The 57,671-nt window shown below is 42.4% G+C and carries 54 protein-coding genes (1 of these 54 running past the window's edge); 21 read left to right on the forward strand and 33 right to left on the reverse strand.

Going from position 1 to position 57,671, the window contains the following annotated elements:
- Window positions 1-12: 12 nt before the first annotated feature.
- The 7 genes from B4K11_RS18055 to B4K11_RS18085 all read right to left on the reverse strand — a co-directional run bounded on the left by B4K11_RS18055 (window position 13) and on the right by B4K11_RS18085 (window position 9,296).
- Entirely contained in the window at window positions 13-1,536 is a 1,524-nt protein-coding gene (locus tag B4K11_RS18055; RefSeq protein ID WP_292954479.1) for a SpoVR family protein, read from the reverse strand.
- The gene (locus tag B4K11_RS18060; RefSeq protein WP_292954476.1) at window positions 1,533-2,819 is read right to left on the reverse strand and encodes a YeaH/YhbH family protein; all 1,287 of its coding nucleotides are present in this window, start codon (window positions 2,817-2,819) and stop codon (window positions 1,533-1,535) included. Before B4K11_RS18060 ends, B4K11_RS18055 begins: the two co-directional genes overlap by 4 nt.
- Window positions 2,820-2,908: 89 nt before the next feature.
- Complete coding sequence (locus B4K11_RS18065; RefSeq protein WP_292954473.1) at window positions 2,909-4,831, reverse strand: PrkA family serine protein kinase; 1,923 nt, start codon at window positions 4,829-4,831, stop codon at window positions 2,909-2,911.
- A gap of 190 nt (window positions 4,832-5,021) precedes the next feature.
- The gene (locus tag B4K11_RS18070) at window positions 5,022-6,158 is read right to left on the reverse strand and encodes a dihydrolipoamide acetyltransferase family protein (RefSeq protein WP_292954470.1); all 1,137 of its coding nucleotides are present in this window, start codon (window positions 6,156-6,158) and stop codon (window positions 5,022-5,024) included.
- Window positions 6,155-7,138, reverse strand: a complete 984-nt coding sequence (locus tag B4K11_RS18075) for an alpha-ketoacid dehydrogenase subunit beta (RefSeq protein ID WP_292954467.1) — start codon at window positions 7,136-7,138, stop codon at window positions 6,155-6,157. The genes B4K11_RS18070 and B4K11_RS18075 overlap by 4 nt, the downstream gene beginning before the upstream one ends.
- Window positions 7,135-8,220, reverse strand: a complete 1,086-nt coding sequence (gene pdhA / locus B4K11_RS18080; protein ID WP_292954464.1) for a pyruvate dehydrogenase (acetyl-transferring) E1 component subunit alpha — start codon at window positions 8,218-8,220, stop codon at window positions 7,135-7,137. The genes B4K11_RS18075 and pdhA overlap by 4 nt, the downstream gene beginning before the upstream one ends.
- 32 nt (window positions 8,221-8,252) lie before the next feature.
- Window positions 8,253-9,296, reverse strand: coding sequence for a Leu/Phe/Val dehydrogenase (locus tag B4K11_RS18085; RefSeq protein ID WP_292954576.1), 1,044 nt, complete (start codon window positions 9,294-9,296; stop codon window positions 8,253-8,255).
- A 411-nt stretch (window positions 9,297-9,707) separates the two neighbouring features.
- On the opposite strand from B4K11_RS18085, the gene B4K11_RS18090 reads away from it, so the two are divergent.
- Together B4K11_RS18090 and B4K11_RS18095 are read left to right on the forward strand one after the other, a co-directional pair.
- Entirely contained in the window at window positions 9,708-10,925 is a 1,218-nt protein-coding gene (locus B4K11_RS18090) for a L,D-transpeptidase family protein (RefSeq protein ID WP_292954461.1), read from the forward strand.
- Window positions 10,926-12,365, forward strand: coding sequence for a L,D-transpeptidase Cds6 family protein (locus tag B4K11_RS18095; RefSeq protein ID WP_292954458.1), 1,440 nt, complete (start codon window positions 10,926-10,928; stop codon window positions 12,363-12,365). It abuts the gene before it with no gap.
- Between the two features lie 124 nt (window positions 12,366-12,489).
- Here B4K11_RS18095 and B4K11_RS18100 read toward each other — a convergent pair whose 3' ends face one another.
- Window positions 12,490-13,956 (reverse strand): tetratricopeptide repeat protein, encoded by a 1,467-nt coding sequence (locus tag B4K11_RS18100; protein WP_292954455.1) that lies wholly within the window; start codon window positions 13,954-13,956, stop codon window positions 12,490-12,492.
- A gap of 179 nt (window positions 13,957-14,135) precedes the next feature.
- On the opposite strand from B4K11_RS18100, the gene B4K11_RS18105 reads away from it, so the two are divergent.
- Both B4K11_RS18105 and B4K11_RS18110 read left to right on the forward strand, forming a co-directional pair.
- Window positions 14,136-15,788, forward strand: coding sequence for a FecR domain-containing protein (locus B4K11_RS18105; RefSeq protein ID WP_292954452.1), 1,653 nt, complete (start codon window positions 14,136-14,138; stop codon window positions 15,786-15,788).
- On the forward strand, window positions 15,740-16,918 hold the full coding sequence (locus tag B4K11_RS18110; RefSeq protein ID WP_292954449.1) for a CHASE2 domain-containing protein: 1,179 nt from the start codon (window positions 15,740-15,742) through the stop codon (window positions 16,916-16,918). The genes B4K11_RS18105 and B4K11_RS18110 overlap by 49 nt, the downstream gene beginning before the upstream one ends.
- Window positions 16,919-17,059: 141 nt before the next feature.
- On the opposite strand, the gene purD is transcribed toward B4K11_RS18110, so the two are convergent.
- The 9 genes from purD to aroQ all read right to left on the reverse strand — a co-directional run bounded on the left by purD (window position 17,060) and on the right by aroQ (window position 25,785).
- The gene (gene purD / locus B4K11_RS18115; protein WP_292954446.1) at window positions 17,060-18,346 is read right to left on the reverse strand and encodes a phosphoribosylamine--glycine ligase; all 1,287 of its coding nucleotides are present in this window, start codon (window positions 18,344-18,346) and stop codon (window positions 17,060-17,062) included.
- Window positions 18,347-18,455: 109 nt separating this feature from the next.
- Window positions 18,456-20,036 (reverse strand): bifunctional phosphoribosylaminoimidazolecarboxamide formyltransferase/IMP cyclohydrolase, encoded by a 1,581-nt coding sequence (gene purH / locus B4K11_RS18120; protein WP_292954443.1) that lies wholly within the window; start codon window positions 20,034-20,036, stop codon window positions 18,456-18,458.
- Between the two features lie 36 nt (window positions 20,037-20,072).
- Window positions 20,073-20,357, reverse strand: a complete 285-nt coding sequence (gene fis, locus B4K11_RS18125) for a DNA-binding transcriptional regulator Fis (RefSeq protein WP_292954440.1) — start codon at window positions 20,355-20,357, stop codon at window positions 20,073-20,075.
- 20 nt (window positions 20,358-20,377) lie between these two features.
- Window positions 20,378-21,364: a tRNA dihydrouridine synthase DusB gene (gene dusB / locus B4K11_RS18130; RefSeq protein WP_292954437.1), complete on the reverse strand. Its 987-nt coding sequence runs from the start codon at window positions 21,362-21,364 to the stop codon at window positions 20,378-20,380.
- A 153-nt stretch (window positions 21,365-21,517) separates the two neighbouring features.
- Entirely contained in the window at window positions 21,518-22,453 is a 936-nt protein-coding gene (locus B4K11_RS18135) for a DUF3426 domain-containing protein (protein WP_292954434.1), read from the reverse strand.
- 3 nt (window positions 22,454-22,456) lie between these two features.
- A complete protein-coding gene (gene prmA / locus B4K11_RS18140; RefSeq protein WP_292954431.1) occupies window positions 22,457-23,353 on the reverse strand; it encodes a 50S ribosomal protein L11 methyltransferase in 897 nt (298 codons plus the stop codon).
- Between the two features lie 130 nt (window positions 23,354-23,483).
- The gene (gene accC, locus B4K11_RS18145; RefSeq protein ID WP_292954428.1) at window positions 23,484-24,824 is read right to left on the reverse strand and encodes an acetyl-CoA carboxylase biotin carboxylase subunit; all 1,341 of its coding nucleotides are present in this window, start codon (window positions 24,822-24,824) and stop codon (window positions 23,484-23,486) included.
- A gap of 31 nt (window positions 24,825-24,855) precedes the next feature.
- Window positions 24,856-25,308, reverse strand: a complete 453-nt coding sequence (accB, locus tag B4K11_RS18150; RefSeq protein WP_292954425.1) for an acetyl-CoA carboxylase biotin carboxyl carrier protein — start codon at window positions 25,306-25,308, stop codon at window positions 24,856-24,858.
- A gap of 39 nt (window positions 25,309-25,347) precedes the next feature.
- The gene (aroQ, locus tag B4K11_RS18155) at window positions 25,348-25,785 is read right to left on the reverse strand and encodes a type II 3-dehydroquinate dehydratase (RefSeq protein ID WP_292954422.1); all 438 of its coding nucleotides are present in this window, start codon (window positions 25,783-25,785) and stop codon (window positions 25,348-25,350) included.
- A 320-nt stretch (window positions 25,786-26,105) separates the two neighbouring features.
- Between aroQ and B4K11_RS18160 the strand changes: the two genes are divergently transcribed.
- Entirely contained in the window at window positions 26,106-26,873 is a 768-nt protein-coding gene (locus B4K11_RS18160) for a ParA family protein (protein ID WP_292954573.1), read from the forward strand.
- Between the two features lie 319 nt (window positions 26,874-27,192).
- Here B4K11_RS18160 and B4K11_RS18165 read toward each other — a convergent pair whose 3' ends face one another.
- The 3 genes from B4K11_RS18165 to B4K11_RS18175 form a co-directional block, all read right to left on the reverse strand.
- On the reverse strand, window positions 27,193-27,660 hold the full coding sequence (locus B4K11_RS18165) for a hypothetical protein (RefSeq protein WP_292954419.1): 468 nt from the start codon (window positions 27,658-27,660) through the stop codon (window positions 27,193-27,195).
- A 166-nt stretch (window positions 27,661-27,826) separates the two neighbouring features.
- Complete coding sequence (gene ppa / locus B4K11_RS18170; RefSeq protein WP_292954417.1) at window positions 27,827-28,360, reverse strand: inorganic diphosphatase; 534 nt, start codon at window positions 28,358-28,360, stop codon at window positions 27,827-27,829.
- A 104-nt stretch (window positions 28,361-28,464) separates the two neighbouring features.
- Window positions 28,465-29,466 carry a class 1 fructose-bisphosphatase gene (locus tag B4K11_RS18175; RefSeq protein WP_292954414.1) on the reverse strand — a complete coding sequence of 334 codons (1,002 nt, stop codon included), beginning with the start codon at window positions 29,464-29,466 and terminating at the stop codon, window positions 28,465-28,467.
- Window positions 29,467-29,809: 343 nt separating this feature from the next.
- On the opposite strand from B4K11_RS18175, the gene mpl reads away from it, so the two are divergent.
- The 5 genes from mpl to B4K11_RS18200 all read left to right on the forward strand — a co-directional run bounded on the left by mpl (window position 29,810) and on the right by B4K11_RS18200 (window position 34,354).
- Window positions 29,810-31,186, forward strand: a complete 1,377-nt coding sequence (gene mpl / locus B4K11_RS18180; protein WP_292954411.1) for a UDP-N-acetylmuramate:L-alanyl-gamma-D-glutamyl-meso-diaminopimelate ligase — start codon at window positions 29,810-29,812, stop codon at window positions 31,184-31,186.
- Window positions 31,187-31,203: 17 nt separating this feature from the next.
- Entirely contained in the window at window positions 31,204-31,827 is a 624-nt protein-coding gene (locus B4K11_RS18185) for a flavin prenyltransferase UbiX (RefSeq protein ID WP_292954408.1), read from the forward strand.
- A gap of 99 nt (window positions 31,828-31,926) precedes the next feature.
- Window positions 31,927-32,607 carry a tRNA (adenosine(37)-N6)-threonylcarbamoyltransferase complex dimerization subunit type 1 TsaB gene (tsaB, locus tag B4K11_RS18190; protein WP_292954405.1) on the forward strand — a complete coding sequence of 227 codons (681 nt, stop codon included), beginning with the start codon at window positions 31,927-31,929 and terminating at the stop codon, window positions 32,605-32,607.
- A 72-nt stretch (window positions 32,608-32,679) separates the two neighbouring features.
- Window positions 32,680-33,483: an undecaprenyl-diphosphate phosphatase gene (locus tag B4K11_RS18195; protein ID WP_292954402.1), complete on the forward strand. Its 804-nt coding sequence runs from the start codon at window positions 32,680-32,682 to the stop codon at window positions 33,481-33,483.
- A 40-nt stretch (window positions 33,484-33,523) separates the two neighbouring features.
- Window positions 33,524-34,354, forward strand: a complete 831-nt coding sequence (locus B4K11_RS18200; protein WP_292954399.1) for a class I SAM-dependent methyltransferase — start codon at window positions 33,524-33,526, stop codon at window positions 34,352-34,354.
- A 9-nt stretch (window positions 34,355-34,363) separates the two neighbouring features.
- Here the strand turns inward: B4K11_RS18200 and plsB are convergent, their stop codons facing one another.
- Together plsB and B4K11_RS18210 are read right to left on the reverse strand one after the other, a co-directional pair.
- Window positions 34,364-36,685, reverse strand: a complete 2,322-nt coding sequence (gene plsB / locus B4K11_RS18205) for a glycerol-3-phosphate 1-O-acyltransferase PlsB (protein ID WP_292954396.1) — start codon at window positions 36,683-36,685, stop codon at window positions 34,364-34,366.
- A gap of 12 nt (window positions 36,686-36,697) precedes the next feature.
- Window positions 36,698-36,910, reverse strand: coding sequence for a SlyX family protein (locus tag B4K11_RS18210; RefSeq protein WP_292954393.1), 213 nt, complete (start codon window positions 36,908-36,910; stop codon window positions 36,698-36,700).
- Between the two features lie 443 nt (window positions 36,911-37,353).
- Here B4K11_RS18210 and B4K11_RS18215 point away from each other — a divergent pair, with 443 nt between their 5' ends.
- The gene (locus B4K11_RS18215; protein ID WP_292954390.1) at window positions 37,354-37,800 is read left to right on the forward strand and encodes a cold-shock protein; all 447 of its coding nucleotides are present in this window, start codon (window positions 37,354-37,356) and stop codon (window positions 37,798-37,800) included.
- 69 nt (window positions 37,801-37,869) lie between these two features.
- Here B4K11_RS18215 and B4K11_RS18220 read toward each other — a convergent pair whose 3' ends face one another.
- Entirely contained in the window at window positions 37,870-38,508 is a 639-nt protein-coding gene (locus B4K11_RS18220; protein WP_292954387.1) for a DsbA family protein, read from the reverse strand.
- Window positions 38,509-38,845: 337 nt separating this feature from the next.
- Between B4K11_RS18220 and B4K11_RS18225 the strand changes: the two genes are divergently transcribed.
- Entirely contained in the window at window positions 38,846-39,049 is a 204-nt protein-coding gene (locus B4K11_RS18225) for a 4-oxalocrotonate tautomerase family protein (protein ID WP_292954384.1), read from the forward strand.
- A gap of 106 nt (window positions 39,050-39,155) precedes the next feature.
- On the opposite strand, the gene B4K11_RS18230 is transcribed toward B4K11_RS18225, so the two are convergent.
- Window positions 39,156-40,088: an exopolyphosphatase gene (locus B4K11_RS18230; RefSeq protein ID WP_292954381.1), complete on the reverse strand. Its 933-nt coding sequence runs from the start codon at window positions 40,086-40,088 to the stop codon at window positions 39,156-39,158.
- Window positions 40,089-40,450: 362 nt separating this feature from the next.
- Between B4K11_RS18230 and B4K11_RS18235 the strand changes: the two genes are divergently transcribed.
- Window positions 40,451-41,044 (forward strand): LemA family protein, encoded by a 594-nt coding sequence (locus B4K11_RS18235; RefSeq protein ID WP_292954378.1) that lies wholly within the window; start codon window positions 40,451-40,453, stop codon window positions 41,042-41,044.
- 75 nt (window positions 41,045-41,119) lie between these two features.
- The gene (locus B4K11_RS18240) at window positions 41,120-43,066 is read left to right on the forward strand and encodes a M48 family metallopeptidase (protein WP_292954375.1); all 1,947 of its coding nucleotides are present in this window, start codon (window positions 41,120-41,122) and stop codon (window positions 43,064-43,066) included.
- 1 nt (window position 43,067) lies between these two features.
- Here the strand turns inward: B4K11_RS18240 and B4K11_RS18245 are convergent, their stop codons facing one another.
- From B4K11_RS18245 to B4K11_RS18270, 6 genes are all read right to left on the reverse strand, one after another.
- The gene (locus B4K11_RS18245) at window positions 43,068-43,574 is read right to left on the reverse strand and encodes a hypothetical protein (protein ID WP_292954372.1); all 507 of its coding nucleotides are present in this window, start codon (window positions 43,572-43,574) and stop codon (window positions 43,068-43,070) included.
- 200 nt (window positions 43,575-43,774) lie between these two features.
- The gene (gene folX / locus B4K11_RS18250) at window positions 43,775-44,137 is read right to left on the reverse strand and encodes a dihydroneopterin triphosphate 2'-epimerase (protein ID WP_292954369.1); all 363 of its coding nucleotides are present in this window, start codon (window positions 44,135-44,137) and stop codon (window positions 43,775-43,777) included.
- 73 nt (window positions 44,138-44,210) lie between these two features.
- Entirely contained in the window at window positions 44,211-45,155 is a 945-nt protein-coding gene (locus B4K11_RS18255; RefSeq protein WP_292954366.1) for a sensor histidine kinase, read from the reverse strand.
- A complete protein-coding gene (locus B4K11_RS18260) occupies window positions 45,155-45,691 on the reverse strand; it encodes a heme NO-binding domain-containing protein (RefSeq protein WP_292954363.1) in 537 nt (178 codons plus the stop codon). The genes B4K11_RS18255 and B4K11_RS18260 overlap by 1 nt, the downstream gene beginning before the upstream one ends.
- An 18-nt stretch (window positions 45,692-45,709) precedes the next feature.
- Window positions 45,710-46,222, reverse strand: coding sequence for a response regulator (locus tag B4K11_RS18265; protein ID WP_292954360.1), 513 nt, complete (start codon window positions 46,220-46,222; stop codon window positions 45,710-45,712).
- A gap of 10 nt (window positions 46,223-46,232) precedes the next feature.
- Window positions 46,233-47,576 (reverse strand): HD domain-containing phosphohydrolase, encoded by a 1,344-nt coding sequence (locus B4K11_RS18270; RefSeq protein ID WP_292954357.1) that lies wholly within the window; start codon window positions 47,574-47,576, stop codon window positions 46,233-46,235.
- A gap of 254 nt (window positions 47,577-47,830) precedes the next feature.
- Between B4K11_RS18270 and B4K11_RS18275 the strand changes: the two genes are divergently transcribed.
- The 6 genes from B4K11_RS18275 (at window position 47,831) to B4K11_RS18300 (ending at window position 55,417) form a co-directional block, all read left to right on the forward strand.
- On the forward strand, window positions 47,831-48,424 hold the full coding sequence (locus tag B4K11_RS18275) for a response regulator (RefSeq protein WP_292954354.1): 594 nt from the start codon (window positions 47,831-47,833) through the stop codon (window positions 48,422-48,424).
- Window positions 48,425-48,471: 47 nt separating this feature from the next.
- Window positions 48,472-50,472: an EAL domain-containing response regulator gene (locus tag B4K11_RS18280; protein ID WP_292954351.1), complete on the forward strand. Its 2,001-nt coding sequence runs from the start codon at window positions 48,472-48,474 to the stop codon at window positions 50,470-50,472.
- A 21-nt stretch (window positions 50,473-50,493) separates the two neighbouring features.
- A complete protein-coding gene (locus B4K11_RS18285) occupies window positions 50,494-51,594 on the forward strand; it encodes an HDOD domain-containing protein (protein ID WP_292954348.1) in 1,101 nt (366 codons plus the stop codon).
- Entirely contained in the window at window positions 51,591-52,415 is an 825-nt protein-coding gene (locus B4K11_RS18290; RefSeq protein WP_292954345.1) for a phosphate/phosphite/phosphonate ABC transporter substrate-binding protein, read from the forward strand. The genes B4K11_RS18285 and B4K11_RS18290 overlap by 4 nt, the downstream gene beginning before the upstream one ends.
- 22 nt (window positions 52,416-52,437) lie before the next feature.
- A complete protein-coding gene (locus B4K11_RS18295) occupies window positions 52,438-54,069 on the forward strand; it encodes a sensor histidine kinase (protein ID WP_292954342.1) in 1,632 nt (543 codons plus the stop codon).
- Between the two features lie 70 nt (window positions 54,070-54,139).
- The gene (locus B4K11_RS18300) at window positions 54,140-55,417 is read left to right on the forward strand and encodes an HD domain-containing phosphohydrolase (RefSeq protein ID WP_292954339.1); all 1,278 of its coding nucleotides are present in this window, start codon (window positions 54,140-54,142) and stop codon (window positions 55,415-55,417) included.
- Between the two features lie 210 nt (window positions 55,418-55,627).
- Here B4K11_RS18300 and B4K11_RS18305 read toward each other — a convergent pair whose 3' ends face one another.
- On the reverse strand, window positions 55,628-56,380 hold the full coding sequence (locus tag B4K11_RS18305; protein ID WP_292954336.1) for a pseudouridine synthase: 753 nt from the start codon (window positions 56,378-56,380) through the stop codon (window positions 55,628-55,630).
- A gap of 258 nt (window positions 56,381-56,638) precedes the next feature.
- Between B4K11_RS18305 and B4K11_RS18310 the strand changes: the two genes are divergently transcribed.
- Window positions 56,639-57,199 carry a hypothetical protein gene (locus B4K11_RS18310; protein WP_292954333.1) on the forward strand — a complete coding sequence of 187 codons (561 nt, stop codon included), beginning with the start codon at window positions 56,639-56,641 and terminating at the stop codon, window positions 57,197-57,199.
- Window positions 57,200-57,233: 34 nt separating this feature from the next.
- Here the strand turns inward: B4K11_RS18310 and B4K11_RS18640 are convergent, their stop codons facing one another.
- Both B4K11_RS18640 and B4K11_RS18315 read right to left on the reverse strand, forming a co-directional pair.
- Entirely contained in the window at window positions 57,234-57,398 is a 165-nt protein-coding gene (locus B4K11_RS18640; RefSeq protein WP_414689282.1) for a diguanylate cyclase domain-containing protein, read from the reverse strand.
- A 58-nt stretch (window positions 57,399-57,456) separates the two neighbouring features.
- Window positions 57,457-57,671, reverse strand: partial view of an Lrp/AsnC family transcriptional regulator gene (locus B4K11_RS18315; RefSeq protein WP_292954330.1) — the final stretch only. 274 nt of this gene lie beyond the right edge of the window; 215 of the gene's 489 nt are visible here — the last part of the coding sequence; the start codon falls outside the window, past its right edge; its stop codon occupies window positions 57,457-57,459.

The raw sequence follows: 57,671 nt of genomic DNA on the forward strand, positions 1-57,671 counted from the left end.
TAAAAACATCCATTATGTTAATAGGTCAGGCTCTTCATCTTTAGACTGTTCTGGGCAGTGGTAGCTTTTACTGATGGTTCCGTCAGGAAAAACGGACTCCAAGTGTATGTCAAAACCCCACAGCCTGTGAATGTGACGCAGAACTTCGGAGGATGTTTCACTCAATGGTTGCTTGTTATGGATAAAATGCCTGAGTGTTAAACTGCGGTCTCCGCGAACATCAACATTAAAAATTTGAATATTAGGTTCTCTGTTACCTAAATTATATTGTGCGGCTAGGTCTTCTCTTATTTGTCGATAGCCTGATTCGTTATGGATAGCAGTGACGGCTAAATTGGCTTTTTCAGAGTTATCCATAATAGTGAACAGGTGTAACTCTCTTATTAAGTGGGGTGAGAGATACTGCAAGATAAAGCTTTCATCCTTGTAGTTCCGCATAGCGTAATCGAGTGTTTTCTTCCAATCGCTCCCAGCTATTTCAGGAAACCATTCACGATCTTCTTCAGTTGGGTTTTCGCATATACGTTTAATATCTTGCATCATGTTATAACCCAGCGTGTAAGGGTTAATACCATTGAAATAAGGACTATCGAAGGGAGGTTGGTATACGACACTGGTATGGGAGTGAAGGAACTCCATCATAAAACCCTCAGAAGCTAGCCCTTCATTGTGAAGCTGATGCAGTAAAGTGTAATGCCAAAAGCAGGCCCAACCCTCGTTCATGACTTGGGTTTGTTTTTGAGGGTAAAAATATTGTGCAACTTTACGGACTATACGTACTATCTCGCGCTGCCATGGTTCTAAAAGGGGGGCGTTTTTTTCAATAAAGTAAAGGATGTTTTCTTCGGGTTCTTTGGGGAAGTGAGGAGCTTCTTGATTACTTTCTTCCTCTTTTTTGGGGATTGTATTCCACAAATCATTTATATGACGCTGGATATATTCCTCGCGTGCTTGTTGCCTCTCTTTCTCTTCATCGGTGGTTAAAGGTTGAGGACGCATATAGCGGTTAACGCCGTAGTTCATTAAGGCGTGGCAAGAGTCGAGTAACTCCTCAACGGCATCGACACCGTATCGTTCTTCGCAGTGGCTGATATAGCTTTTAGCGAAAAGAAGGTAGTCTATAATCGCTGAAGCATCGGTCCATGTTTTAAAGAGATAGTTGCCTTTGAAAAATGAGTTATGGCCATAGCAGGCATGGGCAATAACGAGCGCTTGCATCGTAATGGTATTTTCTTCCATTAAATAGGAGATGCAGGGATCAGAATTGATCACGATTTCGTAGGCCAAGCCCATACGGCCGCGTTTGTAGTTCTGGTGCGTTTCTACAAACTGCTTGCCGAATGACCAGTGGTTGTAGTTCAGCGGCATCCCGATGGAAGCATATGCATCCATCATCTGTTCCGACGTAATGACTTCAATTTGGTTGGGGTAAGTATCTAAACCAAATTCAGCGGCTATTCTTCCGATCTCTTTATCGTATTCAGCAATAAGGTCAAAGGTCCATTCGGAACCTGTAGATATAGGCTTTTTTTTCATGCAGCCCCCTCAATTTTCTTCTCGAATAAGCTACGAAAAACGGGAAAGATATCGGCGGGTGTTTTAATCTGCTGCATTGCAAAGCATTCGGGCCATGCTGAGGTGAGTTTTTCATACTCATACCAGAGGTTCTGGTGAGCACCTGTGGTTATCTCTACATAAGCAAAATATTGAACCTGTTTTAGTATATTTTCACTTAATACTTGAGAGCATTTTGTAGAATCCCCATCCCAATTGTCTCCGTCAGAGGCTTGTGCAATGTAAATGTTCCAATCTGAAGGTGAGTATCGTTTCTCTATGATCTCAGAGGAAAGGTCTAATGCACTGGAAACGATCGTACCACCAGTTTCTCGCGAATAGAAAAACTCCTCTTCGTCTACCTCTTTTGCATGGGTATGGTGGCGGACAAAGACAACTTCAATCTGTTTGTAATTTCGTTTTAGAAAAAGATAGAGCAAGATAAAGAAGCGTTTGGCCATATCTTTAATGCTTTGTGTCATTGAGCCAGAAACATCCATGAGACAAAACATAACCGCTTTACTTGAAGGTACAGGGACTTTGATAAGATTGTTATATTTAATATCAAAGTCATCTAAGAAGGGGACTCGTTTTAGCTTTTTGGTTAACGAATCGATCTCCTCTTTCAACTGGTTTATTTGTTTTTCAATCTGTTCATTAGGGAGTAGGGGTTCTAATTCTGAAATCTCTTGTTTCAGCGCGCGAATCTTACGTCTATCTTTACCTGTTAGAGCGATTCGGCGTGCGTGTGCTGCTTTAAGCGAGCGAACGATATGTATTTTATCTGGGCTGCCAGCATTGGTGAAACCGGCTCTGCGTGTTTCATATTGAACGGTATTATTGAGCTGTTTTTTGACAAGGTATGGGAGCTCTAACCCATCAAACATAAAATCTAAAAACTCCTCTTGGTTGATTTGAAAGGTGAATTCATCTTCTCCCTCACCTTGATTACTTGCTTTACCTTCCCCAGGGCCACCACCTGAACCGCCCTGAGGGCGCTGGAATTCATCCCCTACAACAAACTCTTTGTTACCCGGGAATACCTTATTTCGAATACCTCCTTCTCCGTGGTGAAAGACGGGTTCTGAAATATCTCTTCTAGGGATGGTTACATTGCCGCCCTGTTCAATGTCTTGAATTGAACGGTTATTGACGGCATCTTCTACGGCATCTTTAATATGCTTTTTATAGCGGCGTAGAAACCTTTGGCGGTTAACCGTACTCTTGTTCTTTGAGTTAAGGCGACGATCGATGATGTAACTCATACTTCTATCCCCAAGACGGCTGATAAAATGCCTGAATATAAAAATTGGGCAGGCCATTGCCCAATTGAATGTCTTATATATTCATCTCGTTATTGCGACTTTCTTACGCGTATATACCATTCCGATAATAAACGGACTTGTTTTTCTGTGTAGCCACGTTTAATCATGCGTTTAACAAACTCACCATGTTTATTTTGCTCATCACTTGATCCTTTGGCATTGAAAGAGATCACTGGAAGCAGATCTTCTGTATTCGAGAACATTTTCTTCTCGATAACTGAGCGCATTTTTTCATACCCCATCCAAGAGGGGTTTTGCCCGTTATTATTGGCTCTAGCACGTAGTACAAAATTGACTATCTCATGACGGAAGTCTTTGGGGTTACTAATTCCTGCGGGTTTCTCAATTTTTTCGAGTTCTTCGTTAATGGCCTGTCTATCAAGAATATCACCGGTTTCAGGGTCTCGGTATTCTTGATCTTGAATCCAAAAATCTGCATATGTGACATAACGATCAAATATGTTCTGGCCGTACTCTGAGTAGGATTCCAAATAGGCGGTTTGTACCTCTTTTCCTAGGAATTCAATGTATTTAGGTGCAATAAACTCTTTTAAGAATCCAAGGTAGCGTTCTTGTGTTTCTGCTGGAAATTGCTGTTGTTCTATCTCTTTTTCAAGTACATAGAGAAGGTGCACAGGGTTTGCGGCAACTTCAGATGGATCAAAGTTGAATACTTTAGAGAGAATTTTGAAGGCGAAACGTGTGGATAGCCCATTCATCGCTTCATCAACGCCAGCAGAATCTTTATATTCCTGCATCGATTTGGCTTTAGGGTCAGTATCTTTTAAATTTTCCCCGTCATAAACTCGCATTTTTGAAAAGAGACTTGAGTTTTCAGGCTCTTTCATACGCGATAAAACGGTAAACTGTGCCAACATATTGAGCGTGTCTGGTGCACAGGGTGAATGATTCAATGAACTGTTTTCTAAAAGTTTTTCGTAAATATGAATCTCTTCAGTAACACGGCAGCAGTAGGGGACTTTGACGATATAAATACGGTCAATAAATGCTTCATTGGTTTTATTGTTTTTAAATGTTTGCCACTCTGATTCATTCGAGTGCGCTAGGAGTATGCCGTCATATGGGATCGCTCCCATTCCTTCGGTACTATTATAGTTTCCTTCCTGAGTTGCCGTTAAAAGTGGATGTAGCACTTTAATGGGTGCTTTAAACATCTCAACAAACTCCATCATTCCCTGATTTGCGCGGCATAGCGCACCAGAGAAACTGTATGCATCAGGGTCATGCTGAGGAAAATCTTCGAGCTTTCTGATATCAACTTTACCCACCAAGCTTGAGATGTCTTGGTTGTTCTCATCGCCGGGCTCTGTTTTGGCAATTGCGATCTGATCAAGGATCGAAGGGTATAGTTTTACGACACGGAATTTTGAGAGATCCCCACCGTATTCATGCAGTCTTTTTACCGCCCAAGGGGACATGATGCCTTTGATATAGCGCTTTGGGATGCCATATTCTTGTTCTAATATCTCGCCATCTTCTTCAGGTTTGAACAAACCTAAGGGTGATTCAAATACAGGTGAATCCTTAATGGCGTAAAACGGAATATTCTGCATTAGATATTTTAAACGCTCAGCCAGCGAGGATTTACCACCGCCAACAGGGCCTAATAAATAGAGTATTTGTTTGCGTTCCTCTAAGCCTTGAGCTGCATGCTTAAAGTAGGAAACAATATTCTCTATGGCTTCTTCCATACCATAGAATTCACTAAAAGCAGGGTAACGCTTGATTAACTTATTCGAGAAGATACGACTGAGTCTAGGATCTGATGCGGTGTCGACCATCTCGGGTTCACCAATGGCTTTTAGCATTCGTTCAGAGGCATCCGCATAAATTGTTGGATCTTCTTTACAAAGCTGGAGGTACTCGTCCAAGCTATATTCTTCTTGCTGTACAGAATCATAGCGGGCTTTATAATGGTCAAAGATACTCATAGATGTCACCTTTTTGCAGCCTAGTGTTGCTATGGACTAAAGACTGTTTCGATCAAAAGTTTCTAGTAAAAAATATTCAGCCTATATTGTCAGTGTAGTTCAGAATTTTTAATTCTGGCGGCTTAATGTTATTTCTTTGATTAATTTTTTCTCAAAATGTCTTTATAAAAAAGCCTTTTTAATTAAAGGGTTATATGGACTGTTTTTTTAAATCTTCAATTATTGTCATTAAAAAACGTGAAGCTTCCCCGCCTGTTAATGCCCGATGATCAAAGCTAAGAGAGAGAGGAAGTATTTGTTGTATCTCTATACGGTCGTCAATGACGCAGGCTTCTTTACGGATGACGCCCGCACCTAAAATAGCTACCTGAGGTGGTACGATAATAGGATTGGCATAGCGGCCAGTCATAGTTCCAAAATTACTCAGAGTTATGGTTGATCCCTGCAGCTCTTTTGCTGGAATTGTGCGTTTTTTTACATCACTCCTTAGGAGGTCCAAGCCGGCCCTTAGGTCCGCCTGAGTTCGATTACCTATATCTCTTAGGACGGGTACAAAAAGCCCTTGTTCAGTATCAACCGCCACACCTAAATCGATTCTGCTATGTATTCGTCTACTCAAAGATTCTCCATCAAACCAGGCATTGAAAGAGGGTTGGATTTTGCAGCCTTCCGCAATGGCATGTATGAGTCGTATAGTCACGTCTGTCCCTTCGGGCCAGGCGTTGATATTAGCATCCTCGTTAATGGTGACCGGTACGACTTCTGAATGGGATTTAATCATCGCCAAGGCCATGTGTTTTCGAACACCGCGTAAAGGCTCTGCTTTACCATGGGCTTGTTCCAATTTTGCAGCTTTCTCAATATCAGCCGGTGTGATGTGCCCATCATGTCCACTGCCTTTGATATGTGACAGTTCAATGTTTAAACGTTTAGCTAAAGCTCTAACTGCGGGTGTGGCTCGGCTAGATGAACGGTTGAGGGCTTGAGTTGAACGTGTACTGGGTGCTGCTCCAATAATAAATTCGTCGCTACTGCCGTTGCCTTTTGCAGCTTGGGGTATCTCTCCTACTACTGTGCCAGAATCTTGATCATCATTGCCTTCAAACTCGAGAAGAGGCTCGCCTGTATGGATTGTTTCACCGGGTTGGCCGAATAAATGAGCCACTTTACCTTGCTGGGGGGAGGGTACTTCGATTATGGCTTTTGCAGTTTCTACTGATACAAGAGGCTGGTCTAAATCAACAGTATCACCTTCATTCACATGCCATTCTAGTATCTCTGCTTCAGGTAAACCTTCACCTAAATCGGGTAATTTGAAATATTTCATACAAACTCCATTGTTTGGGTGACTGCATCTATAATATCTTGGCTGTTTGGAAGGTAATGATTTTCTAAGCGGAAATAGGGCATTATGGTGTCGTAGCCAGTCACACGTGCGATAGGCGCTTGAAGGTCAAGTAGTGCATTTTCGGCGACAGACGCTGAAATATCTGCGCCCACGCCGCCACTACGAGCGGCCTCATGAATAATGACTAAGCGCCCTGTTTTCTTAACAGAAGATAGGATTGTTTCCATATCAAGGGGATTTACGCTGGCAACATCGATAACTTCGCACTTGATATTACTGTCTGCCAGAGCCTCCGCTGCAGCAAGGGTTTCGCTGATCATTGCTCCCCAGCTGACGAGTGTGATATCGCTACCCTCCTTAAGGGTGAAGCAGCGTCCTATAGGAAGAGCAATGGCATTGTCATCTATCTCTTGTTGCTGACTGCGGTAGATCCGTTTTGGCTCTAAAAATATGACTGGATCAGGGTCGCGTATAGCGGCTAATAGTAAACCGTATGCACGGGCAGGGGAGGAGGGAATTACAACTTTGAGTCCGGGTATATGGGCCAGTAATGCTTCAGTACTTTCGGAATGATGTTCTGGCGCGTGAATACCTCCGCCAAACGGTGCACGAATGACGAGTGGGCAGCTTAAACGGCCGCGAGTACGGTTTCTGATTCGAGCCGCGTGACAGATGATCTGCTCTAATGCTGGAAAGATGAAGCCCATAAACTGGATTTCAGCGATAGGTTTCAAGCCCTGGCTTGCCATGCCTATACTCAGCCCTGCAATCATGGTTTCGGCTAAAGGAGTATCCATGACACGTTTAACGCCAAATTCATCTCTTAGGTTATCGGTGGCTCTAAAGACTCCACCGTTGACGCCTATATCTTCACCTAAGGTAATAATTTCTTCATCACGGCGCATCTCAGAAGCGAGTGCAAGATTAACCGCTTCAAGTAAACAGACGTTATGTTTCATGACGACTCCCCTTCTTGATAGTGGCTCCCTCCAGTCATCGCACGAACTTCAGCCCAATCTCGCTGTTCTTGTAATTGCTCTGTAGGTTCGAAGTACAGATAATCAAACATACTGCTAACAGGTTGAGGCGGCATCGCAACATATTTATCAGCTGCGGTTTGCACCAGTGTGCTGATCTTTTCATGCAAGGCTTGTTCTTTTGATTCATCCCATAACTGTTGGGACACTAAATAATTACGTAGTCGTTTTAGCGGCTCTTTTTCCCATGCGACTTTAAGCTCATCGCTAGGGCGATAACGGGTCGCATCATCTGCGGTTGTGTGGTCACTTAAACGATAACTGATCGCTTCAATCAGGGTTGCCCCTTTACCTTCATAAGCGCGGTTGAGTGCTTGTTGTACTGCTTGCTGCATAGCAATAGGGTCATTACCATCGACCTGCATACTGGGGATGCCTGCCGCTAGTCCTTTGTCAGCTAACTGAGCGGCGGCTGATTGAATATGACGCGGTACTGATATGGCCCATTGGTTATTATTGATAATAAAGACCACGGGTAGCTGCCACACGCCTGCAACGTTCAGTGCTTCCATAAAATCACCTTTGGAGGTGCCGCCGTCTCCAATGAGTGTCACTGCTGCTCGTTTTTGGTTGCGAATTTTAAATGCTGAAGCTACGCCACAGGCATGCAAACTTTGAGTTGCAATAGGTACCGCGTTTGGAAAATCCTGTTGCATTTTTTCGGCTGCATTACCTCGTTCATCTCCTCCCCAGTAGAGCAGAACCTCCTCAAGAGGAACGCCTCTCGTTATTTGACAAGCATGATTGCGATAGTAGGGCACGAGTACATCATTTTTTTGCATAGCTAAGGCTGTGGGGACATCAATAGCTTCAGATCCTAGAAGGGAAGCGTAGGTACCTAATTGCCCTGTTCGCTGAAGTGCAATTGCTTTTGTATCAAATTGACGCGAAAGCACCATGAAGTGATAGCAGCGTAATAACCAGTCAGACGTGCAAGTGTTGGGCAAGTCTTGCGTCTTGTTTCCTTCAGGATCAAGGTACTGAAGTGGGTGAATGCTAGTCATTTTTTGCCTCCTGCCGTTGCCTAATTTACTGATTAGGCGACAGAGTGAATTTCTTCAGATGCGTTGATAATCGCTTCTGCTTTTTCGTTAGCTATCCTGTGAATACTGTGTTCGCTGCGCTCTGAATCTCTATAGATTTGATGTAAAGATGGGCCAATCTGTAGGATCTTATGGTGTATAGCGGCTATTGATTTCTGTGCGTGCTGTAAGGATACAAATATGAGCCCGCCGGAATTAATTAGGTAATCTGGAGCGTATAAAATGCCGCGCTCTGAAAGCAGATCGCCATGTCGCTCTTTCTCTAATTGGTTGTTGGCCGATCCCGCTACAATAGAAACTTGTAGTTGTTTGATCGTGTCTGTATTTAGAATGGCGCCTAAACCACAAGGGCAGAAAATATCTGCAGGAGTGTTGTAAATCTCTTCAGGCTCTACAGATTTTGCTGAGAAATGCTCTTTACATAGTTGAATTTTACTTGGGTCTATATCAGTCACGGTTAAGCGTGCGCCCGCTTGATGGAGTAACCTGGCAACTTCATAACCTACATGACCTAATCCTTGAATACTGACATGAAGGCCGGTTAGATCTTTTCTTCGTAGTTTGAATTCAACCGAAGCTTTAATACCTTCAAAGACTCCAAGTGCGGTATAGGGGGATGGATCTCCACTGGTACTTGTGCAGGTTACCCAATGGGTGCTTTTCTTGATTTGGTCCATATCAGTGACTTGGGTTCCGCTGTCCATTGCGGTGATATATTCCCCATTTAAGATATTGATATATGCTCCAAAACTGCGCATTAATGCGGCTCGATCAAAAGGCTGATTTGGAACGATGACAACTGCTTTTCCTCCACCATGGGGGAGGCCTGCGAGAGCTGCTTTATAGCTCATACCTTGAGCCAGCCTTATAGCATCAGTTATTGCATCGGCATCGTCAGTGTAAGGAATAAACCGACAGCCACCGATGGCTGGACCGCGAACCGTAGAATGAATAGCCACGATGGCTTTTAGTTTGGTTTCGGCATCGTTAAAAAAGTGTAAGCGTTGCGTTGCATAGCTTTCCATCTGTTTAAACATCACGGGGTCCTCCGTTAGTCGACAGGAAAATAGCCTGCTGCGTTCGCTCTTATTCATCATGGGTGGGTCACACTTTGATGATAAAATTGAACACGTTTCTTACTGGAGAGTTTTATAGGCTCTCTACTTTGGAATAGCACATCTTTAGGCAAAACCCCGAAGAAAAAATTCATTTTTTATCTGTTTTTTTGACTATTTTGATGTTTTTAGAGGGAGTTATACGCTCAAAAAATTAATTAAATCTTTGAGTTAAATGAAGTTTTGCGCATTTAAATTGGCAGGAAGAAAAAAAGCGGCGTTTTTTAGGGTATTCTGAATTGAAATAATCGCTTATCTGTATAAATTAAGTCCAATTATGAGTGAATATCGTTATAATCATGAACTAAATCGGTTTAAAGGTTATTTGGGCAAATGAAGAAGGGATTAGTCTGTTCTCTGGTCGTATTTACGGCATTTATCTTATCCGGAAAGCTTGCCGCTGAAGGAACAACAGAGAGCCCCTATGGTTTATCTGAAGGTAATGAAGAGCTTCTACTCAGCGGTTTAAAAAACCTAAGTACTCATGAGCTAGATTCTGCTTTAACTGATCTTAAACAGTTAACAGAGCGCCGCCCTGATTTTCGTCTTGCCCAACTAGTTTATGCCGATATCCTCGCTGCTCAGGCTCAGGGTTCTCCTCTTAGTAGTAGTGGCAGCAGTAATCACCACAAAAAGAAGATAGATGGCCTCATCTCTGAAGCAAAAGTTCGTGTGCTTATGGAGATGGAGAAGCCTTCCAGCAATATGCTACCTGCGGATATGCTGAAGCTTGCGCCAGGGCAAAAACACATTATTGTTGTTGATACGCGTTTATCTCGTCTTTTCCTCTTTGAAAACCGTGAAGGAGTTCCTTTTCTGGTTAAAGATTTTTATGCCTCTTATGGTCGAGGAGGCACAGGTAAAGAGAAGCGAGGCGATCTTAAAACCCCTCTGGGTGTTTATTTCATTACGAATCGTTTGGAGGATGAAAACCTTCCATCTAGATACGGTTCTGGCGCATTACCCCTTAATTACCCCAATGTTTGGGATGAGCGCTTAGGGCGAACAGGCAGTGGAATTTGGTTACATGGTTCACCGGTAGAAACCTACAGTCGGCCACCCAAAGCGAGTGAAGGTTGTATCTCTCTGACCAACCCTGATTTTATCGATCTGGATCTTGAAATAAGCTTTAAAGACACTCCCGTCCTTGTAGGAAATAACATACGTTGGATAGATAAAGCGGATTGGCTGGAGCAACGTCAACGGTTTAATGGCTTGATTGAGCGTTGGGCGGCTGATTGGGAAAGCCTAGATCATAACCGCTATATTGAAAATTATGCGAATGCTTATAGTGATGGGAAAAGAAATTTTACACAGTTTGCTAGCTATAAAAAACGTGTAAACGGTAGTAAGAAGTTTATTGATATTGGCGTAAATGATTTAAGTTTATATCGCTATCCGGATAACCCTGATCTAATTGTTGCTACGTTTGTGCAAGATTATAACAGCAGTAATTTGAAGGGAAGTTCCGTTAAACGCCAATACTGGACGTTTGAAAATAATCGTTGGCGCATCGCCTATGAGGGCAAACCTTCTCAAGGTAAGCAATAAATGACTGATTCAGGGATGAGCTCTGCAGAGCTTCTATTAAGTAATCTTAATGATCATCAGGTTATACGCATCGAAGGGCGTGTGGCGTGGATGACCAGTCTGGTGGGATTGATAAAGGAAGATCAGCCTGATCATATAGAGTTTACGGGTGAGCTCACACTTCAAGGTTTACAAGCCGAACTAGCGGATTATTTATCAGTTGAGCCGGGTGCATCTTTCATTCAACAAGCGCTTAAATTGCGTCTTGCTGCTGGAAATAAATTACTCCTTATTGTTAACAGTGAAGAAGTTGATACTCAAGCATTAACCTACCTTTTGGGCCTACCTTCGATTTGTGACGAAGAAGGCTCTGCGGTTACCGTTCTATTGTTAAGCACACCCGATCTACTATCCGCTTTAAAGTCGACCCCTTCATTAGCTGCCAAACTTGATGGTTATTATCAAGAAGATAAGGATGACGTTGCGACGACAGGCTTGAATATCAATAAAACAGCAGTCGCTGCGGCGGTTTCTCTGTTAGTTATTGGTATAGGTGGTTGGTATATGACTCAGCAGTCCTCTATTGATATCGACCCACCTTCACCGAACCTAGTGAATACAGACTCTTCCTCTAAAGAGAGCGCTAGTGTCGCGCAAAATAGCGTAAAAGAACCACAGAAAGAGCTTTTGTCTCAACAAGAAATAGCATCTGAAAGCATTGCCGGTGGAGTTGTAGAATCTACAACCGGTACTGTCGAATCACCGTCTGTTGAGTCTAAGTTAGAGCCTGTAGCCGTTACAGTGCATGAAGCTTCAACTGTTGAAGGAAAAGTAGATGCAAATTTGGCCGCTGACTTAGCTGCCACAATAGAGCAAGCGAAAGCAAAAAAATCAGGTGAAGCGAAAATACTGACTGTTACTGCGGTTGAAGCGAACACCCGTAAAACGAATGTAAGTACTGAGCCGTCTAGTAAAAATATAGAAACGGCATTAAGAGATAACCCCACGCCAGAAATGCCTAAAATTAGAACTGAAGAAGCTGTGCCTCCGATGGTATTTAAGCCTGTTAAATCAGTCGCCAGCTTAAATAACGAAGCCGAAGTTCGAAAGGTTGTGGATAACTGGGGTAAAGCGTGGAAATCCCAAGATTGGGAATCTTATATTGGTAGCTATGTTCAACATACCAACTTATATGGTGTGAAAATGTCTATTGAAGAGTGGCGAGCATTTCGTAAAAAACGTTTGTTAACACCTGAATGGATTAAATTGGAGTTGGGTAAGCCTAAATATACTCGCCTAAATACCCACTGGTACCGTGTAGAATTTTATCAGCGCTTTGAAAAACCTGGTTATGCTGATGAGACAACAAAACGCTTAGAGTTAACGTTGACCTCTTATGGCTGGAAGATTGCATCTGAAGCCGCAGACGGAACGATTGTTCTTAAGCGCCCTGGCGGATAGTGGTTTAGAATTTTACTTGTAGAAACCCACCCGTAATATACGTGTTTTTGGGTATAGTCCGAGGAACTAAAAAAAGCTGATGGATTACATCAGCTTTTTTGTATGTGACTTAACTCTTTTTATATTAACGGATCAAACCTAAGCTTTTCTCTAGGCTGATTTTCCACTGGCCGTTTGAATTGACGAGCATAACGCGTTTTCTCACAGCATCTTTGTAGGTGTCAGATTGATAGCGTTGCTCAAAGCGCGCTTCAGCTAGATTTTCTCGAAGCAGTTTTACACTGATATTATTGAGGCTAACTTTGATGAATTTAGGCTTAGTGATACGTTGCTCACGCTGTTGAACCCATTGATTATGAGTCAACTTCGCATTAGGGCGGTAAACGTCTGTGTAGGTTGCGATGTAGCCTTTGTAATCTTTATTGCTCCACGCATTTGCCCAATTCAGCAGGTTGTTTGTGATCTGCTGCTCTGCGGTATTCGCTTTAGGTTGATCCGTTGAAGTCACAACCTCTTGTGGCTTAGATGTTTCTTTCGCTTTAACAGGATTGATTACTTTATTCGGCTTTGTTTGAGTCTGTTCTTTAGTTACCGCAGCGGTGACCACGGCGGGTTCGTTTACAAGTGAGGTAACTTCAACTGTTTTGCTGGTGCCTGTTTCTACTTTAGCTGCAGATTTTACGGGCGCAGGAGTAACTACGGTAGCAAGCTGAGCCGGTTTTTTTACTACTTTGTTGGCTGCGACTACAACTAACTGTTCTGAAGTACTATTCGTAAGATCCCTAGGTAAACGGTTTATCATTGCCAACTCTGGGCCCGCTGACTCGCTGCCCAGGTCAAGTGCTTTGTTATAAGCTTGAGAGGCCAGCGTGGCATAAAGCTCTTTCAGGTTTGTGTGCACCTGAGCGTAACTTGGGTGTGTCTGGAAGGCCTGCTGTAATGTGTCAATTGCTTCTGGAAAGTTACCTTCCTCCGCATAAATGACCGCTAGATTATTAAACGCTTCTGGTCGACCAGGATAGGCTGTCATTAGCTGCTTGAATATTTGTTTTGCAGCGTTTCTATCACCTTTGTTACTAAGAATAATACCTTTGGCAAGCGTTGCCGATGCCATGTTTGGGTTGTCTCTAATAATCACATCAAGACGGTTGAGTGCTTCCTGGTGCTTGCCTTGTTGGCTTAGACTAAGGATTTTTGTGAGTTCGGGAGAGCTATGCTGTGGCGTTTGAGTTGCGATACTAACGGTGGATATGTAATTAGGGACTGCCACCGTTTTTGCTTCAATGGTGTTAGTTGGTTGAACTTTACCTTCGATGATCGCTTGTTTCTCTTGTTTCATCCAAGAGCGAACTTCAGCCAGTTTAGATGCCATCCATTCTTCATCAACTTCTGTAATACGTAAATCAGCTTGTGGGGCTGCTTTATCTTCATCGCAACTATATTCATTTGCTCTGCCACCATTGTAGCAATAGCCACTCTCAGCTTGTTTTTGAGCTAAGGGAGCGCAGCCTGCAAGGACGGAAGTAGAAATCAGTACGGTAATTGTATTACGTAATAAATTTTTTCTGGAATCTAGTTCAAATTTCAGCATGGGTTAAGGCATGTCAGGTGATTATTTAGCCCATGATTATACGCATATAGAGATTTAAGTCATATTCAAACATGTGTTTTTCAATACTGGTTAGATAGACGAATAAGTGGGAGAATAATGAGCGGTTTTTCCTTTGATATTTAACTGATAAATATACGCCGATTTAGGATGTTAGCTCCGTGACGAAATTGAGACAAAGTTTAGCCTTACTATTCGTTTTATCTCTTTCTTGTACCGCTTATTCGGAAACCGATAATGAGTGGGATTATGCGATGCAGCCGGGGGAGTCTTTATGGAGCATTGCGCATGAACTGCTAACAGATTGGCGAGAATGGAAAACAATAGAACGAATCAATAATGTAAATAATGATCGGCAGATGCTTCCTGGTACGGTTATTAAGATTCCTCGAAAGCTAATTAATGAGTATCGCTCAGATATAACCATACTTGATGTAACAGGCACCGTAACTGCGCAAGTAGTGATGAATGAAGGCGGTGCGAAAGCGTATTTTCCATTAGTGCGCGGGCAAAGTTTAGGTCAGGGGGATGAGATAAAAACCTCTAAACAATCGTCAGTATTACTGGAGTTTGATGATGGAACTCAAGTCCTTATCTTGGAAAATAGCCTACTTAGAATTAAGCAGGCAACTGTTGTAGGTAATAAACGCAAAGTTGTTGATATCAAAGTTTTTTTACAAGAGGGAGAGGCTGAAGTTCGAGCTAATCCTACGAAAGTGCCGGGATCCCAGTTTCTAATTGATACACCAGTGGCTTTCGCGACGACAAAAGGGACGACTTACAGAGTACGTGCTCAAGATAAGAGTACAGCGGCTGAAGTGATAGAAGGTCGTATTGGAGTGGGTAATGATCAAGGTCGCACGGCTGTACGTCAAGGCTTCGGGACGTTGACTAAAGAAAATAGCGCACCACAACCGCCCAAGAAGTTGCTGCCCGCGCCGGTTGTTCCAGATTTGAGCCAGCCTATACGTTATCTTCCGGGTAAGTTGGTTTGGGATACGCTGGACGGGGCAAAAGAGTACCGTGGTCAGATTTCACCGGATAAAGATTTCAACGCGATTGTTTATGATTCAGTATCAGCCCAGCCTAAAATGGGGCTGCCCGTTTCATTGTTGGATCAAACCTATTGGTTACGAGTTAATGCGATAAGTGAAAACGGTTTACAGGGGTATTCATCTTTACAGCCTATTCGTATTGATGCGCATCCATTTCCACCGGTAAGGCAGGGGCCACGCTCCACGGATTCAATTTACGCAGGACTGGTTGATTTTTCATGGTCAAAACCAGAAGGGGCATCAACTTATCAGGTAGATATTGCACGTTCAGAAAAATTTACGGATCTATTAAAGTCTGTTGAAGGTATTGCGGATACTGCTCTTTCCACGGAAATTTTGCAGCCGGGGAATTATTACTGGCGTGTGACGAGTGTTACGGCTCAAAGTAAAATGGGGCCTGTTGGATTTGCGGGTAAGTTTACGGTGAAACCTGTGCCTCCTAAGCCAGAGATGAAGGAGCCTGTAAGTACTGAGAATGAGATATTTTTTAGCTGGCAGGAAGAGCAGGATATCAAGTTCTACCAGCTACAGTTGTCGAAGGACGAAGAGTTTATAGAATTGGTTGTGGATAAAGAAACAGATAAGGCGGAACTTGCGATCGATAAACCGCAAGCGGGTACTTACTACATGCGAGTTCGAGCTTTTGACTTTGATGACTATGCGGGTGAATGGACGGCCCCTCAACAGATTGAACAGCCAATTGAAAACTGGTGGCCTGTGATCTTTACGGGAGCGGCAACAGTGTTGTTAATGTTGTAATGCAGCGCGGTATTAGGCTCCTTCTTTTATTTATCCCGCCATTAATTGTTGTGATTATGGTGGGTGTTTCTCCTTTATCTGCTTGGTTTGACCGAGTGGTTTATGATCTGCTCAGTCAGCAATACAGGTCAGCATCACAGGTTGATACCGATGTAGTGATTGTCGATATTGATCAAGAGAGTATAGAAAAGCTCTCAGGTTGGCCTTTTAACCGTGAAGTTCATGCTTCTGTAATTGAGGTGTTGACGGAATCCGAAGTCTCTTCCATCACTTATAATGTGGCTTTTGCTGCCCCTGATAGGGGCCCTAAGTCAGGTGATTCTAAGCTATTGAATGCTATTCAAGCGAGTGAACGTGTCGTTCTGCCTCTTATTGCTGAAGAGGGTAAAGAGTTAGGTCCTTTGGCTAGAATGAAGTTAGAAGGGGCTGTGCTTGGGCATGCTGATATGCCTCTTGATAGCGATGGTCGTCTTAGGCGTAGTTATCTTTATGCGGGTATGGAATTTCCTCGTTGGCCTAGCTTAGCCTTAGCAACTTTGCATACCTATGCACCAGTTAAGGCTGATCTGTTTTCTGGTTTAAGAACGCCTTATCTTCATGTTGGGTTTTCTAAGCATTGGAGTCGTGATTATGAAGTGCTGGTTCCTTTTGGTTTAAATGAATTTGTTGAATCTATTGAGCGTATCTCTTTATTGGAATTGCTCTCTGGTGAAGTTGCTAGTGATCAATTGAGAAACAAAGCGGTCTTTGTGGGCTTAAAAGATGAGCGTATTGAGCGGAAACTTCAGGTCGCTGGGAATGGTCGATTTTCTGCAACTGAGCTTCATGCGTTTAACTTTAGTGCGCTCAGTCGTGACTACACACTTTCTCCTTCGTTGCCCGTTTGGGCGATTGTTTTAGGCGTGTTATTAACTTTATGTTGGGGATGTTTCTTTTTAAAACTTGCCTTAAGTCTACGTATAATGGCGCTAGTCGCTTGTGTTGTAATAGCCTGTATACCCTGTTTTTTCCTAGCTATTGGCTACTGGATAAGTGTGCTGCCGATGTTGGTGGGAGTGGTTATGATGAGTGTGGCTGTATATATGCGTCGTTTACTTTTTCAACGAACGTTAAAGAGTGTGAACGCCTGAGATACATGACTTTTATTTGAGAACTTCAATAAAAAAGGCCCCTAATTTAACCCGTATAAACAGGAAAAATTAGAGGCCTTTTTTGTCATAACTAGCAACTATAAGAAGTGGCTAGTTATGAACTATTTAAATCGTACTTCTTTAGCTGTTTTGTTCACGCGCAATCGCACGGTAAGCGATGTCAGTACGGAAATACGCACCTTCCCAGCTTACCTCTTCAAGCAGTTTATAAGCACGCTCTTGTGCTTCAGTCACTGTATCGCCAAGAGCGGTAACACATAACACGCGTCCGCCAGCAGTCACAACATTGCCATCTACAAGCTTGGTGCCTGCATGGAATACTTTGCTGCCTTCAGGGCATTCAGCAGGGAAGCTAATAACATCGCCTTTACCGTATTCTGCAGGGTAGCCGCCAGCAGCCATTACAACGCCAACGGCTTTGCGGTCATCCCACTCAGCTGTTGTTTCATCAAGCTTCTTATCAAGTGCAGCGTTACACATATCAACCAAGCTAGATTTTAAACGTAGCATGATCGGTTGTGTTTCTGGATCGCCAAAGCGACAGTTATATTCGATAACTTTTGGTGTGCCGTCTTCTTGAATCATCAGGCCAGCATACAAAAAGCCGGTGTATTCATTGCCCTCAGCCTTCATGCCATTAACGGTAGGCATAATGACTTCGTCCATGATGCGCTGATCGATCTCAGGCGTAACGACAGGAGCAGGGGAGTATGCACCCATGCCGCCGGTGTTTGGTCCTGTATCACCATTGCCAACACGTTTGTGATCTTGGCTGGTTGCCATCGGGAGAACATTGTCGCCATCAACGATAACAATGTAAGACGCTTCTTCGCCCTCAAGGAACTCTTCGATCACAACGCGGCTGCCCGCTTCACCGAAAGCGTTGCCTGCTAGCATATCTTTGATCGCGTCTTCAGCTTCTTCAAGGGTCATCGCTACGATAACGCCTTTACCTGCCGCTAGGCCGTCTGCTTTAACAACAATCGGAGCACCTTTTTCACGAACGTACGCTAGGGCTGGTTCGATCTCTGTAAAGTTCTCATATTCTGCTGTTGGAATCTGCTGGCGTGCTAAGAAGTCTTTTGTGAATGCTTTAGAGCCCTCTAACTGTGCAGCGCCTTCCGTTGGGCCAAAGATGCGTAGGCCATCTTTTTGGAAGTGATCTACAATACCGGCTACAAGCGGTGCTTCTGGGCCAACAATAGTTAGATCAATATTGTTCTCTTTAGCGAAAGAAGATAGGCCATCTAGATCTAATACATCGATCTGAATGTTTTGCATTTTCTCTTCTTGCGCTGTTGCTGCATTACCCGGTGCAACAAAGATCTTTTTCACTTTTGTGTCTTGTGCCACTGACCATGCTAGGGCATGTTCACGACCACCGGAACCAATAATAAGTACGTTCATTTATCTATTCCTCAAACAGTAAACCCCGCGCCTAGAATATCTAGACCGGGGTTTTAGGGCAATAAGCCTACTCAGGTTGAATCTTGTAACAGGCTTATCGCATATAAGCTTAGTGACGGAAGTGACGCATGCCTGTGAAGACCATTGCCATGCCGTGTTCATTTGCCGCATCAATAACTTCTTGATCTCGCATAGAGCCACCCGGCTGGATAACAGCCTTGATGCCCGCAGCTGCTGCAGAATCGATACCATCACGGAATGGGAAGAAAGCATCAGATGCCATGACGGAACCTTTAACTTCTAAACCTTCATCTGCCGCTTTAATACCAGCAATTTTAGCGCTGTATACACGGCTCATCTGACCCGCGCCTATACCGATGGTTTGACCATCTTTAGCATACACAATGGCATTCGATTTAACCGCTTTAGCCACTTCCCAGCAGAATAATAGATCGCGGATCTCTTGTTCCGTTGGCTGAATTTTTGTTACCACTTTAAGTTCAGAAGCGTCGACACGACCTAGATCACGGTCTTGAACCAATAAACCACCATTCACGCGTTTATAGTCAAAGCTATGTGCGCGATCAGCAGACCATTCGCCACACTGAAGTAGGCGAACATTGGGTTTAGTCGCAATAACGTCAGATGCCTCTTGGGTGACTGTTGGTGCAATAATCACTTCAACAAACTGACGCGCAACGATTGCTTCTGCTGTTTTACCATCAAGCTCTCTGTTGAACGCGATGATGCCACCAAAAGCAGATGTTGGATCAGTCTGGAAGGCACGATTGTATGCTTCTAGAATATCACCGCCAACTGCTACGCCACATGGGTTAGCGTGCTTAACGATTACACATGCCGGCTCATTGAATGGCTTAACACATTCAAGTGCTGCATCAGTATCTGCAACGTTGTTGAAGGAAAGCTCTTTGCCTTGTAGCTGACGCGCTGTAGCAACAGATGCTTCGGCAGGGTTTTCTTCTACGTAGAACGCCGCGCGCTGGTGAGGGTTCTCTCCGTAACGCATATCCTGAGCTTTAATAAATTGAGTGTTGAAAGTACGAGGGAATGTTGCTGCTTTGTCCTCTTCACCTTCAACAATAGCGCCTAGGTAATTTGCAATCATGCCATCGTAACCGGCAGTATGCTCGAAAGCTTTAACGGCTAGGTTGAAACGAGTTGCGTGAGTTAGACCTTTTTGCTCATCTAGCTCAGACACGATGTTATCGTAATCAGATGCATTCACGACTATCGCAACATCTTTATGGTTCTTCGCAGCGGAGCGAACCATTGTTGGACCACCAATATCGATGTTTTCAATCGCCATAGGTAGATCGCAATCTGGACGAGCAATCGTTGCAGCAAACGGGTAGAGGTTTACAACAACCATGTCGATTGGCTGGATATCATGTTCAGACATGATGCCGTCATCCTGACCGCGACGTCCTAAAATACCACCGTGTACTTTAGGGTGTAGCGTTTTTACGCGGCCATCCATCATCTCTGGGAAGCCGGTGTAATCAGACACTTCTACTGCAGGGATATTATTCTCTTTTAGTAGTTTATAAGTGCCGCCAGTAGATAGGATCTCAACGCCGCGAGTATTAAGCGCTTGTGCGAATTCAACGATACCTGATTTGTCAGATACGCTGATCAAAGCACGGCGAACGGAAGTGATGTTCTCAGCCATTTTGTCTGGATTCCGAATAGTCAAAAAAATGAGTGATTAAAGCAGGTTGTACTGCTTCAGTTTTTTACGAAGCGTACCGCGGTTAAGGCCCAGTAACTGGGATGCTTTAGTCTGGTTGTCTTTCGTATAGGTCATTACAGTTTCGAAAAGTGGGGCTTCTATTTCAGAAAGCACCATCTGATAGACATCTGTTACCGGCTGTCCATCTAGCTGACGAAAATAGCTGTTTAATGACTGCTCTACGTTGTCACGAAGTGTGTGACTTGCAGCTTCAGCTGAATTGGGAGCGATTGTTGGTTGTTTAATTTCTTTATATTCCACAGTACTAATTATCCAATCTATTAGGCCGCCACACCGTTATTTAAAGCATTATCGAAGTATTCTTCGATAGCGGAGGCCTGTTCTGCTGCTGTTTCAATGATATTAAATCGTTTACGAAAATTGCTACCATCTGGCTTATTTTGCAAATACCACCCTACGTGTTTACGTGCGATACGAACGCCTAAGTAATCACCGTAGAATGAATGTAGCTCCTGCAAGTGAGCCAGTAATGTACTCTTTACTTCTTCCAATTTTGGAGGGGGCAGAATTGTACCTGTTCTTAGATAATGATCAATCTCTCTAAGGAGCCAAGGTCTGCCTTGAGCAGCTCTGCCGATCATTACTGCGGAACATCCTGTATGCTGAAGAACCTTAAGTGCTTTCTCTGGTGATGTGATGTCACCATTTGCAAACACTGGAATTGAGATCGCTTCAGCAATACTGGCGATGGTGTCGTATTCAGCCTCTCCTTTATACCCACAACTTCGAGTACGGCCATGTACAGCGAGCGCTTGAATGCCTGCATCTTCTGCTATATGTGCGACAGAAAGTGCATTTTTGTTGTTTGTATCCCAGCCTGTTCGGATTTTTAACGTAACAGGAACATCGACTGCTTCAGTCACAGCATGGAGAATGTCGCTTACCAATTGCTCGTCTTTCAATAAAGCTGAACCCGCCGCTTTATTACAAACTTTTTTGGCAGGGCATCCCATATTGATATCAATAATTTGAGCGCCTCGTTGCACATTCATCACTGCCGCGTCAGCCATCATTTCCGGATCGCCACCTGCAATTTGAATGGAGCGAGGTTCTACTTCCCCTGTATGGTTCAAGCGATAAGTCGATTTACGTGATTTCCATAATCGCGTATCCGATGTCACCATTTCCGATACAACTAAGCCTGCCCCCATGCGTTTGCATAACTGGCGAAAAGGCCGGTCCGTTACACCTGCCATTGGTGCCAAAATTACCTGGCTATCAATGGTGTATGGGCCAATTTTAAACATGCCTAGCCTTAAAAAATGGTTATAAAGACATCCTCAGCATCATTAAATGACACGGTCGATTGGGATATCAGGGAGGCGGATAATCATACTCCTAAGGTGGAGAGTCTCCAAGATATTTTTTGATGATTTTTTGTACAATTTGCACTTGATTTTTTATAGTTCAGGCGCTATTAGCTCTGCTCTGTAGCTAAGTGCGCGCGTACCTGGAGACATGAGCTCAATTGAGATCGTGGTGGTTTTATTTATAGGAATCAGTCTATCTGTATTTTCTTTGAACGCTTCCGTCGATGCCCCTTCTGTTGAGGGAATGAAGTACTGGTTTGGTTGAAATAGGCGGTTGGCAACGGGGCGACCTTTTAAGTCAGAGAAGTGTAGGGCAAAGGCAGGGTAAGGTTGTTCGAAGTCCGCTGAATTATGTAGTGTTAAGTTGACCGTAATAGCACCTTCTATCTCTGGATGAGGAGAGACGGTGAGTTGTTGATTTGTCAGCTTTTCTAGATTGAAACGTTGCGGGAGTTTGCATTCAATATGTTGACAAAGGGTGTGGTAAAGAGGTTGATAGTGTTCTACCCAATAGAGTGTTGCTCGGTTGAACCATATATATTGTGAGGCGAGTCCGCCTAGGGTGATTATTAATAGAAAAGACCAGACAAGGCTTCGTTGGTGAGGCTCTATTTTAGTATGGCTTAAGATGATCCTTTCACGTTGAATTGTGAGGGTTGGAATATCTTTTTCTGTCTGTGTAACTTCTTGTATAGGCCGTGAATGAGTGTTTCTAGCTTTGCTTAGGTCCGCGCTCGTTGTTTCTTTTTTGCTCTTATTTTTTTTTGCTATTTTCAATGGCTTGCTGTGCGAAGCCTGATGCAGAATATCATCCTCAGGGATGGGACTAACGGGATGACGTTTTTCGATTTCTGTTGAGGTCTTGTGATTAGGGGTATCTTCTCGCGGGATGTTATCAAGGGCGGAAAAAACATGAAGGCAGTTACCACAGCGGACCTGACCATCCGCTATTTTTAACTGCCCGGGAGTTACTTTAAAAAGCGCTATACAGTGAGGGCACTGGGTAATAATAGTTTCACTGCCCATTATCTAGCCACGTTTAGAGCCTGTAACTCTGATCCAGCCATCTTTTTCCGCAACTGGGTCTAAGTCAAACCATTGAGAATAGGCTTCTCTTATTTCGTTTTCTTGTGCTTCCAATAAACCTGACAAGCAAAGTTTCCCGCCAACCTTTACCAAATCAGCGAGTGTAGGCGCTAGTTCGACGAGCGGCCCTGCAAGAATATTGGCAATAAGAGTGTCTGCTTTATCGTTGGGCGTATTTTCCGGTAGGAATACATGCAGAATGTCGTCAGGTTGATTATTGCGTAGTAAGTTATCTTTGGTTGCTTGCAGGGCTTGTGGATCAATATCGACACCAATCGCTTTTTCTGCACCGAGAAGTAAGCCGGCTATGCCTAATATCCCTGACCCGCAACCGTAATCAATAAGGTATTCATCTTCTAATGCTTGCGAATCAAGCCATTCTAAGCATAAGGCGGTCGTTGGGTGTGTTCCTGTACCAAAAGCTAAGCCTGGATCGAGCATAAGATTAATCGCATCTGGATTAGGGGCGTCACACCAGCTAGGACAGACCCAAAGGCGCTCACCGAACTGCATCGGATGATAGTTATCCATCCACTCTCGTTCCCAATCTTTATCTTCTAAAATCTCTGACTTTACAGATGGCAATGGTGTATCGGGAAAAAGTTGTTGATGCCCTTGTTTGATGAAACGAAGAGTCTCTTCGAGGTTGTGCTCTGTGGCGAAGAGTCCCGTTATTGTTGTATTACTCCATAATGGAGTAGTACCCAGATCAGGCTCAAAAATAGGTTGGTCTTCACTGTCTTCGAAAGTAACGGCTGCACATCCTGCACTGAGTAATAGATCTTCATAAGATTCTGATAGATCAGGGGTCGTTCTAATTTTAATTTGCAGCCAAGGCATAATGATTATTCCATATCAAACAGTTAGACGGCTTAATAGTATCAGTCATCGTATGGGGGATGAATAGATAGAGGAGGTTTCTAGAAAAGAAAAAACCCGCTTTAAAGCGGGTTTTTTGCAAGAGCATGTTTTATAAACCGAGCTTTTTCTCAAGGTAATGGATATTTACACCACCTTCTTGGAAGTTAGGGTCTTTGACAATCTCTTGTTGTAGAGGAATGTTGCTTCTAATGCCATCTACTAGCATTTCGTCTAGTGCAATGCTCATGCGTTTTAACGCAGTTTCACGATCTTCACCAAAGCTAATGAGCTTAGCAATCAGTGAATCATAATGAGGAGGTACGGTATAACCGTTGTAGATATGAGAGTCTACACGGATGCCGATGCCGCCAGGTGCATGGAAGTGCTTGATCGTACCAGGGCATGGAAGGAATGTTTTAGAATCTTCCGCATTGATACGGCATTCAAACGAATGACCTTGGACTTTAATGTCTTCTTGTTTAAGGGACAGTGGTAAGCCAGAAGCGATACGTAGCTGTTCTTTAACAATATCAACACCCGTTATCATTTCGGTAACTGGGTGTTCAACTTGAACGCGGGTATTCATTTCAATGAAATAGAAACCACCGTTCTCATATAAGAACTCAAATGTCCCCGCGCCGCGGTAACCGATTTTAATGCATGCATCAACACAAGATTGTAATACCTGAGCGCGTGCATCTTCATCAAGGTGGGGAGCTGGTGCCTCTTCAACAACTTTCTGATGACGACGTTGCATGGAGCAATCACGGTCATAAAGATGGATAGCATTCCCTTGACCGTCTGCCAGTACTTGTACTTCTACATGGCGTGGGTTTTCAAGGTATTTCTCCATGTATACAGTGTCATCACCAAACGCAGCAGCCGCTTCTGATTGTGTAACACGGATGGAGTTACTCAGCGCTGCTTCAGAATGAACAACACGCATGCCACGTCCGCCACCACCTGAAGCTGCTTTGATGATAACAGGGTAGCCAATACGTTTAGCAATCGCTTGGATTTCTTCTGGATCTTCAGATAATGCGCCATCTGAACCAGGTACCGTAGGCACGCCAGCTACTTTCATCGCTTCAATAGCCGAAACTTTGTCACCCATTAAACGGATAGTTTCAGCTTTAGGGCCTATAAAGGCGAAGCCAGAACGTTCTACTTGTTCAGCAAAGTCTGCATTCTCAGCCAAAAAACCATAGCCTGGGTGAATGCCTACTGCGTCAGTAACTTCAGCTGCAGCAATGATAGAAGGTACATTTAAATAGCTTTTTGCTGATTGAGCCGGCCCAATGCAAACAGCTTCGTCTGCCAAGCGGACATGCATTAGATCTTTATCAGCCTGAGAGTGGATAGCAACGGTCTTAATACCCAACTCTTTACAAGCTCGCAGAATACGAAGCGCTATTTCGCCTCGGTTCGCTATAACTACTTTATCGAGCATCGAAGGTGATCCTTGTTTATGCGTTAAAGGCTTAAACGATTGTTACTATAGGTTGATCGTATTCAACCGGCTGGCCATCTTCAACAAGGATAGCTTCAATAACGCCAGCTTTATCCGCTTCAATCTGGTTCATCATTTTCATTGCTTCAACGATGCAGATTACGTCACCAGCTTTCACTGTTTTTCCTACTTCAATGAAAGCAGGGGAGCTAGGTGAAGGCGCTGTGTAGAATGTGCCTACCATAGGTGATTTAACTACGTGGCCATTGGATACAGGCGCTTCCGGAGCCGCTTCAACAGCAGGAGCTGCAGCAACCGGTGCTGGAGCAACCGGTGCTGCTACAGGTGCTGTAGGGTAAGGTGCAGCAACAACTTGTGATCCGCGGCTGATACGTACGGATTCTTCACCTTCTTTGATTTCGATTTCGTTGATGTTGGATTCTTCCAACAATTCAATCAGTTTTTTGACTTTGCGAATGTCCATTCTGATCTCAATCTCTCTAAAGCTTACAATAAATAGATATTAAGCAATCTGCTTGACAGCAGATTGCAAAGCAAATTCGTACCCTTGAGCACCAAAACCGCAGATTACTCCTTGCGCTACATCCGATAGATATGAATGGTGGCGAAAGGATTCTCGAGCATGCACATTGGATAAATGAACTTCAATAAAAGGAATATTCACTCCTAATAATGCGTCACGCAATGCAATGCTTGAGTGTGTAAAAGCGGCCGGGTTAATAATAATGAAAGCAACTTTTTCTTCTTGAGCTTGATGGATCCGCTCAATCAAAACGTATTCTCTATTGCTTTGACAATGTAATAGCTCATGGCCGTGATCTTGTGTCTGCCGGGCTAGCTTTTGGCAAATATCATCGAGTGTATCGGTGCCGTAAACCTCAGGTTCACGCCTTCCTAACAAATTTAAATTAGGACCGTTTAGTAACAGGATCTTTGCCATAGTCTTTTCCTGAAAATAGGCAGAACAACTAAATCAACCTCCCTAGTTTGCCGGAGTCTTTTTCCATTGTCTATAACTTAGCATTTTTTTAGTGTTTTCCATCATTTTTGGCGAAATTACCTCCTAAATCGTTGCTAAGACTGTATGTAAAGTGAATATTTACTGCGTTTGTGTATTAGTTTTTATTAATATTAGGTCTTTTGGTTATGCTTTATGTTATTTAGCATCAAGATTGTTGACGTTGGCTTCATTATTATGGATATTGCAACGCGGAAGTCTTGTTTTTAGTGTGTGATTTAAGGTTAAGGGTAATAGCGATGATTAAGCGCGTAGTTTTCAACCAAAAAGGTGGGGTTGGTAAATCCAGCATTGCTGTGAATTTAGCAGCCATAAGCGCTACGCGAGGTCAGCGTACGTTAGTGATTGATCTGGATCCGCAGTGTAATTCTAGTCATTACCTATTAGGTGAAGACTATTTAGATGTGAAGCCTGATATTAAAGGTTTCTTCGAGCAGGCGCTGACTTTTCAAATGAAGCCTAACGGACCTGATTACTATGTGCATGCAACGCCTTATGAAAATTTAAGTCTCATTCCGGCTAACCCCGATTTGGGGGATCTACAGTCAAAGCTAGAATCAAAGCATAAAATTTATAAGTTAAGGGATGCAATCGATAAGCTGGCAGATGATTATGATGCTGTTTATATTGATACGCCGCCCGCTTTTAACTTTTTTACCTTATCCGCTTTGGTCGCGTCAGAGCGTTGCCTAATACCGTTTGACTGCGATGAATTTGCAAGGCAGGCGCTATATAGTTTGCTGGCAAATGTTCATGAAACACGTGAAGATCACAATGAAGCTCTGAGTGTTGAAGGTATTGTTGTTAATCAATACCAGCCTCGTGCGAGCCTGCCACAGCGAATTGTGGATGAGTTGCTTGATGATGACCTGCCTGTACTTAATGCTAAAATTTCATCTTCAGTGAAGATGAAAGAGTCACATGATGAGACATGTCCACTTGTGCATATGGCGCCCAAGCATAAACTGACGCAACAATTTGTTGAGCTGTTTGAGGAGTTGTCACACTAGCTTGTTATGAGGTCTGTTCGGGCGTACTAGTTTTGCTCTTTAGTGCACTCATCTTTTTTAAGGCTCGCAATCCAAATGATTAATAGTGGGATACTGATTGCAAGTATGATTATTTCAGCCATTAAGCTTCCATCTAAATTTTAGAATCTTTGATTCTAATTATATTTATCAGATGAACAATAGAATTTTTTTCATGCGAATGGCTCAAGCATACGTATGATTCATATAAAGTGCGGTGTTTCTGGAATATGTCTAAAGGGAGGGGGAAATTAAGCATCTATACTAGATGCTTAATTATAAGTTTTTGATTATAAAGATTTTAGCAAGATGTTTTACTGTCTTTCTGGCCGTTACAAGCAAGCGACTCTGCTGCAACTACTGCGCTACCAATTTTCATCTGCCCGTTATGATCACCTACGAACAGTTGGGTGGTGGTGCGCTTCCCTTTGTTGCTAATGTAAATAATATTAAGTTGCCCTGTTGGTACTAGGTTTAACTCATATGTTTTACCGTTCTGTACGTATGATGGCGTATTCCCTTCTGCGATAGGATCAATATAAATACGACGTATTTGGCGGCCTTTGAAACCAGACTTGATATATTTTTGTAGTGAGTTGCGTGATTCTTTATCAACCCCTTCCCAATTGATTAATTGGAAGATGCTTTCTGCATCACGACTGGCGAAAGAATTAAGGTAGTTCTGAACAAACAGGCTGTTTTTATCAGCGAGTGCTGATGTGGAAACCAAAAGAGTAATAACGCAGACGAATAGTTTGCGAAGTATCATATTTCACCTCAAATCTTAAAATTTTCCTGAGACAGCTGATCATAAGTATATCTTTTTTTATTCATACGGGAAGTGCTAGCTTTTAAATATTTAGACTTGAACGCTTTTTTTGCAATAAAAAACCCCGCATAAGCGAGGTTTTTAATCTACTAAAAAGACAGTTGTCTTATTTAGCGTCTTCGTAAGCTTTAGCTGCTACAACAATCGCTTCGCGAGCTGCGTCGGCGTTGTCCCAGCCGTCAACCTTGACCCATTTGCCTTCTTCAAGACCTTTGTAGTTTTCGAAGAAGTGCTTAATGCGGTCTAGTTCTAGCTGTGGAAGGTCGTTAATGTCATTAACGTCACGGTAAGCTTTAGTTAGCTTGTCGTGAGGAACTGCTACTAGCTTAGCGTCTTCGCCTGCTTCGTCAGTCATGTTTAGAACGCCAACTGGACGACAGCGGATAACAGAGCCAGCAATAACTGGGTATGGCGTTATAACCAGTACGTCAAGAGCATCGCCGTCATCAGCAAGGGTATTGTTGATATAACCGTAGTTTGCTGGGTAAAACATTGGCGCAGCCATGAAGCGGTCTACGTAGATTGAGTTGTCTTCTTTCTCAATCTCATACTTAACCGGAGAGCTATCTGCCGGGATTTCAATGATTACATACAGATCGTTTGGTAGATCTTTACCTGCTGGTACTTGTGCGAAGCCCATGATTGTCTTCCTGTAAACAGTTTAAAAGAGGTTATATCTAAGCCCGAATTATAATCACAGCAAGGCGGGCTTATGAATACTACTTAAAGCTGAAACTGATGCTTTTAAGTATTTAATTTTGCTGCACGGCCATCATTTGACTCAGAATGATATGTCAGTAGTGTTTCTACTTCATTGCTAGAGCCTAGCGCTACGGAGCAGCGTTGATGTATATGTTTTGGCTCTAAATCAAGAATGTTTTTATAGCATGTGCTCGAAATGCCGCCTGCTTGCTCAATAAGCATGCTCATCGGGTTGCCTTCATACATTAAACGTAGCTTACCTGGTTTATTTGTATCTCGGCTGTCCCATGGGTAAATAAAAATGCCGCCACGCGTTAACACTCGGTGCACTTCTGCGACCATAGACGCGATCCAGCGCATGTTGAAATTCTTTTCGCGTGGGCCTTCAGAACCTTGGAGTAAGTCGCCAATATAACCACGCATCTCATCTTCCCAGAAACGATGGTTTGACATATTGATGGCAAACTCTTTTGTGTCTTTCGGGATCGTAACTTGTTCGCGAGTGAGAATGAAATCACCGGTGTGTGCCAATGTGAAGAAGTTGACACCATGACCTGTTGTCAGCGATAGAATGGATGATTGGCCATATAAAACATATCCCGCTGCGACTTGTTTACGGCCGCATTGGAGGTAAGCCTTATCTTTATTTGGATCCATTCCCTCTTCAAGTTCAAGAACGGAAAAGATAGTGCCTACAGAAACGTTAACATCAATGTTAGAAGAACCGTCCAGAGGGTCGAAGATAACAAGGTACTTACCGTCTGGATTTCCGCCGACAGGATTATCTTCTTCTTCTGAAGCAATGCCTGCAACCAATGGGTTGTCTAATAAGAATTTTTTAAGCAGGTCATTGGATATTACGTCCATTTTTTTCTGGGTTTCACCCTGAATATTTGTAATATCTGCGGACCCTAAAACTCCAGCTAATTCACCTTCACGAAGTTGGATTGCAACTTCTTTACAGGCAAGCATTAAAGTGCCAATCAAATCGACTAATTTGTCTTCGGTTTCCTGCTGTTTCAGGAACTGGCTCAGGAGAAGCATTCTCGTATTATCTCTCAGATAGAGTGGTTTGAAAGTTGGGTGTGAATTTTACGTGAATCTTCTGCGAAATGCATTATTTGTAGGGCAGCTAATGACGAATAAGTTTGCAATGATCTATATATGTTTTCTTGCATGTACCGTCCAGCGATAAACAGGGTCGCTTATTTATGGTGGTGTTTTTGGTCGGTTCGGTTGAATAGTCTATTTGTGTCTAACTATTTGTAGGCTATAGAAAGATCAATAATGGGTTGCATAACGCTATATGGGTAACCCTCTTAGCAAAACTGTTATAGTAGGGTTTGTTACTTTTTCTGTCTGTTTAGTAAATTCGGGGGTAGATAGCTTGCATATTCACATTTTAGGTATCTGTGGGACTTTTATGGGCTCACTGGCTATTTTAGCAAAGCAGCTTGGTCACAAAGTGACAGGCTCAGATCAAAATGTGTACCCCCCGATGAGTACTCAATTAAAAGCGCAAGGAATTGAATTAATCCAAGGGTATGATCCGCAGCAGTTTGATCCTGAACCAGATCTAATTGTCGTGGGTAATGCGATGTCGCGTGGTAATCCCGCAATAGAATACATGTTGGATAAAGGACTGAATTATACTTCTGGACCGCAATGGTTGTCAGAGCATCTGTTGAAAGATAAATGGGTGCTTGCGGTTGCGGGTACGCATGGTAAAACAACGACCTCAACAATGTTGGCCTGGATTTTAGAGCATGCGGGAATGAAACCCGGTTTCTTGATAGGTGGGGTGCCATTGGATTTTGGCGTATCAGCAAGGGTTGGGGATTCCGTTTTCTTTGTCATAGAAGCTGACGAATATGATACTGCGTTTTTTGATAAGCGTTCTAAATTTGTCCATTATCACCCGCGTACGTTAGTGATGAATAATCTTGAGTATGATCATGCGGATATCTTCCCAGATTTAGCGGCTATTCAGCGTCAATTTCATCATGTGATTAGGATTGTCCCCGGTAATGGTCAGATCATATATCCTCAGGGGGAAAGAGCGCTTGATGAGGTTGTTGACATGGGGGCTTGGTCTGATATTTCGCGAACTGGCATAGTGCAAGCTGGAGATAATGGCGGTGAATGTGAGTGGCAGGCAAGGCTGCTTAATGAAGATGGTACTCAATTTGACGTGTTGCATGAAGGCCGCTTGGTAGGATGTGTTGAATGGGGTATGACTGGTCAGCACAGTGTTAATAATGCTCTTGCTTCTATTGCCGCCGCGCGTAATGTTGGAGTTCAACCAGAGCATGCTATCGATGCGCTAAACGAATTTAAAGGCGTTAAACGTAGGATGGAACTTTTAGATACGGTGAATGGAGTTAAAGTCTATGATGATTTTGCCCACCACCCAACGGCGATTGAGACGACATTGCAAGGTATTCGTGCACAGGTCGGTTCTGAGAAAATTGTTGCAGTTATTGAGCCGCGTTCAAATACGATGCGCTTAGGTACGCATCAATCACTACTGGCGGATTCAGTGACTAATGCGGATTCAGTGTATTGGTTCCAGCCTCAAGGAATGGATTGGTCATTAGAGAGTATAGTGAAGCAGAGTTCCGTGCCTGCCGCCGTTTATTCTGATACTGATAAGCTAATTTCAGACCTTAAAACGTCACTAGAGCCTGATTGCCATGTGGTGATTATGAGTAATGGCGATTTTGAGGGTATTCATCAGCGCCTTTTAACGGCATTACGAGGCTAACTGAGCAGTATTATTGTATGAGTAACTTAACAGAAGAAACAATTACATTGGCGATTACGGGGGCTTCTGGAGCGCAGTATGGTTTACGTTTGCTGCAATGCCTTTTACAAGCAGATAAACGTGTTTTTGTCATGATTTCACGTGCCGCGCAGGTGGTTATTAATACTGAAACAGACCTTAAAATGCCGGGTACGCCCTCGGATCAAGAGCTTTTTTTGAGCCAGTTATATGATGCGAAACCTGATCAACTAAAGGTTTTTGGTCGAGAGCAGTGGATGGCGCCAGTTGCTTCTGGCTCCGGTGCTCCAAGTAAAATGGTTGTATGTCCATGCAGTACAGGTTCTTTGTCTGCAATTGCTGCGGGTGCAAGTAATAATCTAATTGAACGGGCTGCGGATGTGGCTTTGAAAGAAAGACGTCAACTCATTATGGTCCCAAGAGAGGCACCGTATTCTGAGATTCACTTAGAGCATATGCTGAAGTTAACCCGCATGGGCGTGGTTATGATCCCAGCAAGTCCAGGGTTTTATAATCGACCAGAAAGTGTCGAAGATATGATTGATTTTGTCGTTGCGCGTATTCTAAATCAACTGGGAATAGAGCAGCAATTGTTGCCACGTTGGGGTGAAGGATTAATTTGACCTTATGTTAGATGAAATCATGCTCGCACAAGAGTAGAATCCGCATTCAGTTTGTTTTCGCTTTTCTTTATAGCTTTTTCTTTTAAGTGACCTAGTTAAATGTCAAAAATTTTAGCCCTAGATACATCTACTGATGCCTGTTCAGTTGCGTTGAGTTTGAACGGTGAAACAAAGGAAGATTTTCGTATAATTCCCCGCCAGCATACGCAACAGTTATTGCCTATGGTTGAATTGATGCTGTCTGAGGCCGGTGTTTCCGTTTCTGAATTAGATGCGGTTGCTTTTGGGCGAGGGCCGGGTTCTTTTGCGGGTATTCGCATTGCGACAGGGGTGGCGCAGGGATTAGCTTATGGCGCAGACCTTCCGGTAATACCTGTATCTACGCTTGAGGCTTTGGCTGTATCAGCTGCTGTTGAGGGTGTGGATAACATCGCCGCGGCACTAGATGCGCGGATGAATGAAATCTATGTGGCGAGTTACCGTATAGAAAATGGCTTACCTGTTGCTGAGCTTAATGAAAGAGTGACAGCGCCGAATGCGTTAGAGTTATCTGGAAAAAATTATTTGGCTGTCGGAAGTGGCTGGTGTTATCTAGACGATATGTCAAAAGAGGTTAAAAGCGCGGTTAAGGTAAGTTCAGAGACTTACTACCCGTCGGCTCAGAGCATGCTAGTACTTGCTCAGCATGCTTGGAACGAAGGGAAAGCAGTTTCACCTGAGTTAGCACTTCCTGTTTATTTACGTGATCAAGTGGCTTGGAAAAAGAAAGATCAGCAGTAAAGGCTGATTAGGTGCATCACTTTATAAATAAGGTTGTTGAAAATGGAATTTATTGAAATGGGGCTTAACTAAATGGAATTGTTTCAGGTCGTAATTTTGGCCTTGCTGCAGGGACTGACAGAATTTTTACCGATCAGTAGTTCTGCGCATCTAATATTACCTTCTCAGCTTTTAGGCTGGCCTGACCAGGGTTTGGCATTTGATGTAGGTGTGCATGTTGGTACTTTAATAGCGGTTGTGGCGTATTTTCGCCAAGACCTGCGTTCCATGTTTTCTGCCTGGAGCTTAAGTTTTACTGGGGAACGTAGTCAAGATGCTAAGTTGGCTTGGCTCACTATTTTGGCGACATTTCCAGCCCTGATTGTTGGTTTAGTATTAAATGATTTTATTGATCAGAATTTAAGGTCTATCTTAGTTATAGCGGGTACCACACTTGTCTTTGGCGGAATGCTTTGTTGGGCCGATCTATTTCGGGTTGAAACGCGTTCGTTAACGGTTTTGACGATAAAAGACGCTCTTATCATTGGTTGTTCTCAGGCTTTGGCACTTATTCCAGGCACGTCACGTAGTGGAATCACGATTTCCACTGCTTTGATGCTGGGGTTTGAGCGTCAGGCTGCCGCTAGGTTCTCTTTCTTACTTTCTATTCCGGTTATTTTGGGCGCGGGCCTAATAAAAGGAATAGACCTCTACGCAGTGGGTGAGAGTGCGCCTTGGGTAATGGTTGCCTTAGGTACTTTGATCGCTGGTATTAGTGCCTTTAGCTGTATTCATCTCTTTTTGAAGTGGCTTGATCGTATTGGTATGCAACCTTTTGTAGTGTATCGAATGATTCTAGGTGTGTTTTTACTTGTTATTTGGTTCACCACAGGCTGAAATTCTAGTCTGTAAAATGTATTAGGAAAGCGACGTAAATATGTCTGACTCTTGTTCAAACTCTCAAGCTGGATTAGCCAATAAAGCTGAAAATAGCTTGGTTGCCGTGATTGCTTTAGATGCGCAATCGATTGAAAGAGCGAACATATTAGCGACTGAATTAGTTTTACCGCTGGTGGATAGCAGTCACGCTTCAGATTATGATCTTTTATTGCAGTTGTCTTCGGATGGATTGAAACTGCAGCCTACAGGTAAAAAAGCACCGGGTGCTACATACGCCGATTTTGTTTCGGGTGCGGTTGCTCATCGTCGACAGTTTGGTGGCGGTAAAGGTCAGATGATTGCTAAAGCAGTTGGGATTAAAGGCGGGATTAAACCTCAAATTCTTGACGCTACTGCAGGCTTAGGAAAAGACGCTTTCGTTTTAGCGACATTAGGTTGTGAGATGACTTTGCTTGAGCGCTCTCCAATTATTCACCAGTTGCTGAAAGATGGAATCGAGCGCGCTTCTGAAACAGATGTGAGTGATATTATTCAGCGGATGACGTTGCACCATGCGAATAGTATTGAGTGGATGGTAGAGCAGACTGGGCAAAATGAGCGCTTTCAAGTGGTTTATCTTGATCCTATGTTTCCTCATAATGAGAAAAGTGCACTTGTTAAGAAAGAGATGAGATGCTTTAGGCCGATTGTTGGTGATGATTTAGATGCAGATGAGCTATTGGATGCTGCGCTATCAATCGCTGAAAATCGGGTGGTAGTTAAAAGACCAAGAAAAGCACCCTTTTTAGCAAATAGGAAACCGTCTTTGCAGTTTGAAGGAAAATCTAGCCGTTATGATATTTATCCTTTGAAAAAGCTAGAAAATTAAACTGTCGTTCTATGCGATGTTTATTCGGAGCTTGGCGTCGATAATCGATATCATGTGAGGTCGTAATATTTTATTGGCCTGCAAGAACAATATATCCGTATCAAAGTTACACTTCAGTCTGTCCTCCTCTCCTGTTAAAAAATCCATTGTTTGTAGCTGTTTGATAAATGATTCCAATACTCGATTATCTTTATATTCGGGTGTGCTATACCCATACTCACTATGTATATGCTCAGCAATGTTTTGGCTGGTTTCAATGAGGTCGCTTCGGCTCATCTGTTTGTAACGTGAGAGAGTGCGAATCACAATGTAGTAGCGAAGTAAGATCGGTTCAGCAGTGAGTATGAGAGTATTAACCAATGGGTTAGTCGTCGTTTTCCAGCTATTCTCTGCTGACGCTTCAAGGAGGTTATGTTCAAGCAAAGTTGCCCTCATTGAACGCAGTGTTTTCGTGAGATCTTCAATATTCCAGTTTAGAAAAAGCTCTGCTTGAATAAAAGGGTAAATCATACGGATCGTACGATTGATCACTTGGGCATTGGTATTTTCAAGTCGGTGTACTAGCAGGAGGTACATACTGGGAAGAATTAGTAAGTGCTGAATGTTATTTCTGTAGAAGCATAGTTCTTGAGCTTGAGTTTGGTCTATTTCAAGCAAATTCATTTTTTGGTTTAGTTGTCCCATTTTGGCCGCTTCGTTAATCCAGTCTGATGGTTTGCCTTCGGGGGTTAACGTAGCGCTTGGATGGAGCTCTTTAATGAGCTTTAACAGTCTAGAGCTCTTATCGCTTAGTTCTGCAGTTGATTGTAAGTGGCTACCTCCAAGCATGCAGGTGGCTAATAAGCTGCTTTGGGTTATTTCAGCTGCTTGGTTGATTCCACTCATTACTTTAGCTGAGATGTTTTTAACATCAGAGTCAAGAGGAGCTGAATGGTTTATATGATCTTCTAGCAGAATAGGTTGACCAAAACTTAGGAGTGTACTGCCAAATTTTTCATTAAGAATCTGTGAAGTGTTGAGTAAATTCGCAATTGACTCTTTCTGCTTTGTGCCGCCTGAGAGCTCGCTTTGGTAGCTTTTACTTTCGACTAAGCGGTCATAGCCGATCCATATTGGAATTAGCGCTACAGGTTTTTGTGGGTTATCGCGATAGGAGTCGATACTCATGGATAATAAGCCGGTTTTAGCCGGAAGGAGTCTACCTGTTCGGCTGCGTCCTCCCTCAATAAAGTATTCGAGTGAGTGGCCTCTATGCGTCATCTGTTCAAGGTAGGTCTTGTACAAGCAAGCATAGAGAGGGTCTCCATGAAATTTGCGTCGCATAAAAATAGCGCCGCCGCGTTTTAAAATGGGGCCGATAATTGGAATGTTGAGGTTATCGCCTGCCGCAACATGTGGGAGCATGAGGGCGTGACGATAAAGTGCCCAGGAGAGCAATAAATAGTCCATATGACTACGGTGGCAGGGTAAGTAGATTAGCTGGTGGCTCTTTGATGTTTCTTGAATTCGAGCGATGTTGCTAATCCGTACATCTTTATATAAGCGCTTCCAGAGCCAGTTAAGCAAAGGGTCAACAAGACGTGTGGTGGTTGGACTAAAGTTTGCGGCGATGCTATCTAGTGTTTTGACACAATGACGTTCAATGCGATGCCTGCTGGTACCGCGCTCGGTTGCTTGTTGATCTATCGCCTTTTGAACAGCGGGGTTATTGAGCACGAGATTAATTAATGTTCGGCGGTGGGACAGATCTGGGCCAATAATCGAGTGACGAATAATACTGAAATGTGTTCTAAGGACTCTGGCGGCTTTCCTTGTCGCTGTTTCATCATCGCTTTCCTGTTCTAGTAGTTGTTTCAGCTCCAGCGGCTTATCTATCTGTACGAGTGTTTGTCGACCATTAACTAATAGCTGAAATGCGCTACCAATTTTCCCAGCGCGGTGCCATGTTTCAGCGTATAGAAGGTTGAGCCAGGATTTCTCTCTATGGGGAAGGCGGCCATGAAAAATGGCAACAGGTACTATCAGTGTATTTAAACTATGGTTACTGCGCTGGGTTTTAACCAATTCGGCAAGAATTTCTCGTAACGGTGTTTTTCCTTTCGAATCTGCGAATAGTATCTGCTCATCACTTATTCCGCGCTGTTGTTTTTGTAAAAGGTCGCGCAGTAGTAGTTTATGGCTCAGTCTGTTGGATTCAAGAATGTAGAAAACTGAATCTGAGGGTGATCTCGCAGGTAAAAGTAGTTGAGGATTAACCAGTTTCGGCCGAGTTACTGATTTGATAAAGAGGCTGCCAACTTTATAAATACCACGTTTAAATATTGAGATCATGGACCCTGTACCTTAGTAATGTGGAGGAGGGGGTTCGTCCTCAGGTCGGTTTGTTGGCATATCTATAGAAAGGTTTTTAACCTGCTGGCTAAAGACTTTCATCATGCGTGTTAATTTTTGAATCTCAATCTCTTGCGAGGAAACGATACTGTTCAGCTTATCTAATGTGTCTTCTTGGAATGCGACGCGAGTTTCTAACTCATCAATACGTTCTTGGTCTGTCATCTATGTTTCCGGCTTTTACGCAATCGAGAGTGAAGTGGAGAGTAATTAGCCGTATTTAGAATGCACTAATGAAAAGTCGGCAATTACACTGTGGTAGCCTAGCTTAATGGGTAGTGCTTTCCAAGCAAGTTGCATAAAAATGTAGAGTAATTTAAGAGGGGAACGCTCAGCGAAAGGTAGCGTTTTTTGTGCTTAATTATTTATTAAGAGACTTGATTTAGAGTAAATATTAACAGGTTGGATTCTTTGTATTGAAAATTGGTGTCATCCTAAAGAATACCTTAAATGCTTAAATGTTGAGCTAATCTCTCGTCTATTAGTGTTTATTTTAGTTAAGCTGTTGAAAAAAATCATAAAATTAGATATACCTCTCTAATTGGCAGGGATATTAATTTACGCTGTCAATACAAGTGCTTTTAATGTGATAAATGACAATATAATAAATGAGGGTTAATCAGTTGATTCGTAGTCTGATTGTGAGTGCTATCGCCGCTGTTTTGGTTCCTGTTCTGTTAGGTTCGGTAGCTGGTATAGAAGTTGAGTTATCTAATATTGCTGCAATCGCAGTTGTGTTTGTTGTGACATTTGCTGCATCTTTTATTGCTGCTTCTGGTAACAATACTCCATCTGAGGCTCCAGCTTTTAATGGTGCTGAAGAAGAGTATATTGATGAGAATGATGATCGTGAGCAGGGCACTGTAAAGTGGTTTAATGTGTCTAAAGGTTTCGGTTTCATTACTCGTGGCGAAGATGATGATGTTTTTGTTCATTTTCGTAATATCCGTGGTCGTGGCCACCGTTCTTTGGCGGAAGGTCAAAAGGTGCGTTTTCATGTTCGTGAAAGCGACAAAGGCCTACAGGCTGAAGACGTTTCAGTTGTTCGTGACTGAATAAGCGTCGAGCGAGGTTGATTCGTCAGCCTCGCTATTTTTATCCCCCTTTGTTTTTCCTTCCTGTATTTAGTTTTTCCTCTGCTCTTTAGCTATCTGTTCAACTCTTTTTATAGTTTTTTCTGTGTCGCTATAGCCGTAGCATAAAGGAGTAATCCCCGCTTTTGTTTGTATAAACAGGCTTGGGAACCCTTGAACGCCTAATCTATGTGCTTGGTTTATTTGCTGCTCTAATAACTGTTTGGTGTTTGTGCTGTTCAATTCTGCAGAAAACTGAGCTGTATTAAGCCCTAATTGTTCCGCTAAATTAATAAGGGTTATATCGTCGGAAGGGTTTTGTGCATCTTGGTAATAAGCTTTTTGGATCAGCTGAACCATATTGTAACTGCTACCAGATAATAGTTTTTCGGCAGTTATAACAGCGCGGCAAGCTGGGTATGTACTTCTGCGTGGTGTGTTTTTTATCCAGAAATCGTGGTTAAAAGGTGTGCCTGTTTGTTGCTCAATATGCATCCATATAGATTGTAGTTTAAGTTGCATCTCAGACGGCATCGGCTCATTACTATCTGGAGCAAGGCCGCCTAATAAAAACTCCCACTTATAATCGGGGTAAGTGTTTTTGAGCGTTTCTATTGTTGGTTTGAATGCCCAGCACCAGCTACACATTGGATCAAGAACATAGATAAAGCGAGGCTGATCTGATTTCAAGAGAGTTAACCGTTTGGAATTAAGTTTATGAACATAATACTCTAGGCTCGCTAGTGCTTAAGATAAGTGCTTAGGTAAGTGCTTTGTGTTGTATTAAGATGGCCCTAACAATTAATGTGAGTTATATAGAGTGCGATGACTCTACTTAGTTCCCTTATGAGATGAAATAAACATCATTTTCTAGTCACTACGACCTAACTTGCATCGCGGTAATCTCACGGTGTATTCCATAATGTTCTATTTTAGTGAATAGATCCTTCTCTACAATCTATTAGTGTTGTTCGGCAGCTGTGTATAAGCTTAGGTTTCTTTATTTCATGCGTTAAGGAGATCAGCGATGCCCTATGTAAATATTAAGATTACTGATGAAGGTGTAACAGCTGCACAGAAAAAGCAGCTAATAGAGGGGACTACCCAGTTGTTGGTTGATGTTCTGAATAAGAACCCTGCAACGACAGTTGTTGTTATAGATGAAGTAAACACAGACAATTGGGGTGTTGCTGGAGAGGTTATTACTGAACGCCGTAAACAAGGAAAGTAGTTATTTATATTCGTAATAATTGGCCCTGTAACTGTTAGCGATTACCGGGTGATGTGTGTTGATCAATAAGAAGCAGTTAGCTGTCTTATTGATCAACGAGCTGTTTCTATCCGTCTGTAGTGATGGTACTAATAAGCGCATTGAGCGTTTTTTCTGAGTCGTCATTACTGACTTGGCAAGTGCCTGCCGCTTGATGACCGCCACCCCCATATTTCAACATGAGCTCACCCACGTTTGTCTGAGAGTTTCTGTCAAAAATCGATTTACCGGTAGCGAACACGGTATTTTGCTGTTTTAGTCCCCACATGACATGAATAGAAATATTACATTGTGGATAAAGGGCATAAATCATAAAGCGATTACCAGCCCAGATGGTTTCTTCGTTGCGAAGGTCTAGGACAACTAAATTATCATGTACTGTGGAGCAGCGTTGTATCTGTTCTTTGAATTTTGTTTCCTGCTCAAAGTAGAGATCAACACGTTCTTTAACGTCGGGAAGGGCAAGAATTTCATCGATATTATGATTTTTGCAATAATCGATGAGATCCATCATTAGATCATAATTCGATATGCGGAACTCTCGGAAGCGACCTAAGCCTGTGCGTGCATCCATGAGGAAATTAAGGAGCACCCAATCTTCTGCATTAAGTACTTCTTCCTTATCAAATTGAGCGGAATCACCTTTATCAACCGCTTCCATCATCTCGTCCCAGCTCGCAGGGAACGCGTCATGGCCACCATAGTGCTGCCAAACTACACGGGCGGCAGAGGGAACTTCAGGTAGAATAATATGATTGTCTCTTTGTCCTTCATTACGGATGGTTTCAGATAGGTGATGGTCAAAGGATAGGTGTACCCCAGGCACATAGGGGAGGTTAGTTGTAATATCTCTATTAGATATATCAACTTTACCATCTTGCATATCTTTAGGGTGAACAAACTTAATATCATCAATTAAGTCTAAATGTTTAAGTAGTACCGCACATACAAGCCCATCGAAATCGCTACGGGTCACTAATCGAAACTTATTATCTTCCATACTGAGTTCACTCTAGTAATAATTTTTTATTGTTTTAAATAAAGGTATCACAGCCTAAGGGACCTGTGAACAAGTCCCTAGTTTTCTACAGTAGGTATAAAAAATAGCTTAAAATATGACAAAAGTCCTTCTTCTAGGGAGGTTATCTTTAGGGCAGATAATTCTATAAAATTACATTCTTGCCTCTGTCCCGATTGAGAAGGGGTAATACATGGGCGGATTATTAATCGCTGCTACGTGGGATCTTAAGTTTAATCTCTACCCACTATGCTGTTTCTGTTTTATAGTCGAGTTCTATGGAAGGAATGATAGGTAGATCAATAGTCATTTCTTAGATCGTCATGTTTAGGAAGGAGTCAGCAATGGAAGTCGGTACAATTGTTTTTTTAGTGATCGTGCTTGGTGCAGTATTTTATGTCGTCAGTATTTATAACCAGCTCGTTACTTTGAAGAATCGGCATCAAAATGCATTTTCTCAAATCGAAGTGCAATTAAAACGCCGATACGATCTTATACCTAACCTAGTAGAAACCGCTAAAGGCTACATGAGTCATGAGCGTGAAACTCTGGAAGCGGTCATTAATGCGCGTAACGAAGCGTCTGCTTTATTGAAAGGTGCAGCAGCTACCCTGACAGATGATGCGATTCAGCAACTGTCGGGGGCTGAGAATGCATTGCAAAGCGCCCTTGGGCGAATGAATATTGTGATGGAAGATTATCCTGACCTAAAAGCTAATGAAAATATGATGCAGCTTTCTGAAGAGTTAACGTCTACGGAAAACCGCGTTGCTTTCTCTCGCCAAGCCTTTAATGATGCGGTAACGGCATTCAATACCTACCGCCAGTCTTTCCCTCCTGTGTTTTTTGCGTCCATGTTTGGACACCCGCGTGATGCATCTTTGTTAGAGTTTGAAGATAGTCAGGAGATTCAGTCTGCCCCTAAAATCAGTTTTTAATTTTTGCATTCATATTGCAGCTCCCTGAGCTGCCTAAATAAATTGAATGCGATGTTAACTTTAGGTTAAAACAGAATGGATTTTTTTACACAACAGGATAAAGCGCGTAAGAATACTGGGCGACTAGTACTTCTGTTCTTGGTAGCTGTGTTTAGTCTTATTATGCTGACCAATATCCTTATAGGGCTTACTTTTTGGTTTGTGACCCAAGAGGAGAATGTGCAGCGCGGTATCAGTGTGATTTCATCTACGGACACCCGCACAATTGCGGGCCTGTTTTCTTGGCGTTCCTTTGGTTTAATCAGCCTTGCTGTTGGTGGCAGTGTTCTGTGTGCAATTCTATATAAATGGGCGCAACTCAGTGCAGGCGGAAAGGCTGTTGCTGAATCGCTCGGCGGGGTACGTCTCTATCCTAATTCAGATGACCCTAATCACCAGCAAGTATTAAATGTCGTAGAGGAGATGGCGCTGGCGTCAGGTATGCCAGTGCCTCCAGTTTACCTTTTAGAGCATGAGCTTGGGATCAATGCGTTTGCTGCGGGTAATACACCCGCGGATGCGGTGATAGGAGTGACTAAAGGTGCTGTAGAGCATTTCAAGCGCGATGAACTTCAAGGCGTTATTGCGCATGAATTTAGTCATATCTTAAATGGAGATATGCGCTTAAATCTTCGTTTAATTGCTTTACTACATGGCATTGTCTTTATTGGGATAATGGGTGAAATGCTTGCTCGGGGAAGTGGCCATCGTCGTTCGGATGGTCGAGCCGCCTTGCTTGGCATTGCCCTGATGTTTATCGGTTGGCTTGGTACCTTTTTTGGTAATCTGATTAAGGCTGCTGTAAGTAGACAGCGTGAGTTTTTGGCTGATGCGAGTGCTGTTCAATTTACGCGTAATCCCGAGGGGATATCAAATGCACTGAAGCTGATCGGTGGTTATGGTAGCGGCACTGAAATCAATGCTTCTCACCGTAGTGAGGTGAGTCATCTCTTCTTTGGCCAGGCGATCCAGCATCTGAGCAGTATGATGGCAACCCATCCACCGCTTGTAGATAGAATTTTAAAAGTTGATCCTGATTGGGATGGTAATTATCTTCACCGAACTCCACCTACGCGACAGCGTAAGCAAGAGGGTGATGAAGAGACGCGACAGCAAAAAAAGGAACGGTTTGTTGAAACGGTGATGACCGGTGCTGCTGTCACCGCTGGGGTCGACTCTCAAGACCTATTTTCTGGTAGTTCTGATCTAGATCAGTTACGCAATGAAATTGATGGCATACCCGCTGAATTGCATAAGCAAGCTCATGACCCTTTAGGTGCGATTGCAATATGTTACGCATTTCTGCTCCATGCAGAGCCTAGTTTGCAACAGAAGCAGTTGGTGTTGGTTGAAAAGAGTGGCTTCTCAGGTTTAGTGGAACTGACAAAAAAGCTGCATCCTTTAATTGAGCCTGTAGGCGTAGGCTCTCGCTTGCCGCTTATTGAACTGCTTTTACCTGCGCTGAAATGCATGTCTAAAGAACAATATGTTTCTTTTAAACGCACATTATTACTGCTCATACGTGCAGATAAAAGAACGGATCTATTTGAATGGTGTTTATATCAGCTTATCCGTCATTATTTGGTGGGTGAATTTGAGCCGCGTAAAGAGATTAAATATAAATTTAAAAAAGCATCTCAGGTGTCAGGTGAGTACCAGCTAGTATTATCACTACTTGCCCATTATGGTCATGAGAGTGAAGAGCTAGCTGAAAGGGCGTTTAACCGTGGAGCGGGATCAGCGGGTTTATATAACATAAGCTTGTTGTCTAAGAGCGAGTGTGATCAAGAAGGTTTTATTCAATCGGTTAACAAACTTAGTAGTAGTTACCCAGCTTTAAAACCCCGCTTACTCACGGGAATTAAAAACTGTATTTATCAAGATGGTGTGGTCAGTGCGCTAGAGCGCGAAATAGTGTCAACCATTGCTGTTGTTATGGATGCCCCCATCCCTTTGTTTTCTGAAGACGATACTAAAACATAATTTAGATGGCTGTGGCGCTCTTGGTATCTAAGCGCTCTAGTTCATGCTCAAGGTGCTCTGGGGAATAGTCTATGAATCTTCTCCCTTGAATTAGTCGGCTTAATGAGCGCCCTTCAAAGTGAACATAAACGCTATCATGTGAGCAGTGAAAGTTGATCTGTTCCCCTTGTTGATCGCGTTCAAAATGGCCATCGGCTGCGATCTTGTCCAATTGCACCACAACTTTGTATTTGTCTTCATGGTTGATCACGGTCGCAGGTATTGAATGGCCTTTTTCTAAAATAGTCACGCCTTCGCCCACGCGATAGTCGGCAAACATATCCTCTGCTTTGCGTTGTAAAAGTTCATCGATGACATCCACAAGAATTGAGGCGACGATATCATGCTCATTGAGAGGGCCAATTAAGGATTGGCTAAAGGCTCTATGGTCGTTTGAGGAGAACCATTGAGCGGCGTTTTCTTTATTTATTACTTCGCGAACAAGACAATTAATCTGGTTAATATCCATCTAACCCTCTCTCTGAGATATGTTTATCCATGTGTCCGAATATAGATCAAGGTTAGAAGGGAATGAGAAAAATACAAGAAATTGTATGAAATAAAGGCGCTGTTGTTAGGAGGTCTGAGTCGTTAGTTACGTTTTCAATTACTTAGTTTAGGCTGCACAGGGAGCACTCAACGGTAAATGCTAAGAGGGCAGGGGGCCCCTTAGTCTTTATTCCATTCAAGTGATAACGACACAGAATCAGCAAACCTTAGTGCGTGAGGCTTATCGATTGTAACTTTAGCGTATCGCGTCCAAGGGTGGACAGTACATATTTCTAGAACATCAGAAACGAGCTTTTCCAACAGCAAGAATCGACCTTCTTCTACATGCTGAATAATTTCTTTGGTAATTGTTTTGTAGTTAAGGGCCTTCTCGACATCATCATCTGCAAAGCCCTTACTAGCGGGGTATTGAATCTCAATATTAATGACAACATCTTGCTGCTTCTTCATTTCATCAGGATTAAAACCAATAAACGTACGTAGTCGAAGGTTAGTGATATTAATGATGGCGTTGCTAAGCATTAAGACAATTTCCTTTTTTATGGCTGTTGGAATTAGCGTGGACTTCCTTGGTGCCTCGCTTAAAAAGCTGAGACTAGTTTATCGGGAGTTTAATGGTAAAGGTAGTCCCTTCGCCTTCTATACTGCTGACACTTATTTCGCCATTATGATCTTTAATGATACCGTGAGCGATTGCTAGTCCCATTCCGGTGCCATCTCCGACTGGTTTAGTCGTAAAGAAAGGTACAAATATTTCTTTCTGTACGGCTTCACTCATGCCAGAACCATTGTCAGAAATTTTAATAACAATTTCAGAATCAATCTGATCGCTAGATATTGTAATAGTTGGACGTTTTTGATCTGCTGTTGCTTGCTTAGCATTGATAATTAAGTTGAGGAATACTTGATTTAATTCATTGGGGTTGCAAGATATATCTGGGAGTGGATTTAGGTTTAATTGCATATTAACTGAATTTTTTAGCTCGCTATGCAGTAGCTTAAGAGTGCTTTTTATGCCATCGACTAGCTTAGCTGTAGAACGGTCAGTTGATTGTGTTCGCGCAAAGCTTCGTAGGTTCATGACGATATCTCGAACCCGTGTTAGGCCTTCGACGGTATCCGTCATGAGTTCTGGAAGGTCTTCTTGAATAAACTCTATATCTTCTTCGTCGAATAGTTTCGTTAGTTTAGTTTGTGTGCCTTTTGGTAAGTCATTAGTCGCTTCTTGAATAAAAGAAACGAGTCGCGAATAAGACGTATGGTATTTCGTTAATGATTCAATATTACTTTTAACGAAGGCAAGGGGGTTGTTGATTTCATGAGCCATGCCGGCTGCTAGCGTTCCTAATGTGGCTAATTTCTCATTTTGTAGCATTACAGCTTGTTGCTTTTGTAACAAATCATAACTCTCTTGAAGGCGCTCATTCTTCAGAAAGAGTTCTCTTGATTTGTTTTCTAGGATCTCTTCTGCTTTTAAGCGGGCGCGCTTTTCACGTTCATATGCGGCTTCGTAAGCATTATTTTGTGTTTGTTCGTCCATTACAAAAACTTCACGATTAAATCGCAGTGATCAGAGCCTTTATGCATACAAACTGGGTGATCTATCGTAATTTGGGTGTCGTAATGGCTTGCTGCTCCACGAATGAGACCTTCTGCTAGGATGCAGAGCTTTCTTGGGGAACGGTATCGCATTAGTAAAGTATCATCGGCGCCATCTTCATATTCAAAGTCAGGCAAGTTAGGGTTTTCATAGAGCTTGCGAACTTCAATATGGATGACGTCATGAACACTTTTTAAAAAGCCTTTTAGTGTACTCTCCGCATCAATAAACATAGGGTTTCGATCGGCTAGCCCTTTAAATAAACGTTCGCCAAAGGCACCGACTAAGGTTTCGGCTGGAATACCAGTCTGTTTGGAAATGCAGTCGACTAGGCCAAATAAATCACTGTCAGGGTAGCTTTCACCTGCTGTATATATGCCCTCAAGCGCTTGGCTTTCAAGTATTTCATTCCACGCAAGCATACCGCACTGCTCTATAACCATTTCTTCAAGAACATTAAACACAACGCCTTTCATAACTAGCTCCTTAGTTTATTATTCTACCTCAACCCAGCCCATTTCATTTCTTCGCACTTTAGTAATGCCAGGACTCATCTGTTCGAGTAGTTTTTCATTCCACTGTATGAATTCAGCTTTAGTCATTGTTTTCTTTTTTAGGTACTGAAGTTGCCCCATATTCTGTTTGAATGCTATTAGTCCTTGTTCCATCTCTTGAGCTAATTGTTTGTTATCCCAGGGTTTATGTAGGAAACGGTTAATTTCTGCAATATTTATCGCATCCCCCATTGCTTGAATATCAGCCTGACCACTGAGCATGATTTTAAATGAGTATGGCTGCGTTTTATTGAATTGCCTCAAAAAGTCCACGCCATTCATTTCTGGCATTCGGTAGTCTGAAATAACTACCGGGAAAACTCCATACTTGGCGTAATCTAGAGCAGTTTCGGGATTGTTAAAAGCGATAACCCTCCAGTTTTTTCTTACAAGATGTCGTTGAAGTGCCTTCAGAACTTGAGTTTCATCATCAATGATCATGACATTTTTCATAGGGTGGCTCCTAAGTAAGAACAAAAATTTCTACAGGATTATTGTCAGCCGTTAGAAACTTGTTTAAACGCATCAATGAGTCAGCATTAAAAGTATGTCCTTCTGGCAGTAGTAATATATTGTTGCTGTTTAGCACGTCACGTGACAAAGACATGCCTGGGGTAATATCGCTGATTGCGATTATTCTCTCGTTTTTTGCCAGAGTATTATGATTAATTACGTCGATTACTTGAGGTAAAAGGTTAACAATCTGGGGATCATATTGTTGATTCGCACGCTGAGTAAGATATTCAATAGCCCCTTGTGAGCTGAGTCGCGCGGTATGTAGACGACCGGAGGTGGCATAGACATAGTCTCGGGCAACAGAAAGGATTCTTGAGCCTAAAGGTATTTCATCTGCGCTTAAGTGATTAGGGCAGCCCTCGCCTGAAAAAACTTCATGCTGATATAAGATAATAGTCGCTACATCCTTAAGAGGTGTGGCAGGGCTTAAAGCTAGATAAGCTTGCTGTGATGATGATTGATAGATCTTTTTAAGATCAATGGATAGTTCCTCAATAGGGGTATTCCATATCTCATCATTCATGCTTAGCATGCCGAGTTCACATAAAAGACCTGCAAGTTGAATGTCTTTAATTGCTTTGGGTGAATCCAGCATTTTATGGGCTATTTGCGAGCATAGTTCACTGATTATTAAAGAGGATTTACCACCTAAATACGGATTTAAGCTGATTAAATTATAAAATGAACGAATGGTGGCGTTTAGGTTATTTTTGATAACTGAATTAGCCGACTTTAACTTACCAAGAGTAGTGCGGATCTGTAGTGTTCTTTGTTTAACCTTTTCTTCTAGCGAATTATTTAACGACGCTAGTGAGCGGTTCTTCTTTTCAATTTCGCTGACTAAGCGGCGGTTTTCATTTTCTAGTATTAGCTTTTCAGAGCATTGTGAAACGGTGAGTAAGAGTTCTTCATTATTCCATGGCTTTTGTAAATAACAGGATATTTTTCCGCTATTAACAGCAGCTATTGTTGAACTCAGGTCAGAATACCCAGTCAGAAGTATGCGCACCGTATATGGGTAAGCTTTGGCTATATGGCTAAGGAATTCTGCGCCGTCCATCTCAGGCATTCTCATGTCTGAAATGATGATATCGATAGATTCTTTGCTTGCGATCTCAAGCCCTTCATGACCATTACATGCAGTGAAGATTCGATAATGTGGTGATCTTAGAAGACGCTTTAGTGCCTTCAGCACGCTGACTTCGTCATCTACACACAAAACACAGAGCTGACTATTCGAAAGCTTCAGTTCTGTTTTCTCACTGGAGAAGTGTGAGCTAATGGCTGTCATAAGTTGCCTCTTACTGTACATGCTGTGTCTGCTAAGGTCTCGATATAATATAGTCAAAATGCGCTAATGTCGCAAATGTCATTATGGTGTTATCTCGTTTTCCTTAAAAAACAATGGCTTATACTTTTAGTTCTATTTTTTGTTGCTGGTGTTAATGTTTTTGGTGACAAATGCGACATTTGTGCTATTCTTGTAACCATATTCATTTTAAGGCTAATTAAGGCTGAGTTTTAGTTAGATAAGGTGTTAAACCGATGAAAACCTTTTCAACCGGTGACATTGCAAAATACTGCGATGTGAACTTGAGAACAGTTATTCGATGGATAGATAAAGGAGAGCTCGAGGGCTTTAAGTTGCCTGGAAGAGGGAATAATCGAGTAACTGAAGAGGCATTTCTTGCCTTTTTACATCGCCACAATATTCCCGTGCCAGATGATTTAAGGGAAGTTGAAGTAGTTAATAGCAATCGGATCTTAATTGTTGATGATGAAGTGCAAATTGCCAAAGCTATTCAGCGTGTACTTCGAGGAGCAGGTTATGAAACTGCGCTAGCGCAAGATGGCTTTAGGGCAGGAAGTAGGCTAGTAAAAGATAAGCCGGCTTTAATGACATTGGATCTAAGTATGCCAGGGATTGATGGATATGAGGTGATTAAATTTGTGAGAGAAACCCCAGGGATTTGTCATACCCGCATATTGGTTATTTCGGCCTTGGAGGATGACAAGCTGCAGGAAGCATTAGAAGTCGGGGCGGATGCTTACTTGCAGAAACCGTTTGCAAATTCGGAACTACTCGCAAGCATTGAGAAAATGCTTGAGTCACCTCAGGGATTAATTGTTAATAACTAGATCCATGTTTGATTGTGAATTAATGGATAAACCAAAGGGCTTAGGTCATGGAAAAATCTCTCCTGCTTGTAGATGATGAATCATCAATATTAAGGTCACTTAAACGAATTTTCCATCGATCAGGTTTTCACGTCACTACCGCTAATAGCCCTGAAGAAGCCTTAGAACTTGTCGATAAACAGGCCTTTCCTGTCGTTCTGTCTGACTACCGTATGCCTCATAAAACTGGGGGTGAATTACTCATTGAGATCAAAGAAAAACATCCAGAGACCTTAGGTCTGATTTTGAGTGGTTACGCTGACCTAGAATCTGTTATTGCTGCATTAAATAGTGGCGCAGTGTATAAATTTTTAGAGAAACCTTGGAATGAATCTCAATTAATAGAAACGGTTGAAGATGCCTTTAAGCACTGGGAAACATCCCAAGATATTGAAGAAAAAGAGATATTGTCAACCTGCATAACAATAAACGAGATGGGCAGGGTTATTGCCGGAGGAATAGATTCTGGAGATTTTTTCAAGTGTAGTGATTTTCAATTGATAGGCTCTTCGTTAACTCAGCTCTTACCTTACCTTTCTATACGAGAGCAGCAAAATTTATGCTTATCCGATCCGGTTGAAATGGAAGTGATTGAACCTATTACTCAGGGTATCTTGAAGATTGTTTCAAGACCGGCAGCTTACCGTCGTTGGGAGTTTGAACTAACACTTATTCAATCGGGTTGTCATCATCCTATTAAAAAGAATAGAAATGGGAGTGGCGTGTCGGTTAAAACGATGTTTATGGACCATGTAGCACAGAGATTGAGTGGTGAAGAGGTTCAGACATTAATATATTTAGATATTCGTCATTTCCGCCATTTTAATGATAGTTTTGGCTATCAAAAGTCAGATGAATTACTGCAACATATCGCATCTATTTTTCATGATACGACCCCTGAAGGGGTTGAGTTTAGTCAGATGAATGGTGCAGATTTTGTGTTTTTAGTACCAAGAGTTCTTTCAGAGCAGTCAGCTTTAGATTTAATTGACTCTCTTATTTCCCCTTTTCAGCAGTTAATTGAGTTTGACAACCGTGAAGTGATGCTAACGTTTAGTGCAGGCTTTTCGGTAGCCCCCCACGATGCTAAACAACCAGAAAAGCTTATTCGGGCTGCTCAGATTGCGGCAAATTATAGTAAAGAGAAAGGCTTTAATTGTTATCCACGTTATCAAGATAAAATGGATTTTCGCCAAGACGATATGGTGAGTTTACAGAGTGAGTTGTGTCATGCGTTAAATCGAGAGGAGTTTTCACTCTATTACCAACCTAAGATTTCATTAAGGAGCGGTGAGATTTTAGGTGCTGAAGCGCTCATCCGGTGGCAGCATTCTGAAAGAGGAATGATCTCGCCGGACCGTTTTATCCCGCTGGCTGAATTAACGGGGTTAATTGGCCCCATTGGTGAGTGGGTGTTATCTACGGCAAGTATTCAAAGCGCCTGTTGGCAAAAAGAGGGATTGCCTAAATTTATTATGTCAGTGAATGTATCGGGGCGGCAGCTGACAGAACATGATCTTGTAGAGACGGTCAGGGGAATTATCGAGCGTAGTGGCTTGCTGCCAGAGTCTCTTGAGTTAGAAGTAACAGAAACATTTCTGATGCAAGATATTGAACACAGTATTACGGTGTTAGAACAGATTAAAAACTTAGGTGTAAAAATTGCCATAGATGATTTTGGAACAGGTTATTCCTCTCTTAATTATCTGACTCGCTTGCCTGTTGATACATTAAAGGTCGACCGGTCTTTTATATCAGAGCTTTCAGATACCGAAGAAAAAAATAGTCTCGTAAAAAATATGATCACTATGTCGCATGATTTGGGGTTAAGGGTTGTAGCCGAAGGTGTTGAGACTGTTGAGCAGTTAACGCACTTGCAGAAAATGAAATGCGATGAAGTGCAGGGCTATTATTTTAGTCCTCCAGTTACGGCAGAGAAGTTTAGAGAATTATTATCACAAAATTATTGGGGTGATATCGCTCATTCTAATAGTGTGGCTATACAGTAGGTGGATATGGAGGTCAGTACTATGAATGTGAATCAAGCGTCAGTTTATTTTCTCGATGATGAATCTCAAGTACTAGGAGCATTGCGACGAGCACTACGCTTACGTTTGAAAGGTTGGACAATGGTCTTTGAATCATCGCCAAGTAGAACGTTGGATTTGATGTCGCATTCAACACCTTGGGTTGTTGTAGTTGACAAAAAAATGCCTGAGATTGATGGGGCTGAATTCCTGAATGAAATTAAAACGTTATACCCTGATGCGGTTAGGGTCATATTGTCCGGTGATATTAGCCATGAAACGGTAGTGGAGTCTGCGGGTATTGCGCACTTGCTATTATCAAAACCTTTTGAGTTAGATGAAATCGTTGCGGTGATTGAAAGAGCCGTGTGCCTGCGCACTTTCCAGCTAGATGATGAATTACGTGCAGGCATTGGGAATATCGATAATTTACCTATACTGCCAGCTAATTATGATGCACTTGTTACCTATTTGAATTCTGTTGATGAACCCGATTATGTATGTGTAGCTGAGCTTATCAGTCATGATATAGCGGTACTTTCAAAAATTTTACAGTTAGCGAATTCAGCTTTTTTTGGGGCTGCTGTGCCTGCTTATTCCGCTCATGATGCAGTGGTTCGTTTAGGCCATGATTTAGTTCGTAAATTAGTACTGTGTTTTGAACTATATACCGCGAAAGGAGATTTGGATCTGCATAATCAGCTACTTAAAAGTTCTGAGCGAATAGCTGAAGGATGTGTGAAGCTAGCTACTGCATCACAATTAAGTAGAGAAGATACAGAACGAGCATATTTCACAGGGCTTTTACATAACATTGGTGAATTGGTTCTCGCAGGTCAAAATTCCAATATTAGTTCTGATCTTGCAGGTAGTTTTTTACTTAAGCTGTGGGGATTTGATCAACGTATTGTTGATGCCGTTCGTCATCAATCATCGCCGGGAAAAAACCAAGAGACAGACCCCGTTATCTATCAGCTTAATCTCGTGAAAACACTTGTTAAAGGTGACAGTAGCCTTATGGAGATGGATGTTTTTTTAGAAAGTTTAGATCCTAATTTACTTAAGAATGCTCAATTATCTGACTACGTCGGGAGTTTCTCATGAAAAATAGATTAGCTTATTTAGTTTTGATTACCTTATTAATATCACCTTCCGCTTGGGCTGATACTTTAAGTTTTGGCATTGTTCCACAGCAATCAGCCAAAAAGCTGGCTAAATTATGGACACCTATCAATGCTTATTTGAGTAAGAAAATCGGTGTAAAAGTCTTATTTAGTACTGCAAATGATATTCCTACGTTTGAAAAACGAGTATTGGCTGGGGAGTATGATATCGCTTACATGAATCCCTATCACTATACAGTATTTCATCAAAAGCCTGGTTATGAAGCGATTGCTAAGCAAAAAGACAAACAGATTAAGGGCATTATCGTTGTAGCAAAAGATAGCCCTTTGACCTCATTAGAAGAATTAACTAGCGAAACTTTAGCGTTTCCTGCTCCCGCAGCATTTGCTGCTAGTGTATTGCCTCGAGCAAAAATGGCTAAAGATGGAATCGATATTACGCCTAAGTATGTATCATCCCATGATTCAGTCTATCTAACGGTTTCACGAGGCCTATTCCCCGCAGGTGGAGGCGTAATGAGAACGTTTAATAACACAGCGCCAGAAGTTAGAGAAGGTCTTCGCGTTTTATGGAGTACACCTGGTTATACCCCTCACGCAATTGCCGTGCATCCAAGGCTTTCACATGACCTAAAAACTAAAATTCAGCAAGCGCTACTGGGTATGAATGATGATCCTGAAGGGCAGGAGCTTTTAGCATCGATCAATTTTAAAGCTTTAGCGATGGCTGAGGATAAAGATTGGGATGATGTAAGGGAGCTAAATATTAAGCTGTTAGAGCATCTCTTGTTAGCTGAATAGTGGTTTAGAAAAGGGATTTATTGTGTCATTACGACTTAAAACCATTTTAGGGATCGCTATTATTGAGGCAATCTTATTGTTGCTCTTAATTTCTATGACATTGGATTATTTAAGAGAGACAAACTATGAAGGCCTCATTAAACGTGCATCGACGACTGCAACGTTGTTTGCGACGACGTCTAAAAATGCTGTTTTGAGCTATGACTTAGCCTCATTAGAGTCATTTGTGAATGAAGTTTTGAAAAACCCTGATCTAGTTTATGCCAGAGTGTTGGGGCCGGGAGGGCAGGTTTTTGCTGAAGCCGGTGATAAAAATGCTTTAGCAACTCCTTTCCATTCAGATACAGAAGTTGAAACCGTTCATGACAGTATTTTTGATACCTTTGCTGATATTAGCGAAGGTGGTGAAACCTATGGTCGGGTTGAAATTGGGCTAGATATAAAAAGTTTAAAATCAACAATTGATGAGGCCCAGAATAAGAGCGCCACTATTGCTGCATTAGAGATGAGCTTAGTGGCGTTGTTTTCCTTAATCTTAGGTACTTATCTAACGCGTCAACTTAAGTTCCTCAGTGCTGCCGCTAAATCTATTTCCTCAGGTGACTTAGGGGTGCAAATTCCAGTAAAAGGGCAGGATGAAATTGCTGAAGTGGCGCATGCATTTAATGCAATGGCTTTTAGTTTAAAAGAGGTAAGTGAACGAAGAGATGAGGTTGAAAGCCAGCTGAAAGAACTGAACCGTTCCTTGGAAGAGCGCGTATCCCAACGTACTGAAGAACTCGTCTTAAAAAATTCAGAACTTGAACATGCCAATCGTGAGATAAAAGATGCGCAAGCCAAACTGCTGCAATCGGAAAAAATGGCTTCAGTGGGTGTGCTTGCTGCCGGTGTTGCTCATGAAATTAATAACCCACTCGGTTTTGTGATAAGTAACCTAACTACATTAGAAAACTATGTGAATAACTACCGGGTATTGGTAGCGGAGTATCAAAAGCTATTTGAACTAAAAGATTCAATGGCGCGTAAGGAGCAGTACCTGAGGATACAGCAGAGCATTAACGATTTTGATTTAGAGTTCATGAATGAAGATTTGACGGAGCTGTTGCGTGATACACAAGAGGGATCCGTTAGGGTTAAAGATATTGTTAAGGGCCTCAAAGCGTTTTCACATGTCGATCAATCAGATGAGATGCAGTTAGCAGATATAAACGAGTGCATAACTACGACTTTAAAAGTAGCAAATAATGAACTCAAATATCACTGCCAACTTGATTTGCAGTTGGGTGAGCTTCCTAAGACGTATTGCTTACCGGGTCAGATTAAACAGGTATTGTTAAACCTATTTATGAATGCGAGCCATGCAATACAAGAAAAAGGTGTAATAAACGTATCTAGTTCTCTCGAGGGTGACAATATAGAGATCAGTGTCCGTGATAATGGTTGCGGTATACCGAAAGAGAGTATCAGTAAATTGTTTGACCCGTTCTTTACGACGAAACAGGTAGGAGAGGGCACAGGGCTTGGTCTTGCAATCTCTTACGGTATTATCGTAGATGAGCATAAGGGTGATATTCGTGTTACTAGTGTAGAGGGGGAAGGCACTTGCTTTACAGTTGTTCTTCCGCTGAAACCGAATCTGTCGGATCCTACCTAAAGTGACGATTAATGGATGAAACTGTTTTTCTCAGTAGTTGAGAGCGATTAAATTAGGGATGCATTAAACGATGGAATATAAAGACAACAGTATTCTTTTAGTGGACGACGAGCCTGCGGTATTAAGTTCGCTCAAACGTTTGTTACGTGTATTTAAATGTAAAATAATCACTACAGTTTCACCTATTGAAGCGCTAGAGCTATTAAAGAATGAACCGGTTGATATTGTGATCAGCGATATGCGTATGCCTGAGATGGGAGGGGAGTGCTTTTTAGAGAAAGTTGCAGCGCTGTACCCTGAAACCGAGCGTATTGTTATTTCAGGTTACTCTGATGCCCAAGCGACTATTGATGCAATTAACCGCGGCAAGGTTAGTCGTTTTATGTTGAAACCATGGGAGGACGAAGATGTTCTCAAAATGGTTAAAAAAGGGTTTGAACTTGCTATTCTGAAGCAGGATAACCAACGTTTAACGACTGAAGCTCACGAAAAAAACCGAGAGCTTGAGGAGCTGAACATCTCCTTGGATGAGAAGGTCCAAGCGAGGACTGATCAGCTTAAGCACGCTAATGCGCGTATAAAAAATAGTTATCGTTCAGTTGTTCGCATGTTTTCGTCTCTAACGGCTAGGCGGTTAGGTGTAAAAGCTTCTAAACAGCACCATATATTAAATCGAATTTTAGTAACCGTAGGCTCGCGTTTAGGCTTAGCCGGAGTTGATTTAAAGCAGCTTTATTATGCGTGGCAGCTACGACAAATAGGTAAATTAAGTTTTTCAGATGACCTTTTAAAAACGCCTTACCTAAAGTTAGAGCCGGTGCAACAGCGAGAGTATGAAACCCACCCCTTGTTAGCTCAAGCAGCAAGTTTAATGGTTAAACCTCTGTTTCCTGCAGGCCAGATAATTTTGCAGCACAAAGAGTATCTAGACGGCACAGGCTATCCGAAGGGCTTAAAGGGAGAGGAAATTAGCCTAAGAGCTCAAGTACTTTGTGTCGTAACTGATTATGTAGAACTGGTATCTGGGTCCTATGATGAGCGTCAATACAGCACTACCGAAGCGATCGGGTATATGCAGAATACGGCCCCGGAGCGTTATAACCAAGAGGTTGTGGGCATTTTAGCTGAAGTGAGTGAGTTACTCGGTAAGTCAGGGGATATGCTGAGTGATAAAACGATTCATACGGATCAACTTAGAAAGGGAATGAAGTTGAGTCGTGACTTAATTAGTGAAGAGGGAATTCTGCTGCTAAGTGCTGATCAACTGTTAGATGACATAGCCATTGAGCGAATTAGAGAGATTGAGTTTAACCTAGAAGAAACGTTTGAAGTGTACATCTCAGATTAAAATGCGGGTACGCGTAGTTTTTCAGGTATTAGGGAGTTCTCATCTTTTTAAACAGTGCTTAACGAGACCTATTTCGTGCTCTCGCTAACGGGTCTTCTATTTTAAATAGCGTTTGTTGCTCTATGTTATCGGTGAGCTTTAGCGCTAGATTAATAAAAGCTATTGTATAAGATCGGGGCGAGTAATTCAGGTCAAATAGCTCTGGTCAATTTATTGATGGGTAAAGGCATCTATCTCTTCAAGGGTTAAAAAACGCCATTGGCCTTCCTTGACATCCAAATGAATAGGGCCGATTTGTTCACGATGTAACTGCAACACTTTATTACCGACTGCGGCAAACATACGCTTTACTTGATGGAAGCGTCCCTCTGTAATTGTTAGCAGTACTTCAGTTCTCTTGTTTTCAGTAGCTTTAACTTCATTGCTTTTAAAGTCTGTGCTTTTAACCTCAGAGCTTTCAACGACAGTCAGTTTTGCGGGGCGCGTCGGTTTTTCCTCTCCTTGGAGCAATATACCTTGGGTAAGTGCTAATTCCGCCTTTTCAGTGAGTGGCGAGCGTAAGCGAACTCGGTAGACCTTTTCACATAAATAATTAGGTTGCGTAATTTGATAGGACCAGCGGCCATCATCCGTGATTAAAACAAGCCCTGTAGTATCTGCATCAAGGCGTCCGGCAATGTGCAGTTCTGAGGCTTTATCTATACTGATGTAATTAAATAGGGAAGGGTAGGCTTCATCAATATTAGAGCAGATTGTATTCGCAGGCTTATGCATAAGAATGTAGCGTGGAGGCCGAGGTCTGAGTTCAACCCCCTTAAGTGTAATTAAATTGTTCTCATGAACTTGCACTCTCGGGTCATGAATCGCGGAACTGTTTACGTATACCTGCCCGGTTTTTATCGTTTGTGTTGCCTGTTCTTTACTGAGGTCAGTGCTTCTACAGATAAATCTATCTAGGCGCATGGGCGGGTATCGTATTACAAGAATGAAGGAATTGAGTCGTTATTATCTATTCAGGACTGTTATCTATTCAAGACTATTATTTCTAAACTGAATCTCTCGAATAGAAAACCCTGCGTTAGAGAGTATTGCTATGAATAGTAGCGTATGATCCCTGTTTTTATGTACCGCCCTTGATAGCTATCCAGACGGTTGCTTTGCAGTCCTTCACTTTGGCCATCTTTGCGCCTAATACGACCTGAATTTACACTGGAGATAGCGATGCCTAATTGTAATTTTTATGCGGCAGATAATGATTTTAAAATGATTTTGGATCTCATTTTTAATGAGCTGAAATGTAATGTTTATCAAAAATACTCTGAACCGGATACGGAATTAGTACAGTTTCATAATAGTGCAGAGGTGATTAAGTATTATCAGCTTAATAATTTCTCTTCGCAGTTAGGCAAAACAGCGACATTGATGTTGTGGCCTACTGAAGCGTCGGATAACTTCGTTATTACACAGCAGGTTGTGACGTCTCGAAAGTTTAAAGGTGCAACACGCTATCGTGCGGAAGGTTGGGGCCTTATTCAGTTAGAACTTAAGAGTAATAGTGTGAAAGGGCTGAATGCTAGCCAAACCAATAACAGCACTGAAAAACGTGCGAAAGCTTGGGAACCTAAAAGCCAAGATAGCCTTGGTTTAGTTGAAGAGTGGAAATGGAATGTGGTTGTCCGCACAGCTAAAAAGTTGAATGACTACATCTTGAATAAATCGAATAAAAAAGTTGGCTCTGTTGCAGTCATGCCTTGCGCTGAGAAACTCGCTTTGGCTGAATAAGTAAGAAGGGGAGAGAGCGTTCTATTTAGGTTCCTTAGTTAGGCATGAGTTTTACATTGTTCCTATTTAAATCTTTTGCTTGATAGAGCGCTTGGTCCATTCGTGAGAAGATACTGTCACCATTATCGTGAGTATTAAATTCGGTGACGCCAAAGCTACAAGTGACTTGTATGTTTTGATGGCTTCTAAGGTCATAAATATATGACTAATCTCACCGTGTGAAGCCTAGTGTGGAAATTACCCTGATTCAAAAAATCTCAACGCTCAACGTAATCCAGTGGCATAGCGGTGCTGTCCACGACTTTACGCATAATAAACGCGGATTTAACCCCCGTTACGCCGCGTATACGGGTGATTTTCCCTAACAAAATATCTTGGTATCTATCCATATCGGGCACCGCTACTTTCAGTTGGTAGTCAGCGTCGTGCCCTGTAATGAGGTAGCACTCCATCACTTCGGGCAGTGATTGAA

This window comes from Neptuniibacter sp. UBA6509, assembly GCA_002435145.1.
Lineage (GTDB): Bacteria > Pseudomonadota > Gammaproteobacteria > Pseudomonadales > Balneatricaceae > Neptuniibacter.

Bases quoted from the DNA above. Each gene is read 5' to 3' on its own strand.
- B4K11_RS18055 (WP_292954479.1), bottom strand. From the start codon at position 1,536: ATGAAAAAAAAGCCTATATCTACAGGTTCCGAATGGACCTTTGACCTT.
- B4K11_RS18060 (WP_292954476.1), bottom strand. From the start codon at position 2,819: ATGAGTTACATCATCGATCGTCGCCTTAACTCAAAGAACAAGAGTACG.
- B4K11_RS18065 (WP_292954473.1), bottom strand. From the start codon at position 4,831: ATGAGTATCTTTGACCATTATAAAGCCCGCTATGATTCTGTACAGCAA.
- B4K11_RS18070 (WP_292954470.1), bottom strand. From the start codon at position 6,158: ATGAAATATTTCAAATTACCCGATTTAGGTGAAGGTTTACCTGAAGCA.
- B4K11_RS18075 (WP_292954467.1), bottom strand. From the start codon at position 7,138: ATGAAACATAACGTCTGTTTACTTGAAGCGGTTAATCTTGCACTCGCT.
- pdhA (WP_292954464.1), bottom strand. From the start codon at position 8,220: ATGACTAGCATTCACCCACTTCAGTACCTTGATCCTGAAGGAAACAAG.
- B4K11_RS18085 (WP_292954576.1), bottom strand. From the start codon at position 9,296: ATGTTTAAACAGATGGAAAGCTATGCAACGCAACGCTTACACTTTTTT.
- B4K11_RS18090 (WP_292954461.1), top strand. From the start codon at position 9,708: ATGAAGAAGGGATTAGTCTGTTCTCTGGTCGTATTTACGGCATTTATC.
- B4K11_RS18095 (WP_292954458.1), top strand. From the start codon at position 10,926: ATGACTGATTCAGGGATGAGCTCTGCAGAGCTTCTATTAAGTAATCTT.
- B4K11_RS18100 (WP_292954455.1), bottom strand. From the start codon at position 13,956: ATGCTGAAATTTGAACTAGATTCCAGAAAAAATTTATTACGTAATACA.
- purD (WP_292954446.1), bottom strand. From the start codon at position 18,346: ATGAACGTACTTATTATTGGTTCCGGTGGTCGTGAACATGCCCTAGCA.
- purH (WP_292954443.1), bottom strand. From the start codon at position 20,036: ATGGCTGAGAACATCACTTCCGTTCGCCGTGCTTTGATCAGCGTATCT.
- dusB (WP_292954437.1), bottom strand. From the start codon at position 21,364: ATGTTTAAAATTGGCCCATACACCATTGATAGCCAGGTAATTTTGGCA.
- B4K11_RS18135 (WP_292954434.1), bottom strand. From the start codon at position 22,453: ATGGGCAGTGAAACTATTATTACCCAGTGCCCTCACTGTATAGCGCTT.
- prmA (WP_292954431.1), bottom strand. From the start codon at position 23,353: ATGCCTTGGCTGCAAATTAAAATTAGAACGACCCCTGATCTATCAGAA.
- accC (WP_292954428.1), bottom strand. From the start codon at position 24,824: ATGCTCGATAAAGTAGTTATAGCGAACCGAGGCGAAATAGCGCTTCGT.
- accB (WP_292954425.1), bottom strand. From the start codon at position 25,308: ATGGACATTCGCAAAGTCAAAAAACTGATTGAATTGTTGGAAGAATCC.
- aroQ (WP_292954422.1), bottom strand. From the start codon at position 25,785: ATGGCAAAGATCCTGTTACTAAACGGTCCTAATTTAAATTTGTTAGGA.
- B4K11_RS18165 (WP_292954419.1), bottom strand. From the start codon at position 27,660: ATGATACTTCGCAAACTATTCGTCTGCGTTATTACTCTTTTGGTTTCC.
- ppa (WP_292954417.1), bottom strand. From the start codon at position 28,360: ATGGGCTTCGCACAAGTACCAGCAGGTAAAGATCTACCAAACGATCTG.
- B4K11_RS18175 (WP_292954414.1), bottom strand. From the start codon at position 29,466: ATGCTTCTCCTGAGCCAGTTCCTGAAACAGCAGGAAACCGAAGACAAA.
- B4K11_RS18185 (WP_292954408.1), top strand. From the start codon at position 31,204: ATGAGTAACTTAACAGAAGAAACAATTACATTGGCGATTACGGGGGCT.
- tsaB (WP_292954405.1), top strand. From the start codon at position 31,927: ATGTCAAAAATTTTAGCCCTAGATACATCTACTGATGCCTGTTCAGTT.
- B4K11_RS18195 (WP_292954402.1), top strand. From the start codon at position 32,680: ATGGAATTGTTTCAGGTCGTAATTTTGGCCTTGCTGCAGGGACTGACA.
- B4K11_RS18200 (WP_292954399.1), top strand. From the start codon at position 33,524: ATGTCTGACTCTTGTTCAAACTCTCAAGCTGGATTAGCCAATAAAGCT.
- plsB (WP_292954396.1), bottom strand. From the start codon at position 36,685: ATGATCTCAATATTTAAACGTGGTATTTATAAAGTTGGCAGCCTCTTT.
- B4K11_RS18210 (WP_292954393.1), bottom strand. From the start codon at position 36,910: ATGACAGACCAAGAACGTATTGATGAGTTAGAAACTCGCGTCGCATTC.
- B4K11_RS18215 (WP_292954390.1), top strand. From the start codon at position 37,354: ATGAGGGTTAATCAGTTGATTCGTAGTCTGATTGTGAGTGCTATCGCC.
- B4K11_RS18225 (WP_292954384.1), top strand. From the start codon at position 38,846: ATGCCCTATGTAAATATTAAGATTACTGATGAAGGTGTAACAGCTGCA.
- B4K11_RS18230 (WP_292954381.1), bottom strand. From the start codon at position 40,088: ATGGAAGATAATAAGTTTCGATTAGTGACCCGTAGCGATTTCGATGGG.
- B4K11_RS18235 (WP_292954378.1), top strand. From the start codon at position 40,451: ATGGAAGTCGGTACAATTGTTTTTTTAGTGATCGTGCTTGGTGCAGTA.
- B4K11_RS18240 (WP_292954375.1), top strand. From the start codon at position 41,120: ATGGATTTTTTTACACAACAGGATAAAGCGCGTAAGAATACTGGGCGA.
- B4K11_RS18245 (WP_292954372.1), bottom strand. From the start codon at position 43,574: ATGGATATTAACCAGATTAATTGTCTTGTTCGCGAAGTAATAAATAAA.
- folX (WP_292954369.1), bottom strand. From the start codon at position 44,137: ATGCTTAGCAACGCCATCATTAATATCACTAACCTTCGACTACGTACG.
- B4K11_RS18255 (WP_292954366.1), bottom strand. From the start codon at position 45,155: ATGGACGAACAAACACAAAATAATGCTTACGAAGCCGCATATGAACGT.
- B4K11_RS18260 (WP_292954363.1), bottom strand. From the start codon at position 45,691: ATGAAAGGCGTTGTGTTTAATGTTCTTGAAGAAATGGTTATAGAGCAG.
- B4K11_RS18265 (WP_292954360.1), bottom strand. From the start codon at position 46,222: ATGAAAAATGTCATGATCATTGATGATGAAACTCAAGTTCTGAAGGCA.
- B4K11_RS18270 (WP_292954357.1), bottom strand. From the start codon at position 47,576: ATGACAGCCATTAGCTCACACTTCTCCAGTGAGAAAACAGAACTGAAG.
- B4K11_RS18275 (WP_292954354.1), top strand. From the start codon at position 47,831: ATGAAAACCTTTTCAACCGGTGACATTGCAAAATACTGCGATGTGAAC.
- B4K11_RS18280 (WP_292954351.1), top strand. From the start codon at position 48,472: ATGGAAAAATCTCTCCTGCTTGTAGATGATGAATCATCAATATTAAGG.
- B4K11_RS18285 (WP_292954348.1), top strand. From the start codon at position 50,494: ATGAATGTGAATCAAGCGTCAGTTTATTTTCTCGATGATGAATCTCAA.
- B4K11_RS18290 (WP_292954345.1), top strand. From the start codon at position 51,591: ATGAAAAATAGATTAGCTTATTTAGTTTTGATTACCTTATTAATATCA.
- B4K11_RS18300 (WP_292954339.1), top strand. From the start codon at position 54,140: ATGGAATATAAAGACAACAGTATTCTTTTAGTGGACGACGAGCCTGCG.
- B4K11_RS18305 (WP_292954336.1), bottom strand. From the start codon at position 56,380: ATGCGCCTAGATAGATTTATCTGTAGAAGCACTGACCTCAGTAAAGAA.
- B4K11_RS18310 (WP_292954333.1), top strand. From the start codon at position 56,639: ATGCCTAATTGTAATTTTTATGCGGCAGATAATGATTTTAAAATGATT.